Annotated in this window: 49 protein-coding genes and 2 pseudogenes (1 of these 51 cut by a window edge); 28 read left to right on the top strand and 23 right to left on the bottom strand. The window is 72.1% G+C overall.

Features of this window, described 5'->3' with window-relative positions; translation table 11 throughout:
• The 3 genes from AC07EJ_RS29040 to AC07EJ_RS29030 form a co-directional block, all read left to right on the top strand.
• Window positions 1-799 carry the 3' portion of an ABC transporter permease subunit gene (locus AC07EJ_RS29040; protein WP_478885358.1) on the top strand. The gene continues 1,931 nt to the left of window position 1, outside the view, so only the last 799 of its 2,730 coding nucleotides appear in the window; its start codon lies off the left edge, out of view; it ends in the stop codon at window positions 797-799.
• Window positions 796-1,581 (top strand): ABC transporter ATP-binding protein, encoded by a 786-nt coding sequence (locus AC07EJ_RS29035; RefSeq protein ID WP_389483007.1) that lies wholly within the window; start codon window positions 796-798, stop codon window positions 1,579-1,581. The genes AC07EJ_RS29040 and AC07EJ_RS29035 overlap by 4 nt, the downstream gene beginning before the upstream one ends.
• 160 nt (window positions 1,582-1,741) lie before the next feature.
• Window positions 1,742-2,533: an aldo/keto reductase gene (locus tag AC07EJ_RS29030; RefSeq protein ID WP_478885398.1), complete on the top strand. Its 792-nt coding sequence runs from the start codon at window positions 1,742-1,744 to the stop codon at window positions 2,531-2,533.
• Between the two features lie 72 nt (window positions 2,534-2,605).
• Here the strand turns inward: AC07EJ_RS29030 and AC07EJ_RS29025 are convergent, their stop codons facing one another.
• A complete protein-coding gene (locus AC07EJ_RS29025; RefSeq protein WP_389483012.1) occupies window positions 2,606-3,568 on the bottom strand; it encodes a helix-turn-helix transcriptional regulator in 963 nt (320 codons plus the stop codon).
• Between the two features lie 39 nt (window positions 3,569-3,607).
• On the opposite strand from AC07EJ_RS29025, the gene AC07EJ_RS29020 reads away from it, so the two are divergent.
• Both AC07EJ_RS29020 and AC07EJ_RS29015 read left to right on the top strand, forming a co-directional pair.
• Complete coding sequence (locus AC07EJ_RS29020; RefSeq protein WP_389483014.1) at window positions 3,608-3,733, top strand: hypothetical protein; 126 nt, start codon at window positions 3,608-3,610, stop codon at window positions 3,731-3,733.
• Window positions 3,733-4,197, top strand: a complete 465-nt coding sequence (locus AC07EJ_RS29015; protein WP_389483016.1) for a hypothetical protein — start codon at window positions 3,733-3,735, stop codon at window positions 4,195-4,197. The genes AC07EJ_RS29020 and AC07EJ_RS29015 overlap by 1 nt, the downstream gene beginning before the upstream one ends.
• A 43-nt stretch (window positions 4,198-4,240) precedes the next feature.
• Here the strand turns inward: AC07EJ_RS29015 and AC07EJ_RS29010 are convergent, their stop codons facing one another.
• Together AC07EJ_RS29010 and AC07EJ_RS29005 are read right to left on the bottom strand one after the other, a co-directional pair.
• The gene (locus AC07EJ_RS29010) at window positions 4,241-4,426 is read right to left on the bottom strand and encodes a hypothetical protein (protein WP_389483019.1); all 186 of its coding nucleotides are present in this window, start codon (window positions 4,424-4,426) and stop codon (window positions 4,241-4,243) included.
• Window positions 4,427-4,432: 6 nt separating this feature from the next.
• Window positions 4,433-4,738, bottom strand: a complete 306-nt coding sequence (locus AC07EJ_RS29005; RefSeq protein ID WP_389483022.1) for a 4a-hydroxytetrahydrobiopterin dehydratase — start codon at window positions 4,736-4,738, stop codon at window positions 4,433-4,435.
• 84 nt (window positions 4,739-4,822) lie between these two features.
• Here AC07EJ_RS29005 and AC07EJ_RS29000 point away from each other — a divergent pair, with 84 nt between their 5' ends.
• A complete protein-coding gene (locus tag AC07EJ_RS29000) occupies window positions 4,823-5,647 on the top strand; it encodes a helix-turn-helix domain-containing protein (RefSeq protein WP_389483025.1) in 825 nt (274 codons plus the stop codon).
• Between the two features lie 170 nt (window positions 5,648-5,817).
• Window positions 5,818-6,678: a helix-turn-helix domain-containing protein gene (locus AC07EJ_RS28995; RefSeq protein WP_389483027.1), complete on the top strand. Its 861-nt coding sequence runs from the start codon at window positions 5,818-5,820 to the stop codon at window positions 6,676-6,678.
• A 127-nt stretch (window positions 6,679-6,805) separates the two neighbouring features.
• Here AC07EJ_RS28995 and AC07EJ_RS28990 read toward each other — a convergent pair whose 3' ends face one another.
• The 4 genes from AC07EJ_RS28990 to AC07EJ_RS28975 all read right to left on the bottom strand — a co-directional run bounded on the left by AC07EJ_RS28990 (window position 6,806) and on the right by AC07EJ_RS28975 (window position 11,470).
• Window positions 6,806-7,231: an OsmC family peroxiredoxin gene (locus tag AC07EJ_RS28990; RefSeq protein ID WP_389483029.1), complete on the bottom strand. Its 426-nt coding sequence runs from the start codon at window positions 7,229-7,231 to the stop codon at window positions 6,806-6,808.
• Between the two features lie 93 nt (window positions 7,232-7,324).
• Complete coding sequence (locus AC07EJ_RS28985) at window positions 7,325-8,710, bottom strand: amino acid permease (protein WP_389483031.1); 1,386 nt, start codon at window positions 8,708-8,710, stop codon at window positions 7,325-7,327.
• Between the two features lie 86 nt (window positions 8,711-8,796).
• Complete coding sequence (locus tag AC07EJ_RS28980) at window positions 8,797-10,878, bottom strand: phage holin family protein (protein WP_478885397.1); 2,082 nt, start codon at window positions 10,876-10,878, stop codon at window positions 8,797-8,799.
• Window positions 10,879-11,038: 160 nt separating this feature from the next.
• A complete protein-coding gene (locus tag AC07EJ_RS28975; protein WP_389483033.1) occupies window positions 11,039-11,470 on the bottom strand; it encodes a hypothetical protein in 432 nt (143 codons plus the stop codon).
• An 84-nt stretch (window positions 11,471-11,554) separates the two neighbouring features.
• Between AC07EJ_RS28975 and AC07EJ_RS28970 the strand changes: the two genes are divergently transcribed.
• Window positions 11,555-12,328, top strand: a complete 774-nt coding sequence (locus AC07EJ_RS28970; RefSeq protein ID WP_478885357.1) for an MBL fold metallo-hydrolase — start codon at window positions 11,555-11,557, stop codon at window positions 12,326-12,328.
• Window positions 12,325-12,996, top strand: a complete 672-nt coding sequence (locus AC07EJ_RS28965; protein ID WP_478885356.1) for a DedA family protein — start codon at window positions 12,325-12,327, stop codon at window positions 12,994-12,996. The genes AC07EJ_RS28970 and AC07EJ_RS28965 overlap by 4 nt, the downstream gene beginning before the upstream one ends.
• Here AC07EJ_RS28965 and AC07EJ_RS28960 read toward each other — a convergent pair.
• The 3 genes from AC07EJ_RS28960 to AC07EJ_RS28950 all read right to left on the bottom strand — a co-directional run bounded on the left by AC07EJ_RS28960 (window position 12,976) and on the right by AC07EJ_RS28950 (window position 17,106).
• The gene (locus AC07EJ_RS28960; protein ID WP_393583416.1) at window positions 12,976-14,001 is read right to left on the bottom strand and encodes an MBL fold metallo-hydrolase; all 1,026 of its coding nucleotides are present in this window, start codon (window positions 13,999-14,001) and stop codon (window positions 12,976-12,978) included. The genes AC07EJ_RS28965 and AC07EJ_RS28960 overlap by 21 nt on opposite strands.
• Window positions 13,998-15,257, bottom strand: a complete 1,260-nt coding sequence (locus AC07EJ_RS28955) for an aminotransferase class I/II-fold pyridoxal phosphate-dependent enzyme (protein ID WP_389483042.1) — start codon at window positions 15,255-15,257, stop codon at window positions 13,998-14,000. The genes AC07EJ_RS28960 and AC07EJ_RS28955 overlap by 4 nt, the downstream gene beginning before the upstream one ends.
• A gap of 217 nt (window positions 15,258-15,474) precedes the next feature.
• Window positions 15,475-17,106 (bottom strand): ATP-binding cassette domain-containing protein, encoded by a 1,632-nt coding sequence (locus AC07EJ_RS28950; protein ID WP_389483044.1) that lies wholly within the window; start codon window positions 17,104-17,106, stop codon window positions 15,475-15,477.
• A 92-nt stretch (window positions 17,107-17,198) separates the two neighbouring features.
• On the opposite strand from AC07EJ_RS28950, the gene AC07EJ_RS28945 reads away from it, so the two are divergent.
• The 6 genes and pseudogenes from AC07EJ_RS28945 to AC07EJ_RS28920 all read left to right on the top strand — a co-directional run.
• Window positions 17,199-18,704, top strand: a complete 1,506-nt coding sequence (locus AC07EJ_RS28945) for a bifunctional phosphatase PAP2/diacylglycerol kinase family protein (protein ID WP_389483045.1) — start codon at window positions 17,199-17,201, stop codon at window positions 18,702-18,704.
• A gap of 117 nt (window positions 18,705-18,821) precedes the next feature.
• The gene (locus AC07EJ_RS28940) at window positions 18,822-19,661 is read left to right on the top strand and encodes a class I SAM-dependent methyltransferase (RefSeq protein WP_389483047.1); all 840 of its coding nucleotides are present in this window, start codon (window positions 18,822-18,824) and stop codon (window positions 19,659-19,661) included.
• Window positions 19,662-19,787: 126 nt separating this feature from the next.
• Complete coding sequence (locus tag AC07EJ_RS28935; protein WP_389483049.1) at window positions 19,788-20,147, top strand: VOC family protein; 360 nt, start codon at window positions 19,788-19,790, stop codon at window positions 20,145-20,147.
• Window positions 20,148-20,210: 63 nt separating this feature from the next.
• Window positions 20,211-20,984 (top strand): GntR family transcriptional regulator, encoded by a 774-nt coding sequence (locus AC07EJ_RS28930; protein WP_478885355.1) that lies wholly within the window; start codon window positions 20,211-20,213, stop codon window positions 20,982-20,984.
• Between the two features lie 177 nt (window positions 20,985-21,161).
• Complete coding sequence (locus tag AC07EJ_RS28925; RefSeq protein ID WP_478885354.1) at window positions 21,162-22,457, top strand: amidohydrolase family protein; 1,296 nt, start codon at window positions 21,162-21,164, stop codon at window positions 22,455-22,457.
• Window positions 22,445-23,638: pseudogene (locus tag AC07EJ_RS28920) on the top strand (amidohydrolase); the annotation flags it as partial. The gene AC07EJ_RS28925 and the pseudogene AC07EJ_RS28920, both read left to right, overlap by 13 nt.
• 24 nt (window positions 23,639-23,662) lie before the next feature.
• Here AC07EJ_RS28920 and AC07EJ_RS28915 read toward each other — a convergent pair.
• Window positions 23,663-25,657 carry a DUF5107 domain-containing protein gene (locus AC07EJ_RS28915; protein WP_389483056.1) on the bottom strand — a complete coding sequence of 665 codons (1,995 nt, stop codon included), beginning with the start codon at window positions 25,655-25,657 and terminating at the stop codon, window positions 23,663-23,665.
• A 146-nt stretch (window positions 25,658-25,803) separates the two neighbouring features.
• Here AC07EJ_RS28915 and AC07EJ_RS28910 point away from each other — a divergent pair, with 146 nt between their 5' ends.
• A complete protein-coding gene (locus tag AC07EJ_RS28910) occupies window positions 25,804-26,157 on the top strand; it encodes a DUF6204 family protein (protein WP_362901600.1) in 354 nt (117 codons plus the stop codon).
• Here AC07EJ_RS28910 and AC07EJ_RS28905 read toward each other — a convergent pair.
• From AC07EJ_RS28905 to tatA, 7 genes are all read right to left on the bottom strand, one after another.
• Window positions 26,126-26,689 carry a GNAT family N-acetyltransferase gene (locus AC07EJ_RS28905; RefSeq protein WP_389483059.1) on the bottom strand — a complete coding sequence of 188 codons (564 nt, stop codon included), beginning with the start codon at window positions 26,687-26,689 and terminating at the stop codon, window positions 26,126-26,128. The two genes, AC07EJ_RS28910 and AC07EJ_RS28905, sit on opposite strands and share 32 nt — an antisense overlap.
• A 231-nt stretch (window positions 26,690-26,920) precedes the next feature.
• Window positions 26,921-28,663, bottom strand: coding sequence for a CocE/NonD family hydrolase (locus tag AC07EJ_RS28900; protein WP_478885353.1), 1,743 nt, complete (start codon window positions 28,661-28,663; stop codon window positions 26,921-26,923).
• A 201-nt stretch (window positions 28,664-28,864) separates the two neighbouring features.
• A complete protein-coding gene (locus AC07EJ_RS28895; protein WP_478885352.1) occupies window positions 28,865-29,803 on the bottom strand; it encodes a S66 peptidase family protein in 939 nt (312 codons plus the stop codon).
• A complete protein-coding gene (locus tag AC07EJ_RS28890) occupies window positions 29,800-31,806 on the bottom strand; it encodes a S9 family peptidase (protein WP_478885396.1) in 2,007 nt (668 codons plus the stop codon). The genes AC07EJ_RS28895 and AC07EJ_RS28890 overlap by 4 nt, the downstream gene beginning before the upstream one ends.
• 87 nt (window positions 31,807-31,893) lie before the next feature.
• Entirely contained in the window at window positions 31,894-33,228 is a 1,335-nt protein-coding gene (locus AC07EJ_RS28885; RefSeq protein ID WP_389483067.1) for a M20/M25/M40 family metallo-hydrolase, read from the bottom strand.
• Window positions 33,221-34,054: a M55 family metallopeptidase gene (locus tag AC07EJ_RS28880; RefSeq protein ID WP_393583433.1), complete on the bottom strand. Its 834-nt coding sequence runs from the start codon at window positions 34,052-34,054 to the stop codon at window positions 33,221-33,223. Before AC07EJ_RS28880 ends, AC07EJ_RS28885 begins: the two co-directional genes overlap by 8 nt.
• Before the next feature lie 112 nt (window positions 34,055-34,166).
• The gene (gene tatA / locus AC07EJ_RS28875) at window positions 34,167-34,355 is read right to left on the bottom strand and encodes a Sec-independent protein translocase subunit TatA (RefSeq protein WP_478885351.1); all 189 of its coding nucleotides are present in this window, start codon (window positions 34,353-34,355) and stop codon (window positions 34,167-34,169) included.
• Window positions 34,356-34,469: 114 nt separating this feature from the next.
• Between tatA and AC07EJ_RS28870 the strand changes: the two genes are divergently transcribed.
• The 3 genes from AC07EJ_RS28870 to AC07EJ_RS28860 all read left to right on the top strand — a co-directional run bounded on the left by AC07EJ_RS28870 (window position 34,470) and on the right by AC07EJ_RS28860 (window position 36,926).
• A complete protein-coding gene (locus tag AC07EJ_RS28870) occupies window positions 34,470-35,999 on the top strand; it encodes an LCP family protein (RefSeq protein ID WP_478885350.1) in 1,530 nt (509 codons plus the stop codon).
• A 183-nt stretch (window positions 36,000-36,182) separates the two neighbouring features.
• Complete coding sequence (locus AC07EJ_RS28865; RefSeq protein ID WP_266675336.1) at window positions 36,183-36,449, top strand: GlsB/YeaQ/YmgE family stress response membrane protein; 267 nt, start codon at window positions 36,183-36,185, stop codon at window positions 36,447-36,449.
• A gap of 54 nt (window positions 36,450-36,503) precedes the next feature.
• A complete protein-coding gene (locus AC07EJ_RS28860; protein ID WP_389483076.1) occupies window positions 36,504-36,926 on the top strand; it encodes a GNAT family N-acetyltransferase in 423 nt (140 codons plus the stop codon).
• Here AC07EJ_RS28860 and AC07EJ_RS28855 read toward each other — a convergent pair.
• The 4 genes from AC07EJ_RS28855 to AC07EJ_RS28840 all read right to left on the bottom strand — a co-directional run bounded on the left by AC07EJ_RS28855 (window position 36,894) and on the right by AC07EJ_RS28840 (window position 43,416).
• Complete coding sequence (locus tag AC07EJ_RS28855; RefSeq protein ID WP_478885349.1) at window positions 36,894-37,616, bottom strand: class I SAM-dependent methyltransferase; 723 nt, start codon at window positions 37,614-37,616, stop codon at window positions 36,894-36,896. The genes AC07EJ_RS28860 and AC07EJ_RS28855 overlap by 33 nt on opposite strands.
• A 128-nt stretch (window positions 37,617-37,744) precedes the next feature.
• Window positions 37,745-40,171, bottom strand: a complete 2,427-nt coding sequence (locus AC07EJ_RS28850) for an ATP-binding SpoIIE family protein phosphatase (protein WP_478885348.1) — start codon at window positions 40,169-40,171, stop codon at window positions 37,745-37,747.
• A gap of 158 nt (window positions 40,172-40,329) precedes the next feature.
• On the bottom strand, window positions 40,330-42,741 hold the full coding sequence (locus tag AC07EJ_RS28845) for an MFS transporter (protein WP_478885347.1): 2,412 nt from the start codon (window positions 42,739-42,741) through the stop codon (window positions 40,330-40,332).
• A gap of 231 nt (window positions 42,742-42,972) precedes the next feature.
• Complete coding sequence (locus tag AC07EJ_RS28840) at window positions 42,973-43,416, bottom strand: SRPBCC family protein (protein ID WP_389483085.1); 444 nt, start codon at window positions 43,414-43,416, stop codon at window positions 42,973-42,975.
• Window positions 43,417-43,559: 143 nt separating this feature from the next.
• Between AC07EJ_RS28840 and AC07EJ_RS28835 the strand changes: the two genes are divergently transcribed.
• From AC07EJ_RS28835 to AC07EJ_RS28825, 3 genes are all read left to right on the top strand, one after another.
• The gene (locus AC07EJ_RS28835) at window positions 43,560-44,606 is read left to right on the top strand and encodes an Rv2578c family radical SAM protein (RefSeq protein WP_478885346.1); all 1,047 of its coding nucleotides are present in this window, start codon (window positions 43,560-43,562) and stop codon (window positions 44,604-44,606) included.
• 132 nt (window positions 44,607-44,738) lie between these two features.
• Window positions 44,739-46,310 (top strand): alpha/beta hydrolase, encoded by a 1,572-nt coding sequence (locus AC07EJ_RS28830; RefSeq protein WP_389483090.1) that lies wholly within the window; start codon window positions 44,739-44,741, stop codon window positions 46,308-46,310.
• A gap of 59 nt (window positions 46,311-46,369) precedes the next feature.
• Entirely contained in the window at window positions 46,370-46,939 is a 570-nt protein-coding gene (locus AC07EJ_RS28825) for a GNAT family N-acetyltransferase (RefSeq protein ID WP_389483093.1), read from the top strand.
• Between the two features lie 24 nt (window positions 46,940-46,963).
• Here AC07EJ_RS28825 and AC07EJ_RS28820 read toward each other — a convergent pair whose 3' ends face one another.
• The gene (locus AC07EJ_RS28820; RefSeq protein ID WP_389483096.1) at window positions 46,964-47,545 is read right to left on the bottom strand and encodes an adenylosuccinate lyase; all 582 of its coding nucleotides are present in this window, start codon (window positions 47,543-47,545) and stop codon (window positions 46,964-46,966) included.
• Window positions 47,546-47,902: 357 nt separating this feature from the next.
• On the opposite strand from AC07EJ_RS28820, the gene AC07EJ_RS28815 reads away from it, so the two are divergent.
• The 6 genes and pseudogenes from AC07EJ_RS28815 to AC07EJ_RS28790 all read left to right on the top strand — a co-directional run.
• The gene (locus tag AC07EJ_RS28815) at window positions 47,903-49,708 is read left to right on the top strand and encodes a 3-hydroxyacyl-CoA dehydrogenase family protein (RefSeq protein WP_389483098.1); all 1,806 of its coding nucleotides are present in this window, start codon (window positions 47,903-47,905) and stop codon (window positions 49,706-49,708) included.
• A gap of 127 nt (window positions 49,709-49,835) precedes the next feature.
• Window positions 49,836-50,666: a TetR family transcriptional regulator gene (locus AC07EJ_RS28810; protein ID WP_389483101.1), complete on the top strand. Its 831-nt coding sequence runs from the start codon at window positions 49,836-49,838 to the stop codon at window positions 50,664-50,666.
• 869 nt (window positions 50,667-51,535) lie between these two features.
• The gene (ccrA, locus tag AC07EJ_RS28805; protein ID WP_389483103.1) at window positions 51,536-52,873 is read left to right on the top strand and encodes a crotonyl-CoA carboxylase/reductase; all 1,338 of its coding nucleotides are present in this window, start codon (window positions 51,536-51,538) and stop codon (window positions 52,871-52,873) included.
• A 21-nt stretch (window positions 52,874-52,894) separates the two neighbouring features.
• Window positions 52,895-54,967 (top strand): protein meaA, encoded by a 2,073-nt coding sequence (locus tag AC07EJ_RS28800; protein WP_389483106.1) that lies wholly within the window; start codon window positions 52,895-52,897, stop codon window positions 54,965-54,967.
• Entirely contained in the window at window positions 54,964-55,929 is a 966-nt protein-coding gene (locus AC07EJ_RS28795; RefSeq protein WP_389483109.1) for an HpcH/HpaI aldolase/citrate lyase family protein, read from the top strand. Before AC07EJ_RS28800 ends, AC07EJ_RS28795 begins: the two co-directional genes overlap by 4 nt.
• 5 nt (window positions 55,930-55,934) lie before the next feature.
• A pseudogene (locus tag AC07EJ_RS28790) lies at window positions 55,935-56,053 on the top strand (MaoC family dehydratase); the annotation flags it as partial.

Below are 56,053 nucleotides of genomic sequence, written 5' to 3'. Positions count from 1 at the left end.
CGTCGAAGCAACGAGCCGGGCACCGGCCCCTGTGCCCGACAGCGGCGCCCCGCCGGTCCTCGAACTGCGCGGCCTGCACGCCGGATACGACGGCGCGCCCGTCCTGCACGGGGTCGGCATCGCCGTCCACCCCGGCGAGATCGTCGCCCTGCTCGGCCCCAACGGCGCCGGGAAATCCACGACTTGCCGCACCGCGGCCGGACTCCTCACACCCCTACGGGGGCAGGTGTACGTCAGCGGGCGGGACGTCACGCGCGAGGGCCCCGTCCACCGGGCGCGGGCCGGCGTGCTCCTCGCCCCCGAAGGGCGCGGCATCTTCCCCGCCCTCACCATCGAGGAGAACCTCACCCTGCACCTCCCCGACAAGCACGCGCGCGACGCCGTGTACGAGCGCTTCGCCGGACTCGCCGCCCGCCGAGGTGTCACCGCGGGCGCGCTCTCCGGTGGCGAACAGCAACTGCTCGCCCTCGCCCCGCTCCTCCAGGAGCCGCCCCGCGTCCTCATCGCCGACGAGCCGTCCCTCGGTCTCGCGCCGCGCATCGTCGACGACGTGTTCCGCCTACTCACCGAACTCCGCGACGCGGGCACGGGGTTGCTCCTCGTCGAGGAAAAAGCCACCGAGATCCTCGGCATCGCGGACACCGTCGCCTATCTCGACCGGGGCCGCGTCTCGTGGTGCGGCCCGCGCGCCGAGGTGCGCGCCGACCGGCTCACCGAGGCCTACCTGGGCCTCGCCGCCGGTGGATCAGGTACGGCCCAGGACACGGAAGCGGAAGAGGAAGGGGCGGTGCGGCCATGAGCGGGACCACCGAGGGACCCGCACTCGAAGCCACCGGGGTCGGCGTCCGGTTCGGCGGCATCCGCGCGCTCGACGGGGTCGGCCTGACGCTGCGCCCCGGCGAGGTGTGCGGCCTCATCGGCCCGAACGGCGCGGGCAAGACCACGTTCTTCGACGTCGTCTCCGGGATCCGGCGCCCCGACGAGGGCCGCGTCCTCCTCGACGGACAGGACATCACCCGCCGCTCCCCCGTGTGGCGGGCCCGCCACGGGATGCGTCGCACGTTCCAGCGCCAGCAGCTCTTCGGCCAGCTCACCGTCGCGGACAACCTGCTGGTGGCGCAGGAATGGCGGGGCGGCGGGGGCGGACTCGCCGCCGACCTGCTGGCGGCGCCGACCAGACGGACGTACGAACGACACCGCCGCGAGCAGGCGGCGTCGATGCTGCGCGCGTGCGGCCTCGACGCGCTGGCCGGGGAGTACGCGGGGGCGCTCCCCGTGGGCCGGGCGCGCATGGTGGAACTGGCCAGAGCCGGGGTGGAGGGGGCGCGGGTCGTGCTGCTCGACGAGCCCGCGTCAGGAATGACAGATGATGAAATCCGTCAGCTGAAATCTGTCATCCGCCATCTGGCCGACCAACGGGGCTGCGCCGTGCTCCTCGTCGAGCACAACGTCGCCTTCGTCATGGACCTCTGCTCCCGCATAGTCGTCCTCGACCTCGGCACCGTACTGGCCGAGGGGACCCCGGCGGCCGTTCGCGCCGACCCGGCGGTGCGGGACGCCTATCTCGGTTCGGCCGGGTGAGCAGCGGGCGGGCGGGGTCCGGGGTGCCCTTGTGAACACGCAGTGAACGGGAATGCGTCTTGGGCCGTGATCGTTGACGATGGGAGTACCAACCGACAACGCGAAGGATCGAGAGCTCGTGAGCAAGGTCCCCCCGATCATCCTGAACAACGGCGTCGAGATGCCCCAGCTCGGTTTCGGCGTCTGGCAGGTGCCGGACGCCGAGGCCGAGACGGCCGTCGCGACGGCCCTGGAGGCCGGGTACCGCAGCATCGACACCGCCGCGATCTACGGCAACGAGGAGGGCACCGGCAAGGCCATCGCCTCCTCCGGCATCGCCCGCGACAAGCTCTTCGTCACGACGAAGCTGTGGAACGCCGACCAGGGCTACGACGCGACGCTGCGCGCCTTCGACGCCTCCCTCGACAAGCTGGGCCTCGACTACCTCGACCTGTATCTGATCCACTGGCCGCTGCCCTCGAAGGACAGCTACGTCGACACGTACAAGGCCTTCGAGAAGATCTACGCGGACGGCCGGGCCAAGGCCATCGGTGTCTCCAACTTCCTTCCGGAGCACCTGGAGCGCCTCCTCGGCGAGACGTCGATCATCCCGGCGGTCAACCAGATCGAGCTGCACCCGCACCTCCAGCAGCGCGCCGCGCGTGAGTTCCACGCGGAGCAGGGAATCGCCACCGAGGCCTGGTCGCCGCTGGGGCAGGGCAAGGGCCTTCTGGAGGTCCCGGCGATCGTCGCGATCGCCCAGAAGCACGGGCGTACGCCGGCCCAGATCGTGCTGCGCTGGCACGTCCAGCTCGGCAATGTCGTGATCCCCAAGTCCGTGACGCCGTCGCGGATCGTGGAGAACATCGACGTGTTCGACTTCGAGCTCGACGTCGAGGACATCGCCGCGATCAGCGCGCTGAACGAGGACCGTCGTCTGGGTCCCGACCCGGCGACGTTCGACATGGCCTGATCGCCCCACGTGTACTGCCGCGTGTGCCCCGCCTCCGTCCGGAGGCGGGGCACACGTGTGTGAGGCCGGGGTTCACCGATAGAGGCCGGCGAGGGCTTCGACCGTGGCCCGGACGCTGCGGCGCAGCTCGGCGGGTTCCAGGACCTCGATGTCGGCGCCCAGGCGCAGGAACTCGTCGTGGGCGTGGTCGACCGACTCGATGGGGACGACCGCTCTGGTCCAGCCGTCGGGTTCCTGGCGGGCGGTGGCGCGGGCCGCAGCGCGCTGGGCGGGGCCCGCCAGCCGCTCGGCGGCCCCCGGGGCCAGGCGTACGACGGCGTCGGTGCTGTGCAGCCTGCTGTGGAAGTCATCCTGGTAGGCGCGCCAGTACGCGGCGAGGTCGAAGTCCGCGGGCCGCTCGAACTCCTCGTCACCCGCGTGGAGTTGGAGGATCTGGTCGACGCGGTAGGTGCGGGGGTCTCCCGAACCGGCGGCGGCGATGACGTACCAGCGGCCCGCCTTGAGTACGAGTCCGTACGGTTCGAGGCGGCGTTCGACGTCGGTGGGTGCGCGCCAGCGCCGGTAGCGGACGTGCAGGACGCGGCTGTTCCAGACGGCGGCGGCGACGGCCGGGAGGTGGGTGACATCGTCCTCGTCGGCGTACCAGCCGGGGGCGTCGAGGTGGAAGCGCGCGCTGATGCGTTCGGTGTGGGCGCGCAGTTCGGCGGGGAGTGCGGCGCGCACCTTGAGCTGGGCGGCGGCGAGCACGGGGCCGAGGCCGAGTTCGGCGGCGGGTCCTGGTGCTCCGGCGAGGAAGAGGACTTCGGCCTCGTCGGTGGTGAGGCCGGTGAGGCGGGTGCGGTAGCCATCGATGAGCTGGTAACCGCCGGCGTGCCCGGCGTCGCCGTAGAGCGGTACGCCGGCCGCGTGCAGCGCTTCGATGTCGCGGTACACGGTGCGTATGGAGACTTCGAGGGCGGCGGCGAGCTGGGCGGCGGTCATCCGGCCGCGGGTCTGGAGCAGCAGCAGGATGGACACAAGGCGGCTGGACTTCACTGCCACAGGATGTCAGTGAAGTGGCCGTAGCTTCCAGCCATGGCTTTCGAGGAGAACTGTTGTGGGTGCTGCCATCCGACGCGGTTCGTGATCCTCGATCTGCCGTGGATCGGCTGTGTGTGGGTGGCCGATTCACTCACCGACGGCACCACGGGAGACCGCTGATGAGCACCGCGCACGACTTCGACTTCTTCTTCGGCGACTGGGACGTCGCCCACCGCAGGCGCACGGACTTCCTCGACGCGGACAGCGGCTGGGAGGAGTTCTCCGCGACGAACCGCTGCTGGAGCCTGTTCGACGGGGCGGCGAACATCGACGAGATGGACTGCCCCACGCGAGGGTTCAAGGGGCTGACGCTGCGGCTCTTCGACCACGCGGCGGGTACGTGGTCGCTGAACTGGTCGTCCAGCCGTACGGGCGTCCTGTTCCCGCCGGTCATCGGCCGGTTCGACGGTGACGGGCGAGGCGTGTTCGAGGGGGACGACACGCACGACGGCAAGGACGTCCGCGTGCGGTTCGTGTGGTCGGGGATCTCGGCGACGACGGCGCACTGGGAGCAGTTCTTCTCGGTGGACGGCGGCGACACGTGGCTGTCGAACTGGACGATGGCGTTCACCCGTCGCGCCTGACCCGGTCCTGAACCCTGCCCCGACGCGCCGCACTGACCTCGCGTCAGATGTGCCGCGCGAAGGCGTGCACGGTGAACTCCGGGTCGGCGCGCGGGACTTCGGGGTCGGGGAGCGCGGCGAGACGGTCGGCGGCACGAGGTGGAGTACGGCCCCAGGCGGCGGACCGGGCGCGGGGTATGCCGCCGCGGGTCTCGTCGTGGACCGCGGCTTCCTTGTCGTAGTCCAGCACCGGCGGTCAGCTCGCGCCGTGCGTGGGAGCGATCTCCTGGACGCGCTGGGCGAGGCCGAAGTCGAGGTGGGTGATCGCGCCGCCCACGCTGTGGGTGTTCACGGACACGTCGACCGTGTTGTAGCCGAGGGTCAGGTCGGAGTGGTGGTCGAGCTCGTCCTGGATCTGCGCGATGTGGACGACGAGGGCCGTGGCCGCGAAGTGGTTGGCCAGGCGGTAGGTCCGGGTGAGTCTGTCGTCGGCCACGCTCCATCCCGGCAGCTCGGCGAGACGGTCCTCGATCTCCTTCTGGGACAGCGGCTCCAAGGGCATGACCAGGTCCTTTCCCTGTGATGTGCGAGGAGTTCCAGCGTCCCACAGGGGTGGTGCCGCGCGCCCCTCGGCTACGGTCGTGACATGACGACTGCCGTGCGTGCTCACCGGTCCGGAATCGGTCCTCTGCTGCGGGAGTGGCGGGAACGGCGGCGGGTGAGCCAGCTGGAGCTCGCCCTGCGCGCCGATTCGTCCGCCCGGCACCTCAGCTTCGTGGAAACGGGCAGGTCGCGGCCGAGCGAGGAGCTCGTCCTGCGGCTCGCGGAGCATCTGGAGGTGCCGGTGCGGGAGCGCAACGCGCTGCTGCTGGCGGCGGGTTACGCGCCGCGGTTCGCGGAGACACCGCTCGACGACCCGTCGATGGGCGCGCTGCGGGAGGGCCTGGACCGGCTGCTGCACGGCTACGAGCCGTATCCGGCGCTGGTCGTCGACGCGACGTACACGGTGGTCACCGCCAATCGGGGCATCGCGATGCTGATGGAGGGGATTCCCGAGTCGCTGCTGGCGCCGCCGCTCAACGCGATGCGGCTCACCCTGCACCCGGAGGGCCTCGCGCCCCGGATCCGGAACCTGCGCGAGTGGCGCGGGCACCTCCTCGCGCAGATGGAGCGGCAGATCGCGCTGGACCGGTCGGAGGCGCTGCGGTCGGTGTACGACGAGGTCAAGGCGTATCCGGTGGCGGACAGGGATGTCGAGGACCACGAAAAGGACGGCGGGGAGGACGCCGGGGCGGTGCCGTACTTCGCGCTGCCGATGGTGATCGAGCACGACGGGCAGGTCCTGTCGTTCGTGTCGTCGATCTCGACGTTCAACACCCCGATGGACGTGACGGTGGCCGAGCTGGCGATCGAGACGTTCCTGCCGGCCGACCCGGCGACGGCGAAGTATCTGCGGTCGCTGGCACCGTAGTCGGGGAGTGGTCGGGGGATCGTGGCCGGATCCCCGCGGTAGTGGGCAGGCCACTCATCACACTGGTACCGTTCACGCGGCTCGCGCACGTGTTCAGTGCGCGAAGTGCCGCGGCCGGGAGCGCACGGCTCCCGAATCCGCTCGCCGCCCGGCACGTGGGGAGACGTGACGTGAGTGAACGGCGGCCCGCGCCGACCGTGGGTCAGGTGGTCCTTGGCAGACGCCTGCGGGAACTGCGGGAGTCGGCCGGACTCAACCGCGACGAGGCCGCCCGCGCGCTGCGCGTCACCGGCGCGACGATACGCCGTATGGAGACCGCGGAGGTCGCCCTCAAGATTCCGTACGTACAGATGCTCCTGGAGCTGTACGGGGTGCCGGAGCAGGAGGCGGAGGCGTTCGTCGCGCTCGCCGAGGAAGCGAATCTGCCGGGCTGGTGGCAGCGGTTCCACGACATCCTGCCCGACTGGTTCAGCCTGTACGTGAGCCTGGAGAGCGCGGCCGGGATCATCAGGTCGTACGAGCCGCACTTCGTCCCGGGGCTGCTGCAGACGGAGGAGTACGCGCGGGCCGTCCTGGACGCGGGCACCGTCGGCCGCACGCAGCCCGGCGACCTCGAACGCCATGTGACGCTCCGGATGGCCCGGCAGGCGCTGCTGACCCGGGAGGACGCTCCGCACCTGTGGGTCGTGATGGACGAGACGGTGCTGCGCCGGCCGCCGGGCGGCCCCAAGGTGCTGCGCAACCAGCTCGACCGGCTCATAGAGGCGGCCGAAATGCCTCAAGTCACGCTCCAGATAGCCGAGTTCGCGGCGGGCCCGCACCCGGGAACGTTCGGCCCGTTCACGCTGTTCCGGTTCCCGGTGCGGGAGCTGCCGGACATGGTCTTCAGCGAGTACGTCACGGGCGCGCTCTATCTGGACGGCCGGGAAGAGGTGGGCACCCATCTGGAGGTGCTCGACCACATCGCGGCGCAGGCGGCGTCCGCGGAGCGCACGGTGGAGCTGCTGCGGAAGCTGCGCGCCGCGCTCTGACCAGCGGCGCGCCTGACACGCGGCGCGTGGTGACCGGCGACGCGTGGTGACCGGCGACACGTGGTGACAGCAGTGCCGCGGGCCCGTCGCTGCGGGACCGCGGCACGTGAAGGCTGGGCCTGCGCCGTCAGACGAGCTTCGCCGTCAGCGTGATCTTGGTGCCGGTGAGCGCCTGGCTCACCGGGCAGTTCTTCTTGGCGTCCTCGGCCGCCGCGGCGAACCCGGCCTCGTCGAGTCCGGGCACCGTGCCCTCCACCGTGAGGTGGATGCCGGTGATGCCCTCACCCGGCTGGAACGTGACGTCGGCCGACGTGACGAGCTTGGAGGGCGGGTTGCCGCCGGTCGCCAGGCCGTTGGACAGGGCCATGGAGAAGCAGCTGGAGTGCGCGGCGGCGATCAGCTCCTCCGGGCTGGTCTTGCCGTTGGCCTGCTCGGCGCGGGAGGCCCAGGACACGGCCTGCTGGCCGATGCCGGAGGAGTCGAAGGTGACGACGCCGCTCCCCTTGAGCAGATCGCCTTCCCACACGGTGTGCGCGGAGCGCGTGGTAGCCACGGTGATTCCCTTCAGTCGGGTGCCCGTCGGGGCGTTGGGCACCATCCGACCACACCCGGACCACATATGGCCGGAATGCGCACGGGGCAGGGATCAGTCGGTGGCGTCCGCGGCGGTGCGCTTCTTACGGGCCGCGATCCAGGCGTAGACGAGGACTCCGACGAAGAGGAACAGGACCCCCTGGAAGACGGCCGCGTATCCGGCGCCGCCGACCAGCCACAGGGAGAAGCCGAACGCGGCGAGGGCGAGCACCAGGTCGCGGGCCAGTCGCAGGCCGCTGACGCGGTGACCCTGCCCGGACAGCAGGAAGTAGATCTGGGCGGCGGTCGCGAGGAGGTAGGGGACGGTCGCGGTGAACGTGGTGACGAGGACGAGCGTCTCGAAGACCCCGGCCGAGCCCGCCGTGTAGTTGTAGACGGTGAGGAGCGAGGCGAGAGTGACGGCGACGAGGACGCCGGCGGTCGGGGTGCCGCGCTTCTTCTTGGCGAACACCGCGGGGAACAGGCCGTCCTTGGCGGCGGCGTACGGCGTCTGGGCGCTCAGGAGCGTCCAGCCGTTCAGGGCACCGAGCATGGAGACCAGGGCGGCGACGGCCACGGCGGTGCCGCCCCAGGTGCCGCCGAACATGGCGTTGACGGCGTCGGAGAAGGGCGCGTCGGAGTCGACGAGCCGGTCGTGGGAGACCGTCCCGAAGACGGCGAGCGTGCACAGCAGGTAGAGGAGGGCGGCGAGGCCGGTGCCGAGGACGGTGGCGCGGCCCACGTTGCGCTCGGGGTCGCGGACCTCGCCGGCGCTGACCGAGGCGGACTCGACGCCGAGGTAGCTGAAGAGCAGGATCGCGGCGGACGCGGAGACGGCGCCGAGCGAGGAGTCTCCGCTCGCCCGGAACGGTCCGAGGTTGTCGGCGTGGAAGAAGAACAGTCCGCCGATGGCGACGAGGAGCAGTGGCGCGAACTTCAGGACTGTCGACACGAGCTGCACCGCGCCGACGTAGCGGGTGCCCGCGAGGTTGGCGAGGGCGGGCAGCCACTGGACGGTGAGCGCGGCGACGATGGTCCAGAACGTGGAGCCGTGGATCGGCAGGAGCACGTCGAGGTAGCCGACGGCGGCCACGGCGAGCGCCGCGTTCGACACCCAGGTGGTGATCCAGTACGACCAGGAGGCCAGGAACCCGGCGAAGTCGCCGAACGCCTCGCGGGCGTAGACGTACGGTCCGCCGGTCTGCGGATGGCGGCGGGCGAGGCGGCCGAAGACGAGTGCGAGGGTGATGGCTCCGACGGTCAGGACCCCGAACGCGACGAGGCTGATGGTGCCGAAGGGGGCGACGGAGGCCGGGAGCAGGAAGATGCCGCCGCCGATGATGTTGCCCATCACGAGGGCGGTGGCGACGGGGAGGCCGAAGCGGCGGGCGTGCTTGTTGGGGAGCTCTTCGTGCTGCGGGGCCGGAGCCGGCTTCGTCACGGTTCCGGTGTGGGGCATGGGGTGGTGCGCCTCTCTCGTGCGGGCGCCGACCGGGATCGCCGGGCGACGTCCCATGGTCGGCCCCCGGCACACACCGTTCAAAATCAGGCGGATTCGTCCTGCGGAGTGACCGTCGCGGCCGTAAATGATGCGTCTGGGGCGGGTTCGTGCCGGAATTCGTCCAGTGGGACCTGGGGGCCGCAGCCCTCGCGCAGCCAGCGGCGGAGCACGTGGTGGACCTGCTGGGCGCCCACCAGCTCGGCACCCTCGGCGACCGGCGGCGAGAAGGCCGCCGGGGCGAGCAGGAACGGGTGTCCCTGGGCGCCGCCGAGGCCTCCGTGGGAGCCGATCTGCTCCTCGAAGGCGAGCACTTCACCCTCGGCCGGGTCGTACCAGGAGTTCACCATGATGTCGGCGGTGTGCGGGAAGGAGTCGGTGCGGCGGACCGCGTCGGCCGCGTGCGCGCCGAAGTCGGCCAGGGGTCCCGGGCGCTCGTCGAGGTCGGCCAGGGGGATCTCGGCGCCGCGCGCGCCGAGGACGACGGCGCCGTGCTCCTCGCTGCGCACCAGCAGGAAGCCGATGCCGGGATGGTTGGCGAGGGTGGTCAGGAGCGCCGGGTGGCGGGCGTCGATCTCCTCCTTGCTCATGCGGTGCGGCACGTCGGGGAAGGAGACCAGGCCGAGGTTGCCGGAGGCGAGCACGATCGGCTCGGAGCGGCGCGACGCCGGGCGGTGCTTCTCGCCGCCCTCCTCGACGGGCCTGCGCAGCGCGGCCCTGACCGCCGAGCGGGCCTCGGCCCCACTGTGGGTGCGCCGGGCCCGGCGCGGCACGGGCAGGCCGCAGCCCGCCCGGACGAAGTCCTGGAGGCCGAGCCCGTAGCGGGCGCGGAACGTCTCGCCGGGGCTCTGCCCGTGATCGGACAGGACGACGATCCGGTACCGGCGCGGGGCGTGCTCGGCGACCTTCGCGATCAGCGCGAGGGAGCGGTCGAGGCGCGCCAGGACCTTCTGTGCGTCGCGGCTCACGGGTCCGGAGTGGTGGGCGACCTCGTCGTACGCGACCAGGTCCGCGTAGACCGCGCTGCGGCCCGCGAGCATGTCGCCCATGACGGCGGCGACGACGACGTCGCGCTCCACGACGGTCGCGAAGGCGCGGATGAGCGGGTAGAGGCCGCCGCGGCCGATGCGGGGGCGCTGCCGGGTCAGGCGGGCCCGGGTGGACTGGCCGACCTCGCGGGCGACCTCGGCGACGAAGGACAGGGCGGTGCGGACGGCGTTCGCCGGGTCGCTGAAGTACGCGAAGTAGCCGGCCCGCGAGCGGTTCTCCTTGCCGCGGCGGGCCGCGACGGACAGCACGAGGGCGACCTGTTCGGCGCCTCCGCTGAAGAGGTTGCCGCGGCTGGCGCCGTCCAGGGTGAGCAGGCCGCCGTCGCCGGTGTGCTCGATGGCGCGGCGCTGGAGCTCGGCGGCGCTGGTGGGCCGGTTGGAGACCTGGATCTCGCGGGTGTCCTTCTCGTACCAGCGGAACGCGGGCACGTCGTAGTTGCTGCCGTGCAGGATGCCGAGCTGGCTGGCGCCCGTCTGGCTGGACCAGTCGGTGCGCCAGGGGGTGAGGCGGTGGGTGCCGGCGCCGAGCCAGGCGCCGACGGTGGGCATCAGGTCCTGGTTCACGGCGTCGCGCAGGACGTCGTGGCCGACGCCGTCGAGCTGGAGGAAGACCGTGCCGGGGGTGGGCGGTCCGGCTCCGGGGGCCCCTCTGCGGCGGCGCCGGTCGGCGAGGCGGTACAGGCGGCGGCGGTAGGCGTCGTCGTCGCGTACGGCGAGGGCTCCCCCGGTGGCCGACGCGACCGCGGACATCACCGCGGCGACGACGACGGCGGTCTCCGGGTTGGCCTCACCTCGACCGTCGGGGACGAGGGCCAGGGCGAAGAGCAGCAGGCCGCCGTTGAGGAAGAACACGACGAGGCCGAGGACGAGCGCGGGCACCAGGAGCAGGGCGCGCACGAGAAGCGGCCACACCAGCACGGACAGGACGGCGAAGGCCCCCGCGCCGAGCGCGGCGGTGACGCCGATGCGGGTGGCGCTGTCGCCGTTGTCCGACTGGAGCTTGAAGTCAGGCAGGATCCCGGCGAGCACGAGCATCGTGACGGTGCTGACCGCCCACACGGCGATCGGCCGCCACCACATGCCGGCGAACCTCCGCCAACGCCCCTCGCCCACGCCTCGCTCACCCTCTCGTCGTCTCGTCGTCGAGCTCGCGCCAAGCGTGTCATATGAGCGTGATACGTCCGGGTTTTCCCCTGACTGCGCAGACGAGTGCCCGCCGCGGGACGACCGGGGTGCCGGCTCAGCAGCCGTCGTAGCCGGCCGTCGGCATCGACATCCGGCGGTGGACGCGCTTCTTCATCTCCGCGTTGTACGAGGGCTCCGCGAGGCCCGCGGTCTCCAGGCGGACGCCGCGGCGCTCGCACTCGGCCGTGAACTCGTCGACCGAGCGCAGCGCGGCCCGCAGGACCCGCTCGCTCGGGGCGACGAAGAGGTCGACCAGGCCCGCGTCGACATCCGTCCACAGCACGTCGTGGTCGGAGCGCAGCGAGTGGACGAGGAGCTCTCTGGTCACCACGTAGCCCCGGTCGGCGGCCCAGCGGGCGCACATCGCGTGCTGGCTGCGCGAGTCCACGAGGAAGGGGTCGGCGTCCAGCTCCTCCAGCGGAGTCAGACTGGCGATCGCCGTCACGCGTACCGCGCCGGCCGCGCTCTCTCCCGCCGGTTCACCCATGGTGTCCCCCTCACCTCCGGTTTCCCCGACGACCCTACTCCTGCCCGTAGGCTCGGGGGGAGTCGCACGGAGGAGGTCCTGGAGGTGCCGGTGGAGATCACCTGGTGGGGTCACGCCACCTGCACGGTCGAGGACTCGGGAATCCGCGTGCTGACCGACCCGCTCTTCACGCGCCGCCTCGCCCATCTGCGCCGGCGCCGCGGGGCGCCCCCGCCGCCCGAGGCCGCCGTCGCCGACCTCGTCCTCGTCTCGCATCTGCACGCCGACCACCTGCACGTCCCGTCCCTGGCCCGGCTCTCCCCCGGCACCCGGGTCCTGCTCCCGCGAGGGGCCCGGCGCGCGGTGCCCGGCCTGCGCCGTCTCACGCATCTGCGGCTCACCGAGGTCGAGCCGGGCACCGGCATAAAGGTGGGCGGCCTCGTCGTGCGCGCCGTGCCCGCGTCGCACGACGGGCGGCGCATCCCGGTGGGGCCGCACCGCTCTCCCGCGCTCGGGTTCGTGGTGAGCGGCGAGGCCCGTACCTACTTCGCGGGCGACACCGGGCTCTTCGACTCCATGGCCGAGGCGGTGGGCGAGGTGGATGTGGCGCTGCTGCCGGTCGGGGGGTGGGGGCCCTATCTGGGGCCGCACCATCTGGACGCGGGCCGGGCCGCCGAGGCGCTCGCGCGGATCGCGCCGCGCAGCGCCGTGCCCGTGCACTACGGGACGTACTGGCCGATCGGCATGGACGCGGTGCGACCGCACGAATTCCACGCGCCGGGCGAGGAGTTCGTGCGGCGCTCCGCCCAGCTGGCGCCCGAGGTGACGGTGCACCTGCTCGGTCACGGTGAGAGTGTGCTGCCGGAGGTCGCCAGGTGAATCCGGTCAGTGGCGCGGGCCACGAGCTGCTTGCCGCCGCGGTGACGCACACGCCGCCGGAGTCCACCCAGCAGGCCGTCGGATACCCGTCGCTGTTCCTGCTGATCGTGATCGGCGCGCTCGTGCCGGTCGTCCCCACGGGGGCGCTCGTCAGCTCGGCGGCCGTGGTCGCCTTCCATCAGACGGCGCCGTTCTCGCTGCTCCTGGTGTTCGGCGTCGCCGCGTTCGCGGCGTTCCTCGGCGATGTGGCGCTGTACTGGCTGGGGCAGCGCGGGATGGGGTCCAAGAACGGGTCGAAGTGGCTGGCCGCCATTCGCGAGCGGGCGCCCGAGGAGCGGCTCGCGCAGGCGCAGGACAAGCTCGCCGATCACGGGGTGATGGTGCTCGTCCTGTCCCGGCTGGTGCCCGCCGGGCGCATCCCCGTGATGCTGGCGTGCCTGATGGCGAGGATGCCGCTGCGTCAGTTCGCGCGCGGCGACGTGCCGGCGTGCCTGGCCTGGGCCGCGACGTATCAGCTCATCGGCATTCTCGGCGGCTCCCTGTTCAGCGAGCCCTGGGAGGGCGTCGTGGCGGCGGTCGGCCTGACGCTGTTGATCAGCGCGGCGCCCGCCGCCTGGCGGCGGCTGCGCGGGGACAGGGCGGACGGCTCAGACGGTCAGCACGCGTGAGGCACCCACCGGCAGGTCCCACAGGTCCTTGCGCGCAAGGCCCGCCTTCTGCCAGGCGGCCCGTACACGCGTGAGGGGTTCGAGGACGGGCTCGGCCGAGAGCAGGAACGTGGCCCAGTGCATGGGCGCCATGCGGCGCGCGCCCACGTCCTGCGCGGCCCGCACCGCATCCTCCGGGTCGCAGTGGACGTCCTTCAGCCACCAGCGCGGCTCGTAGGCGCCGATGGGCAGGAGCGCCAGATCGATGCCGGGGTAGCGGCGGCCGATCTCCGAGAACCAGTGGCCGTATCCGGTGTCCCCCGCGAAGTAGACCCGCTGCCCTTCCAGGTCGGTGAGGACCCAACCGCCCCACAGGGTGCGGCAGGTGTCGACGAGGCTGCGCTTGGACCAGTGGTGCGCCGGGACGAAGTCGAAGCGCACGCCGTCCAGTTCGGCCGCCTCCCACCAGTCGAGCTCCGTGACGCGGGTGAAGCGGCGGCGGGTGAACCAGCGGCCGAGTCCGGCGGGGACGAAGACGGGCGTGTCCCTCGGGAGCCGCTTGAGGGTGGGGGCGTCCAGGTGGTCGTAGTGGTTGTGGCTGATGACGACGGCGTCGACGCGCGGCAGGGCGCTCCAGGCGATGCCCGGGGGTGTGACGCGGGGCGGGGTGCCGAGGATCTTGCGGGACCAGACCGGGTCGGTGAGCACGATGAGGCCGCCTATGCGCAGCACCCAACTGGCGTGCCCTGCCCAGCTGACGGCGACGGTACGGGCGTCCACGGACGGCAGCGGGCCCGGCTCGAACGGCAGGGCGGCGATCTCGGTCAGGGCCTCGGGCGGCGGACGCAGCGCGCCCTCCCTGGCGAACCGGGCGAAGGCGCGCAGTCCGGGCAGCGGCGCCGTCAGGCGGTCGGCGAACGACTTGGGCCAGGTGCGTCCCCCGCCGAGCGGCCTCGGCTCGACGAGGGGCACGAAGGACGCGGGGGCATCAGCTCGCTGTGCCGTCGACTCGGACTGCTGCGTCATCGAGGACTCTCCCATCCCTTGACGTCGGCCCTGAGATCGTCGAGTGCCGACTCCAACATGCTCAACGCCCGCTGCACGTGCGGCAATTCCAGAGGTTCCGGTGTGGTGAGAGACGTCATGCGCTCCTGCGGGGTTGAGCCGAGGAAAGGGCCGGTGGACAGGCGTACCCGCAGCGCGGCGAGGTTGTCGCCGAAGCGGTGGCCGCCGGGGGTGGGCATGCCGAGCCGCTCGGAGAGGTGGTCCTCCAGGTCCTGGGCGTCGCCGACACCGCGGGCCGCGAGCGCGGGGCGCAGCCGGTCCAGGTCCGCGTACAGCTGGCGGCCGGCTTCGGGCGGCCGGGCGAGTCCGCCGGACAGGAGCACCGCGCGGTGCACGGCGGCGGCCACGCGCGCGTGGAGCGCGGTCGTGGCGTGCAGGCGGGCGGTGATCCCGGCGGGCTCGCCGAGCGCGTACGTGGCGGCCGCTGCGGCGGGGGCCGAAAGGACGGCGCCGAGCGCCGTGAGGATGTCCAGGACGCGGGCGCGCAGCGCGGCTCCGCGCGCGGTGGCGGGGAGGCGGGCGACGGCCGCGGGCAGGCCCGGTGGCAGGTAGGCGCCGGTGAGGTCGGTGACGACGGTGACGTGCTCGGGCAGCATCTCGGCGGGGCCGATGAGGACGGTGGCGCGGGCCGGGTCGCGGTGCAGGGTGTCGCGCCAGGTCTCGTCGCTGACGATGTGCAGGCCCTCCTCCGCGGCGGCCTCGACCGCCTCGTGCAGGATCTCGGGCGGCGGCACGGTCCCGGTCGGGTCGTCGGCGACGGACAGGACGAGGAGCCGCGGGTCGCCGCCCTCGGCGCGGACCCGGCGCACGGTTTCGAGCAGGGCGTACGGATCGGGGACGCCGCCGCACTCGGCGGGCGTCGCCACGTGGAAGACGGACCGGCCGAGCAGCCGCGCCTGGGGCTCCCACCAGGCCGGGCAGGGTCTCGGCAGCAGCACGTCGCCGCCGATCGCGGCGGTCAGGGCGAGGAGCAGGGGGACGCCGCCCGGCGCGGCGGCGGTGTTGGCCGGCTCGGTGGGAAGACCGCGGCGCAGCCAGTAACCGCAGGCGGCGTCGAGGAGGGAGGGGGAGCCGCCGGGTGGTTGCGGGGCCGCCGGATCCGCGGCGGCGGCCGCGGCGGCCAGCTCGGGCAGCACGGGAAGGCCGTCGTCCGGCAGCGGCGGCCCGTACCGGACGGGCCCGCGCCCCTCCAGGATCCCGTGGTCGTTCCGCCGCATGTGCCACCTCCACGCGCTGCCGGTCCGCACTACCGGGACCTCACGGGCACCTCATACCCTCCACAGCCTCTCCCGAGCCGCACACTCCCGCGCGGCCTGCGCGGGAGGGACGACGCCCGTTGCCCGGGAGCGTGAGCACGTGGGAATGCGGTGGAGGGAGGGTGCCGCTGGGCTGGGCCGAGTGGGTGACGGGGCGGCAGCGGCGGCCCGGCGCCGGTTACCCCCGCGCCCGCTCCACCCTGCGCTCGTCCCAGACGGGTTCGTCGGACTCGCGCAGCCGGCCGTCGCTGCCGAAGACGAGGTAGCGGTCGAAGGAGCGGGCGAACCAGCGGTCGTGCGTGACGGCGAGGACCGTGCCGTCGAACGCCTCCAGGCCTTCCTGGAGCGCCTCGGCGGACTCCAGGTCGAGGTTGTCCGTCGGCTCGTCGAGGAGGAGCGCCGTCACTCCGGCCAGTTCGAGCAGCAGGATCTGGAAGCGGGCCTGCTGGCCGCCCGACAGACGCTCGAACTTCTGCTCGGCCTGGGCCGTCAGCTCGTAACGCCGCAGTCGCCCCATCGCCGCGCCGCGGTCCTTGGCGTGGTCGAGCCAGAGGATGTCGAGCAGGGTGCGGCCCTGGAGCTCGGGGTGGGCGTGGGTCTGGGCGAAGTGGCCGGGCACGACGCGCGCGCCGAGCTTCCACTCCCCCGTGTGCGCGACCGTGTCGTCGGGGTTCCCGGCCAGCAGGCGCAGGAAGTGCGACTTGCCGGAGCCGTTCGAACCGAGGACCGCGACCCGCTCGCCGTAGAAGACCTCCAGGTCGAAGGGCTGCATCAGGCCGGTCAGCTCAAGGCCCTTGCAGGTGATGGCCCGCACCCCGGTGCGGCCGCCGTGCAGGCGCATGGTGATGTCCTGCTCGCGCGGCGGCTCGGGCGGGGGTCCGGCCTCCTCGAACTTGCGCAGGCGGGTCTGCGCCGCCGCGTAGCGGGACGCCATCTCGTGGCTGACCGCGGCCGCCTGCCGCAGGTTGAGGACGAGCTTCTTCAGCTGGGCGTGCTTCTCGTCCCAGCGCCTGCGCAGCTCCTCGAAGCGCGCGAACCGCTCGCGCCTGGCCTCGTGGTACGTCGCGAAGCCGGCGCCGTGCACCCACGCGTCGGCGCCGGCGGGGCCCGGCTCGACGCTGACGATCTTCTCGGCGGAGCGGGCGAGCAGCTCCCGGTCGTGGGAGACGAACAGGACCGTCTTACGGGTCTCGCGCAGCTTCTCCTCCAGCCAGCGCTTGCCGGGCACGTCGAGATAGTTGTCCGGCTCGTCGAGGAGGAGGACCTCGTCGGTGCCGCGCAGCAGCGCTTCGAGGACGAGTCGTTTCTGCTCGCCGCCGGACAGCGTGCGGACCTCGCGGAACTGGGCCGTGTCGTACGGGATGCCGAGGGCGGCCGTGGTGCACATGTCCCAGACCGTCTCGGCCTCGTAACCGCGCGCCTCGGCCCAGTCGGACAGCGCCTGCGCGTAGGCGAGCTGCGCCGCCTCGTCGTCGACGGTCATGATCAGGTGCTCGGCCTTGTCGACGGCCTTCGCCACCTCCCTGATCCGCGGAGTCGAGACGGATACGAGCAGGTCGCGCACGGTCGTCTCGTCGCGCACGGAGCCGACGAACTGCGACATCACGCCGAGTCCGCCGCCGACGGTGACGGTGCCGCCGTGCGGCTTCAGCTCGCCGGAGATCAGCTTGAGGAGGGTCGTCTTTCCCGCGCCGTTCGGCCCGACGAGGGCGACCACGGAGCCCTCCCCGACCCGGAAGGAGACATCACCGAGCAGCGCCCGCCCGTCCGGCAAGTAGTACTCGAGGTGCGCGGCTTCCAGATGTCCCATGGTCCGCATTGTGGGCGCCCGGCCGGGTGAGGAGCAAAACGATTACGGCACGCCCTGCGGGTACGGGGTCCCGGGGCGGGTACACGTGCGCAATGTGCGCTGACCTGAACCATCGGACGACCTGGCGGACCGCGTCCCCTCCCAAACCCGGCCTGCGCGGCCCGCTCGCCGCCCTTGACCTGCGTGTTTTCGAGTACGCGGCGCGCCGGCACTGGCCGGGCGGCGACCGTGTCCTGCCCCGGCTGAGCCGCAGCGCGAACCATGGGGTGCTGTGGTTCGCGGTGGCGGGGGCGCTGGCGGTGGGCGGTTCGCCGAAGGCCCGCCGCGCCGCCGTGCGCGGGGTCGCCTCGCTCGCCGTGGCGTCCGCGACGATCAACACGCTCGGCAAACGTTCGGTACGCAGGCCCCGGCCCGCGCTCGACCCGGTGCCGCTGGTGCGGCGCCTGAAGCGGCAGCCGGTCACGACGTCGTTCCCGTCCGGGCACGCGGCGTCGGCGGCCGCGTTCGCCGCCGGAGTCGCGCTGGAGTCCCGCCCGCTGGGCGCGCTGGTGGCGCCCCTCGCGTTCTCCGTCGCCGCGTCCCGCGTCTATACCGGCGCCCACTTCCCCGGCGACGTCCTCGCGGGCGCCGCGCTCGGGGCGGGCGCGGCCTTCGCGGTACGGGGCCTCGTACCGACCCGCGACCAGATGCCGTCGCCGGGCCGCCCCCTGGTGGACGACGTGCCGGCGCTGCCCGGCGGGGAGGGCCTGGTGATGGTGGTCAACACCGGCGCGGGCAGTCCGGACCAGGCGCGGACGCTGCGCGGTCTGCTGCCGCACGCCGAGATCGTCGAGGCCGAGGGGTCCGATCTGCCGGCCGCGCTGGAGAAGGCGGCGACCCGGGCGCGGGCGCTCGGGGTGTGCGGCGGGGACGGCACGGTGAACACCGCGGCGGGCGTCGCCCTGCGCCACGGTCTGCCACTGGCCGTTCTTCCCGGCGGCACCCTCAACCACTTCGCGTACGACCTGGGGATCGAGGAGCCGGGCGATCTGTCGCGGGCCGTCGAGGCGGGCGAAGCCGTGGCCGTCGACGTCGGCCGCTTCCGGTCGTCCGCCACCTCCGGGATCTTCCTCAACACCTTCAGCCTGGGCGTGTACCCGGAGCTGGTGAAGGAACGCGAGCGCTGGTCACGGCGGATCGGCGGACGGCTCGCCGATGTGGTGGCCGCCACGCACGTGCTGCGCCGCGATCACCCCTTGCAGGCCGAACTGGACGGCAGGCGACGGCCGTTGTGGATGGTGTTCGCCGGGAACTGCACGTACCGCCGGATGGGTTTCGCGGCGGGCCGGCGGGCGGATCTCGCGGACGGGCTGCTCGACGTGCGCGTGGTGCACGGTGGCCGGCTGCCGGGCGTACGCCTCTTGGCGGCGGCGTTCGCGGGGCCGCTGTCCCGCTCCCCGTTCCACGCCGCGGTCCGGCGCACGCGGCTGCGCATGGACCGCATCAGCCCCGGCACCCCACTGACCTTCGACGGTGAAGTGGGTCCTTGCGGGCGGGAGTTGACCATCGACAAGCGGCACGAGGCGCTACGGGTGTACCGGCCGCTGACCATGATGTGACACCACGAGTCAGTCCGCATCATGAGATGGCCATCTCAATATTCGGCATCGCGGCGTACGGTGATCTCGCTGGGTTCGACCGTTCACCGCTCACCGTTTCTCGCGAAGGGGTCCACCATGCCGAAGGAGACGGCTGTCTACACGCACGGCCATCACGAGTCCGTGCTGCGCTCCCACACCTGGCGCACCGCCGCCAACTCGGCGGCGTATCTGCTCGGTTCGCTGAAGCCGCACATGAAGATCCTGGACATCGGGTGCGGTCCGGGCACCATCACCGCCGACCTGGCGGCGCTGGTCCCCGAGGGACATGTCACCGGCGTGGACCAGGCCGCGGGGATCCTCGACCAGGCGCGGGCGACGGCGGCCGAACGCGGCCTGACCAACGTCGACTTCGCGACGGCGGACGTCCACGCGCTGGACTACCCGGACGACACGTTCTGTGTCGTGCACGCCCACCAGGTGCTCCAGCACGTCGGCGACCCGGTACAGGCCCTGCGCGAGATGCGCCGCGTCACCAAGCCCACCGGGTTCATCGCCGTCCGCGATGCGGACTACGCGGCCATGACCTGGTACCCGAACACTCCGGCCATGGACGACTGGCTGGACCTGTACCGGCGGGTCGCCCGCGCCAACGGCGGCGAGCCGGACGCGGGCCGGCGCCTCAAGTCCTGGGCGCTGGAGGCCGGCTTCGACGCGGCCGACATCAACTCGTCGTCCTCCACCTGGTGTTACTCCACACCTGAGGAGATCGACTGGTGGAGCGGCCTGTGGGCGGACCGCACCGTCGCCTCCGCGTACGCCGAGCGCGCGGCGCAGAGCGGCCACGCGAAGCCCGGACAGCTGGCAGCGGTCTCCGAGGCGTGGCGGGCCTGGGGGAAGCAGCCCGACGCCTGGTTCTCGGCGCTGCACGGCGAAATCCTGTGCCGCAAGACGGATCGCGGGGGCGCCGCCGGCTGACCCGCGCCGAGCCGGGCGCTGCGGGGCCCGTGCCACCGGGAGGCCGGTGACACGGGCCCCCGCCTGTTCATGGCCGATCCCCGGAAACGATCACACGTCCGCACGTGGCCAACTACGCTCACCGCTATGGAGATCCTGGGAACCACGCTGCGTATCTGCGTCGAGGACCTGGAGTCCTCGGTCGCGTTCTACGAACGGCTCGCGGGCAGCCGGGCCCTGCGCTTCGAGCGCGGCGGCGTCTCCGTCGCGGCGGTCGGCTGCTTCCTCCTCATGAGCGGGCCGAAGGAGGAGATCGACGTCCTGCGCAAGGTCTCGGCGACGATCGCCGTTCCGGACGTCGACGAGGCCCACGCCGTGCTCAGCGCGTCCGGCGCACGCGTCCTCGCGGGGCCGGTCCCGACGCCCGCGGGCCGCAATCTGATCGCGATGCACCCTGACGGATCGGTCTTCGAGTACGCCGACCGGCAGGGGCAGGCCCAGTCCTAGAGCAGGGGCACCGGCCCGCCCACGTATTCTCGCCCGGGGCACATGGGAGCGAGGACGGTGAACATGGCGGGCAGCGACGGCGGCGCCGGGGAGACCCGGGAGCCCGGGGAATCCGCGAAGCGCGGCGGGACCCGGCCGCCGCTCGGCTCGCGCGCGCGGGACGCGATCCGCGAGCGCATCGTCGACCGGCGCTACCCGCAGGGCTCCCGGCTCGTGGAACGCGAGATCGCCGCAGAGCTCCAGATGTCTCGCGTCCCCGTACGGGAGGCGCTGCGCTCACTCGTCACCGAGGGCCTGCTCGAACTCCTGCCGCACAGCGGGGTGCGCGTGCGGCGGCTGGCGCGGGCCGACGTGGAGCATCTCTACGAGGTGTGGGAACCGCTGGCCGTACAGGCGTCGCGGCTCGCGGCCCGGCGCGTTGCGCGGGCCGCGCCACAGGAGCCGGAGGGGCTCGGCGCGCTGCGCGGGACGCTGGACGTGGCGGAGCGGGCGGCCGCGGCGGACGAGGGAGCGAGTGAAGTGGCCGCGCACACCGCGTTCCACGAGGGCATCGTGGCCCTGTCCGGGAACCCGCTCCTCGCGCGCACCATGGAGCAGCTCGGCTGGCAGCTCCAGCTGCTGTTCGGTATGCGCGAGGAGCCGGCCCACATGCGGGCGCAGCACGCGGTGATCTTCCGGCACATCGTCGCGGGCGACGAGGAGACCGCCGCGGCGAGCACGCTGCTGCATGTGCGCGACAGCCGGTCGGTGGCGCTGCGCTCGCTCTTCGGCGACGAGAACGATCACGGTGGCGGTGGCGGTGGCAGTGCCGCCGCCTTGTATACCAACCTCGCGTAGAACCCACTCACCCACACACATGGTCGACCGGACGCCCGGCGGATCCCGCCATAAATACCCAGCTCACACCCAGGTCGCACCCCAGCGGAATCATCCCCTCCTTGCCCGCTCTCCCATCTTGGTATACAAAACGTTGGACCAACCGATCCCTCCCGCCGTCCGCCGAGGAGCCCCCGCATGTGCGTCGAGAACTGCCCCCCGCCGTCGAACCGGCTGACCCGCCGAGGCGTGCTCGCGGGTGCCGCCGCGCTGGCGGGCACCACGGCCGCCCTCGCCGCCGCGCCCGGCGCGTCCGCCGCCCCGTCCACCGGCATGTCCGCCGCCCGCTCCGCCGGCGCCCCCCGCGGCGGTGACCTCGTCATCGACGGCGGCACGCTCCTCGACCCCGCGACGGGCGAGGTCACCGAGGACGCGGTCGTCGTCATCCGCGACGGCGTCGTCCGCGCGGCCGGGACCCGGGCACGCGTCGACGTCCCCAAGGGCGCCACCGTCCTCGACGCGCGCGGCCGGTGGGTCCTGCCCGGACTCATCGACTCGCACATCCACCTCAACACCGCCGCCGAGGCGAAGACGGCCGTCCGGCTCGGCGCCACCAGCGCGCGCAGCGGCTCGACGAACTTCTACCAGGACATCGCCGTACGGGAGTTGGCCCGCCAGGCACCGAAGCTCGCCCCGAGACTGCGGGCGGCCGGCATCTTCGTCACACCCGACCTCGGCGACACGGTGCTCGGCGACCCGGACCTCACCCCGCTCGCCCGGCTCAGTGAGGGCGTGCGCTCGCCCGAGGCGCTGCGCCGGGTCGTCCAGGTCAACCTGGCCCGCGGCGCCGACGTCATCAAGACGCGCGTGAACGAGCGCGCCGGTCTGCCCGAGCAGGACCCGCTCGCCCAAGTCTACAGCCACGAGCAGCTGTCCGAGGTCGTCGCGGCCGCCAGGCGCGGCGGCAAGGGCGTGCTGTGCCACAGCTACAGCGAGAAGGGCTGCCACGACGCGGTGACAGCCGGCATCACGTCGCTGGAGCACGGCGCGTTCGTCGGCGAGCGCACCCTGCACGAAATGCGGCGCAGGGGCACGTACTTCACGCCGACGATGATCGCCATCGCGGGGATGATCGGCTCCAGCAACCCGGTGCTCGACGAGCGCGGGCGGACCTACCTGCCCAAGCTCAAGGCCGCCGCGCTCGCGGCGCACGAGCTGGGCGTGCCCCTCGTGTCCGGCACGGACTCGTCGGGCGGCGAGGTCGAGCCGATCGGCAGTGAGATCGAACTGATGCACTCGGCGGGCCTGTCCGCGCTCGACGCGATCCGCACGGCGACCGTCAACGCGGCCCGCCTCCTCGGCCTGGACGGCACGGTGGGGCGTCTCGCGCGCGGCTTCGCGGGCGACGCGATCCTCGTGTCCGGCGACCCGCTGGCCGACATCTCCGTGCTGAAGAAGCCGGTGCGCGTGGTGCGCGCGGGGGTCGCCGTATGAGCGCCGTCGTCTTCAGGAGCGTACGCCCGCTCGGTGCGACGGAAACCGTGGACCTCACGGTCGTCGACGGGGTGATCGCCGACGGTCCGGCGCCCGAGGGTGCCGAGGTCGTCGACTGCGGCGGCCGGATCGCGCTGCCCACTCTCGTGGACGCGCACATCCACCCGGACAAGACCGCGTGGGGCGAGCCCTGGGTGTCGCGCAAGCCCGCGTCGGGGATCGCCGAATTCGCCGCTGCGGACGCCGAGTTGTACCGCTCGCAGACCACGCCCCTCAAGGACCGCGCGCAGCGTCTGATGGCGCACGCGGTCACCCGGGGCACTCGGGCGATGCGGGCCCATGTCGATGTCGCGCCCGCTTTCGGCCTTGCCGGTGTCGAGGGTGTCGGCGCCGCGCGGGAGACTCTGCGGGACGCGCTCGACGTGCAGATCGTCGCGTTCCCGCAGCACGGCGTCCTGCGGGCGCCCGGTACCGCGGAGCTCCTCGAGGAGGCGGCCCGCACCGGTGGCATCGACATCGTGGGCGGTATCGACCCGATCGGCTTCGACGAGGCGCTCGACGCCCAGCTCGACCTGGTCTTCGGCATCGCCGACCGGCACGGCGTGGGTGTCGACATCCACCTCCACGACCAGGACGGCCCCGGCCTGACGGCGGTCCACGCGATCATCGACCGGACCAGGGCGCTGTCCCTCCAGGGCAAGGTCAGCATCAGTCACGCGTTCTGCGTGCCCGGCCTCGAAGGGGTCGAACTCGACCGGATGGGCGCCGAGTTGGCGGACGCGGGGATCTCCCTGACGACCGTCGCGCCGTCGCGGCCGCTGGTCCTGCCCACGCGCCGGCTCCGCGAGCTCGGGGTACGGGTCGGGCTCGGCTCGGACGGGGTGCGCGACTCGTGGAGCCCGTTCGGCAACGCCGACATGCTACACCGGGCGCACCTGCTCGCGCGGGCCCAAGGGGCGCGCCTGGACGAGGAGTTGGCCGACGCCTTCCGTGTCGCCGCCGACGACGGCGCCCGTGTCGTCGGCCTCCCCCACCTGGATCTGTCCCCCGGCTCACCGGCCGACTTCTTCCTGGTGCGCGGCGAGTGCCTGCCCCAGGTCGTGGTGGACCTGCCCGCGCGTGACCTGGTGGTCAGGGCGGGCCGGGTCGTGGCCAGGGACGGCGAGCTGCTGCTGCCCTGACCACCCGCTCCGTTCGCGCCCCGGTCAGGACTCGCTGGGACGCATGCTGAAGTCGTACTGGGCGGGCAGCCGTTCGCCCGGTGCGGCGAGGCGCGCCCACAGTTCGGCGATGACCTCCGAGCCCTCGCGCAGGTCGGCGACCTCGAAGCCCTCGTCGAACACGGCCCGTGCCGCCTCCTTGTCGCCCTCGGCGAGCAGGAGCCGGACCTCGACGAGCCGGAAGCGGCCGCGGGCGCGGGTCGTGGCGTGCAGCCGGTCCCAGACGGCGCGGGCCGGTCCGGGGCGGCGGGCCGCGAGCAGCGCGTCGATGGCCTCGCGGCCCAGCGCCGCGGTGGCCGCCGTCCATGCCTCGCCGTCGTCGCGCCGCTCCTGGCACAGGTCGTCGAAGGCTTCGGCGTAGCGGTCGGCGGCGCGTTCGCGATGGCCCGCCTCCTGGTCGGCGACGGCGAGGCAGCGCAGCAACGGCCAGAGGGACGGGGCGAGTTCGAGGCCCCGCTCCCAGCTGCGCACCGCCTGGGCCAGGTCGCCCGCGTGCCATTGGGCGACGCCGAGGTGGTACTCGGTGAGCGGCTGTGCGGGCGCCGTCTCCAGCATGTCCCGCCAGTGCGGCGCGACGAGGGTGGGGCCGGGCGGTCCGACGCGGCGCGGCTCGGGGATGGAGCCGGTGCGCAGGAGGTCGAGCCAGGGTGCCTGCGCCGGGCCGAGGGTCGACTCGGCGAAGGGGGTGCCGGGCAGCTTGAAGTCGCCGCGCAGCACTTCGAGGGCGCCCCAGCCGGAGCCGGACGCGAGCAGCTCCCCCGGTTCGGTGTCGGCGTGCGGGCGCCAGGCTGCGTAGGCGGCGTCGACATCCGCCCTCGGCAGCGCCGCTTCGAGGCACTCCTCGACCTCGCCGCGCGCGGCCGCCCAGTCCTCGGCTGAGTGCACGGCGTCGGGCGCCGCGGACAGCGGTCCGTACGACTCCAGCCACGCGAACTCGCCCTCGGCGTCGAGGCGTACGTGCTCCAGCTGGGTGCGGGCGAGGCCCGCCTGGATCTCGGCGTAGCCGCCCGTGTCCGGCTCGGTCAGCCACTCCTGCCAGCGCCGGCCGCCCGCGCCGTGGCCCCAGAGGAACAGCTTGCGGCCGCGCAGCAGGTCGGTCGAGGTCTGTACGAGCCCGTGACCGTCGTCGTCGAGCGCGGCGATCCAGCGGCGCTGCCCGTCGGGGACCTCGTAGAAGTAGTCGGCCGGGTATTCGCCGCTGAGGGGGTAGGTGCGGTCCACGCCGTCGTACTCCGGGACGGGGACGCGGCGCAGGCTGCGCTCGTAGCCGAAGTGCCAGGCCTCGTCGGCGGGGGCGAGGACACGGTGTTCCTCGGGGACGGCGATGTTCGACCACCAGTAGACGGGCGCGGGCCGTTCGTGGGGGTTGCGTATCCGCACCCCCACGTGGAGGAAGTCGGATCCGGCGGGCAGCCACAGGTCCACCTGGAACGGCAGGTCGCGCAGGCGCTCCCACTCCCACAGGCGCAGCATGTCGCCGCCGTCGGGGGCGGTGACGCGGGCGGCGTGCAGGGGTGCGCAGGACAGGGTGGTGTGCCCGGTCGCGCCGATGTTCCACTCGATGCCGCCGGAGAACCAGGCGCCGTTGAGCGCGAAGTCGGCGGGCTGGAACACCGGGTTGCGGTAGAGGAGTTCGCGCCCGGTGGGCTTGTGGAACATCGAGTGGATGCGGCCGCCGAGACCCGGCAGGACCGTGACGCGCAGCCGGTCGTTCTCGATCACGAGCGTGTCGAGGGTGACGGGGGCGCGCTCGCGGCCGTAGCCGTTGTTGAGCCGCTCCGGCAGGACGCTGCGCAGCTTCTCGTAGCCGATCTGGCGGGCCATGTCGCGGGGCATGCCCTGCTTGGAGCGGTCGTCGAGTTCGTGCAGTTCGTCGAGGGGCCGCAGTGGTGGCAGCGGATCGGGGGCGCCCACCGCCACGCCGGGCAGGGTCAGTGCGTCGCGTCGAAGGGTCGTCCGCTCGGCCTGCGAGTCCGTCAAGTCCGCCTCCTGGTTCGCGGGGCCCGCCGTCCGCACGCGGTGTGCCCCGACGACCATGGAACAGGCTCGCCCATCAGCTGACCAGGGGCTCTCCAGGTCAGAATTAAGCAAAGGCGCAATTCGGCCCGCCGGGTTACTCTCCGCGGATGGGAACGCAGCACACCTATCGGGTCATCGTCCGCGGCACGTGGGACGGTCTGGCGGACGGAGCGCGCGAGCGGCTGCTCGCCGAGGTCGACGAGCACGGGCTCGCGTCGATGAAGTTCACGCCGGAGGGATCTCTCACGTACGACCGGGTCCTCAAGCACTTCTCGTACCGGTTCGTCGTGGAGTCGGACGCCGAGGACGGCGAGGAGATGGCTGAGGCGCTCGCCGAGGAGCGGGCCGAGGCGTCACTCAGGGCTCTGGGTGAGGGTTACGGCTTCGGTGCGCTGAAGTCGTCCGCGACGGACATGGACACGATGAAGGTCAATCGGAAGCACCGGGCATCTCGGCCGTGAGCGCCCAGCGCTCGTGGTCGCGCCAGGCGCCGTCCACGAAGATGAAGTCGGGCGAGTAGCCCTCCAGGCGGAAACCGGCGCGGCGGGCGAGCGCGATGGACGCCTCGTTGCCCGGCTGCGCGTTGATCTCCAGGCGGTGCAGCCCGAGGGGCCCGAAGGCGTACCGGACGACGAGGCCGAGGCCCTCGCTCATGAGGCCGCGGCCCGCCGCGTGCGCGAACGCGCCGTAGCCGAGGGCGCCGCTGCGGAAGCCGCCGCGGACGATGTTGTTGATGTTGATGAAGCCGGCGATGCCGCCACCGCCCTCGTCGCCCGCCCGCTCGCACACCAGGAATCCGCAACGGGTCGGATCGTCGATGAGGGCGCCCGCGTAGGCGGCATAGGTGTCGGCTGCGGTGGGCGGGAAGAGCCAGGGGTGGTGCAGGTGCGCGCTCTCCCGCGCCCTGGCCGTGAACTCTTCGCCGTCCGCCAGCGTGAAGGGGCGTATGCCCACGCGGGGGCCTTCGTCGAGGTGGCGGCCGGTGGCAGACATCCGGCCAGCCTACGCGGCGGCCGTGGTGCGGCAGCGGGTCCGTGTCACTTGCGCCTGCCGGTCACGTGCGCCTGCTGTCGTCGGGGCTCATCGGTGGACCCTTCCGTCGGAGCGACGCGTGCCTTCCCCGCCCAGCATGTGCAGCCGGGCGGGGTTCGCGCACGGCGGCGTGTCCCTCCGGGGTGGGGCCTGCGGGCCGTACGGGTGACGGCCCGCAGGCTCCGGGCGGCCCTACTGTCCGACGACCGGCAGCTCCAGGACGCCGGTGTCCTCGGGCGAGCTGGTGACGGTGACGGGCTTGATTCCCTTGTTGCCGCCGTACGCGTCGTCGCTGGCCGCGATGACGAACTGGAGGCGGTGCCCCGTCTCGTAGCGGTGGACGATGCCGGGCAGTGACACCGTGAAGGAGCGGGTCACGTCCGGCACACGGACCGGTGCGACCAGTCGGTGGACGAGTGTCTTGCTGCCGTCCGGGGCGATGTCGTACAGCTTCGCGAAGAGGACGAGTTTGTCGGCGGCGTCGTCCGAGTTCTGGACGCGCTCGGTCTTCGGTGAGACGACCTTGAGGGTGGCCTTCGGGGAGCCCACGACGTCGGTCGTGCGGGTCAGCGGCTCGCTGGTCCAGCCGAGGTAGGTACCCGCGGTGTCGCGCGGGGCGGGGTCGGGCAGGCCGATCAGGCCGGCGAGGGAGGACTCGGAGTGGCTGGTGGGGATCAGCCAGTTCCGGTACTCGCGGCTGCCGCGCGCGACCTTCGCGCGGTTGTCGACGAGCTTGCCGTCGCCGGAAAGATACAGCTTCCGGCTCAGCGCCGGGACGCTCTGCGCGGTGGCGTAGGTCTGGTTCGGGTCCGTGATCCAGTCGCGGTAGTAGGCGAACGCGGGCCCGGTGTCGACGTCCTTCTTGTGCTGGAGGTAGCGGTCGAACCAGGCGAGGATCCGCTTGCCGACGTACGAGGTCTCCAGGTTGCCCTGCGCGAGGTTGAGTTCGCCGCTCGCCGGATCGGTGAGGCCGCCGCTGTGGCCCCAGGACTGCCAGATCATCTTGGTGGTCGTGCCCTGCGCCTTGAGGGTTCCGTACGTGGCCTGCGCCTCGTTCAGGTTGAAGAGGCTGTCGGACTGGCCCTGCACGAGCAGCGTCGGCGCCTTGACCTGCTTCAGATACGAGACCGGCGAGACGCTGCGCGCGTAGTCGAGCATCGGTCCCGCCTTGGCGGACGGGTAGCGGCCGGAGTTCAGAGTGCTGATCGTCTCGCAGGCGTCGGTGACGAAGTGCAGGCAGGTCAGCTTGTTGATCCGGGACGGGTCGAGGGACTGTTCGAGGAGGGGCTGGCCCTCACCGATCAGGTAGAAGCCGTTGGTCCACTGCCACTTGAAGGCGCCGGGGACGGAACGGTCGGCGGCGTTGTTCGGGTCGAGGGAGTACGCCAGGTCGTTCCAGGTGATCATCGGGACGAGCGCGTCGACGCGGTGGTCCACGGCCGCGGTGGCCAGCTGGATCGCGCCGCCGTACGAGCCGCCGATCATGCCGACGCGGGGGTCGCCCTTGCCGTCCTTGGTGACGTAGTCGGCCTTCGTGCCGTCGTCGGCCGCGCGGGTCCCGGCGAGGAAGTCGACGAGTCCGGAGGCCGCCGCGCCGTCGATGCGGGGGTCGTCGAGGGAGACGAGGCACCCCGACTTGCCGAAGCCGAGCCCGGAGTAGACGAGCCCGACGTAGCCGCGCGCGGCGAAGGCCTTGCCGATGGCGTCGGTCGAGCCGTCCGACTTGCTGCCGCCGAAGCCGTTGGTGGCGAGGACGGCGGGCGCGGTGTGGGCCGCGTCGACGCCGGCGGGCCGGTAGAGGTCGGCGTCCACGACACAGCTGCGGCCGCCGGCCTGGACCGTGAACTTGAGTGCGGTGACGGTGTATTCGCCCGTCTGCTGCGTCTGCGGCGCGGCGTACGCGGGCGCCGCGAGGGCGAGGGGCGCGGCGGTCATGGCGCCGAGAGCGAGGGCCAGCGGCAGTGGTGATCGTGGTCGGGATCGGGGCACGGCACGGGACACGGCTACCTCCACGCTGAGGAAGACCCACCGGCTACCGACCGGTAAGTCTGGGCGTGGTCATGTTGTGACACGTGTCATACGCGGGTCAATCACCGGGACGCGTGTTTCTTGACGAAGATTCAGTAAGCGAACGATTCAGGCCAGCGCGGGCACATCCAGGGTCAACGTCCCCGCATCCGCGTCGAGTTCACCGGGAATGCCGAACGGGATCGTCAGCGCCCCCTCGCAGTGCCCGAACCCGAACTCCTCGACGATCGGTACGCCGAGACCGCCGAGCCGGTCGGCGAGCAGCACCCGCAACCCGTCGTACGCGTCGCACTCCGCCCAGGACCCGAGCAGGATCCCGGAGACCCCGTCCAGCCAGCCCGCGCGCAGGAGTTGGGTGAGGTAGCGATCGATGCGGTACGTCTCCTCGCCGGTGTCCTCCAGGCACAGCAGCCCGCCCGCGGCCGACGGTCGGGCGTGCGGGTTGCCCAGGTCGGCGGCGAGCAGACAGAGGCAGCCGCCGAGCGTGACGCCGCGCGCGGTGCCGCCCACGAGCGCCCGCCCGCCCTCCACAGCCTTGATCGTCCGTACGGTCTCGGGTGCGAAGAGCGTGGCCCTCAAGTGGTCTTGTGCGCGGGCGCTCTTGAGGAAGTCGGCCGCCGCGACCATCGGCCCGTGCAGGGTCGCGAAACCGAGCCGGGCGGCGAACGCCTCGTGCAGCGCGGTGATGTCGCTGTACCCGACGAACACCTTGGGCCCGGCGGCCCGCATCGCGTCCCAGTCGAGCAGGTCGGCCATGCGCTGAGCGCCGTATCCGCCCCGGGCGCACAGGACGGCGTCGACGGACGGGTCGCACCAGGCCCGCTGGAGGCCGGCGGCACGCTCGGCGTCACCGCCGGCGAGGTAGTCGAACCGCCCGTCCACAGAGTGGACTTGGGGCTCCACGACGGGCTCGAGGCCCCAGCCGCGCAGGATGTCGAGACCTGCCTCGAGCCGGTCCTCGGGGACGGGTCCGCTGGGCGCGACGACGGCGACGCGGGCTCCGGGGGCGAGGCGCGCGGGACGGGCCAGAGGTGCGGGTGACGTCACTTGGACAGCTCCAGTATGGGGATCCCGGTCGGATGCAGGCCGAACACCTGGGCGTACAGGGAGAGTTCCGACTCCAGGACACGGATCATGGTGTCCGCGCGCCGGAAGCCGTGGCCCTCGCCCTCGAAGGCGATGTAGGCGTGCGGGACGCGCCGGCCCTCCAGGCGGGCGAGGAACCGCTCGCACTGCGCGGGCGGGCAGATCACGTCGTCGAGGCCCTGGAGCAGCAGGAACGGCGCGGTGAGCCGATCCGCGTGCTCGGCGGGCGAGCGCTCCACGTACCGCGCGGGCACCTCGGCGAGCGGCCCGACGAGCGACTCCAGGTACTGGGACTCGAAGTCGTGGGTCTCGCCGGAGCCCCAGGCCGTGAGGTCGAGGATGGGGTAGAGGATCGTGCCGCAGGCGTAGACGTCGGTGCCGGTCAGGGACGCGGCCGTGGTCCAGCCGCCGGCGCTGCCGCCGCGGATCGCGAGCCGGTCGCGGTCGGCGGTGCCCTCGGCGGCGAGCGCGAGCGCCACGGCGGCGCAGTCCTCGACGTCGACGACGCCCCACTGTTCGCGCAGACGGTTGCGGTAGGCGCGGCCGTAGCCGGTCGAGCCGCCGTAGTTGACCTCGGCGACGCCGATGCCGCGCGAGGTGAAGTAGGCGATCTCCAGGTCGAGTACGAGAGGCGAGTGTCCCGTCGGGCCGCCGTGGGCCCACACGACGTAGGGCGGCAGTTCGTCGCCGGGCGCGGCGTGGGTGGGGCTGTGCGGCGGATAGATGTGGGCGTGGACGTCCCTGCCGTCAGGGCCCGCGAAGGTGCGGATCTGCGGCTCCGGGTAGTACGCGGGGTCGACGGCGTCGGTGTGCGCGGCACCGACGACGCGCGCCCGGCCCGTCCGGGTGTCGAGCTCCACGACCTCGTGGCCGGTGCGCGGGCTGGCCGCGATGCCGACGACGCGGGTGCCGTGCGCGGCGAGGGCGGGGCTCCACTCGGTCCAGGGTCCCGCCGTGTCCACGACCTCGCCGGTCGCCGGGTCGAGCACGCCGAGCGCGGTGGCGCCGACGCCGTGGACGACGGCGATCAGGCCGCTCTCCAGCGGGGCGAACCAACCGTGGCCGATCTTCCAGAGCGGTCCGCCGAACTCCTCCTCGCGCGGGCACAGGGGCCGCGGTACGCCGCCCGGAGCGACGCGGTAGAGGTTCCACCAGCCGCTGCGGTCGCTGGAGTAGACGAGGGCTCCGTCCGGCGCCCACTCCACCTGCGCGACGGACTCGTCGGGCCCGCCGAACGCCGTCCTCGCCCCGCTGAACGTGCCATCCTGCGTCACGTCGGCGACGACCAGCTCCGTGCCGTCCCACGGCATGCGCGGGTGGTCCCAGGCGAGCCAGGCGGCGCGCCGGCCGTCGGGCGACAGGCGCGGTCCTGTGACGAACCGGTGGCGCCCGTCGGAGAGTTCACGCACGGCGGTGCGGTCCCCGGCCGCGCTTGTGTCGAGGGGAACCGCGGCGACGACGCGGCGCACGTCGGCCGGCCCGTCCCCGGTGAACTCCTCCAGGACGCACCACACTTCGCCGCGGTCGAGGTGGATCTGCGGATCGGCCCAGCGCAGCCCGCCACCGACCGGCGACACGGGCGTCAGGGGGCGGGGTACGGCGCCGGGGGCGTCGGGCTCGTAGGCGTAGAGGCGCTGGTCGGCGAAGTCGACAAAGACGACCAGGGGGCCGTGCGGGTCCTCGGGGCGCCCGGTGCCCGCCCACGGCCGGCCGCCGTACTCGATGACGCGGCTGCGCACGTTCCACGGCGCGGGCAGCACGGTGTGCTCCGTGCCGTCGGCGCGCCGCCTGACCAGGGCCCGCCGGCCGGCCTCGGCGGGGCGGGGCTCGGTCCACCACGTCTCGTCGCCGACGAATCCGACGTACTCCGGCTTCCCGTCGTGCGCGGCGGCGAGCGCGGCCGTGATCGGCGACGGCCACGAGCCGTACTCCTGGATCAGCACCAACTTGTCCACGTCCCCCATGACTTCAGAGGCCCCCATGTTCTCCACCTGCGTCGCCATTTCCTAGACCGTCTCCCGAACCGCTTGCCGAAACCTGCCCGGCGGTGTCTACGCGGACCGCAGGAAGCGGTCGAGCACGCGGACGCCGAAGTGCAGCGCCTCGACCGGGACCCGCTCGTCCACGCCGTGGAACAGCGCCTGGTAGTCGAAGCCCTCGGGGAGCTTCAGCGGCGCGAAGCCGTAGCCCGTGATGCCGAGCCGCGAGAACTGTTTGGCGTCGGTGCCGCCCGACATGCAGTACGGCACGACGTGCCCCTCGGGCGCGAACTCCTCGACGGCCGCGCGCATCCCCGCGAACGTCGGCGAGTCGACCGGCGCCTGGAGCGCGACCTCGCGGTGCTCGAACTCCCAGTCCACATCGGGTCCGGTGAGCCGGTCGAGGGTCTCGCGGAACTCGTCCTCGCCTCCCGGCAGATACCGGCCGTCGATGTGCGCGGTCGCCTCGCCGGGGATCACGTTGATCTTGTATCCGGCGGACAGCATCGTCGGGTTGGCGCTGTTGCGGACGGTCGGCGCGACGAGAGCCGCGGCCGGGCCGAGCTTGGCGAGGAGTTCGTCGGCCGAGAAGCCCGGGGACTCCACGCCGGCGTCGATCCCGTACAGGGCGGCGAGTTCGGTGAGCGCGGCGGCCACGGTCGGGGTGAGCCGCACCGGCCACTCGTGCGCGCCGATCCGTGCGACGGCGGCGGCGAGTTCGGTGACGGCGTTCTCGGGGTTCACCTTCGAGCCGTGGCCCGCCTTGCCGTGCGCGGTGAGCCGGAGCCAGCCCGTGCCGCGCTCGCCCGCCGCGATCGGGTAGATCTGCTTGCCGTAGCCGTCGTGGAAGGTGAAGGCGCCCGATTCGCTGATGCCTTCGGTACAGCCCTCGAAGAGGCCGGCGTGCTGGTCCGCGAGGAAGCCGGAGCCGTCCTCGGCGCTCGCCTCCTCGTCGGCGGTGAAGGCGACGACGATGTCCCTGCGCGGGCGCACACCGGCGCGGGCCCACTGCCGCACGACCGCGAGGATCATCGCGTCCATGTTCTTCATGTCGACCGCGCCCCGGCCCCACACGACCCCGTCGCGGACCTCGCCGGAGAACGGGTGCACGCTCCAGTCGGCGGCCTCCGCGGGGACGACGTCGAGGTGGCCGTGGACGAGCATCGCGTCGGCGGACGGGTCCGTGCCGGCGATACGCGCGACGACGTTCGTGCGCCCCTTGGTGCGTTCGAGGAGGATCGGCTCCAGGCCGGCCTCGGCGAGCTTTCCGGCCGCGTACTCGGCGGCCGGGCGCTCCTGGCAGTCGCCGCCGCCCCGGTTGGTGGTGTCGATGCGGATGAGCTCGGACGTGAAGGTCACGACCTCGTCGAGAGCCTGCTCGTCCACCTGAAATGCCTGCTCAGCCATACTGTTCCTCCACCGCGGCCGAGACGATCGTGGTGACCGCCTTGAAGGTGCGGATGCCGTCGTACATGTTCTCGTTCGTGTAGGAGACCCTGCGCTCGCCGGTGCGCCGGACGCCGGGCACGACCGTCGCGGCCATCGACAGATGCTCGGCGTCGAACTCGAGCTCGATGGTGAACGGGCCGCCCTGGACGGGCTCGTGGCGCACGGCGAGTGCCGCCGCCTCCTGCGCCGCGGCCCTGATGTCGGCGGCGGTCCTCTTCGGCGTACGGCAGACCGCCGCATACCGGGACACATGATCCTTGACCGCGACCTTGCGGGCCTCGGGTGCGTAGCCGAGCGCGTCGTCGCAGGTGAGGTCGTCGCCGGTGACGAGGACGACGGGTACGCCGTACTCGGCGACGACGTGCGCGTTCAGCAGGCCCTCGCTCGCCCGTACGCCGTTGATCCAGACGCCGGTGATGGAGTTGGCCAGATACGTGTGAGCGAGGACGCCCTCCGTGCCGGCGCCCGTGTGGTAGCCGATGAACGCGATGCCGTCGACGTCGCCGTGCTGGACGCCCTCGACCATGGAGAGCGACTTGTGGCGGCCCGTGAGCATCTCGGCGCGCTCGTCGAGCTGCTCCAGGAGGAGATTGCGCATCGACCAGTGCGCCTCGTTGATGAGCACCTCGTCGGCGCCCCCGTCGAAGAAGCCCAGCACGGCGGCGTTGACGTCCGAGGTGAACATGGACCGGCAGCGTTCCCACTGCGGGGTGCCGGGCAGCACGTCGCCCGGCCAGGTCACGCCGGTGGCGCCCTCCATGTCGGCGCTGATGAGGATCTTCATGGCGCATCACCGTACGCGTCGGGGAACGCGCAGGCCAGAGCCGCTCGGAGAGCCAGAGGTCCAGTCCACCGAAAGGCGGCGGTCGCCCCTTCGGTCAGGGGGGTTTCTCCCGTCAGGACGCGGCCGGGTCCCGGCCCTCTTCGACCTCGTCCGTCTTCATGGCCCGCGTCTCGCTCTTGAGGATCCGGAGCGACTTTCCGAGCGCGCGCGCCGTGTCCGGCAGCTTCTTCGAGCCGAACAGGACGATGACGACGATCGCCACGATGAGCAGGTGCCAGGGTTCCAGACCGTTGCGGAACATTTTCGCCCCACCCTTCGTCTCTTCGGATGAGGTGGACGCCACGAAAGGCACCCACCAGGAAGCTTGCTACATTGCGCAACTGTACAACCCCGGACCCGAGTGAGGGCGCACCCCATGGCAGGCACCCGTGAGCAGTCGGCACCCGCGCGCCGAGGCGGCGGCGCGAAGTCCGCGTCCGCCGCACGCGCGGCGCGACCGAGGCGCAGCCGCCTGCGGTTCACCCTCGCGATAGCCCTGTCCCTGCTCGTCCTCCTGACGGGTGGCGTGGGCTGGGTGTATCTGAAACTCGGCGGCGACATCAACACGTTCAGCGCGGACGGCATCTCCGGCGACCGCCCGGACGGCGACTCGAAGGGCGAGAACGTCCTCGTCATCGGCTCCGACGCGCGCACCGGCGGCAACGAGGCGCTCGGCGGCGGCGACAAGAGCGACATCGGCCGCTCGGACACCGCGTTCCTGCTCCACGTCTACGCCGACCATCGCAACGCCGTCGCGGTGTCCGTCCCGCGCGACACCCTGGTCACGATCCCGCCCTGCAAACTGCCCGACGGCACCTGGACCAGGACGCGGCCCGACACGATGTTCAACGCCGCGTACTCGACCGGCGAGACCGCCCGCGGCAACCCCGCCTGCACACAGAACACCGTGGAGAAGCTGACGGGCCTGCGCGTCGACCACACCGTCGTCGTGGACTTCAAGGGCTTCGCCGCCCTGACCGACGTCGTCGGCGGGGTGAAGGTGTGCCTCCCGCAGGCCATTTACCAGCGCGACCTCAACCCCCATCGCACGACCCCCGGCAAGCTCCTGTTCCCGCGCGGCGAGCAGAGCGTCTCCGGGCAGAAGGCCCTCGACTACGTCCGCCTGCGGCACGGCATCGGCGACGGCTCCGACATCGGCCGCATCAAGCGCCAGCAGGCCTTCGTCGGCAGCCTGATCAAGGAGGTCAGGAGCAATGGCCTGACGCCCACGAGGCTCCTGCCGCTCGCGAACGCGGCCACGCGGTCGATGACCGTCGACCCCGGCCTCGGCTCCGCCGACAAGCTCCTCTCCTTCGCGATGTCCCTCAAGAACGTCGACCTCCACAACACCAAGTTCGTCACCATCCCCTGGCGCTACGAGGGAAGCCGCGTGGCGGTCGTCGAACCGGACGCCGACGCCCTGTGGGCGTCACTGAGGGAGGACCGGACCCTCGACGGGAAGGACGCCAGCGGCAGGAAGGGCGCCGCGCCGGCCCCCTCCCACGCGCGCTCCGCCGCGCCGAATCCGGGGGACGGCATCCGCGTCACCGTCTACAACGGAACGACCGTCATGGGGCTGGCCGCCCAGGCCGCGCGCGCCCTTGAGGACGACGGGTTCACCGTCACGGGCACGGCGACGGCGAGCACCCAGGGCCAGGCCACCACCCTGATCCAGTACGGCCCCGGCGAGAAGACGCGAGCGGGCACGCTCGCCCAGCGGTTCCCGGGCGCACGCCTCGAAGAGACCTCGACGGCGGGCATCAGGGCGATTCTCGGACAGGACTACGCGGACCATCCGTCGACCGCCGCCACGGCGTCGCCGGAGCCCACCGCCGTACCGTCCGACGTCTCCGACGAGGCCCGTTCCGCCGACGACAGCCTGTGCTCGAACCTCTCCTACGGATGACGCGCCACGGCCGAACCCGTGCAACCGACCGGTCCCCTACGACGTCTTCACCTCTGTCTGTACAGTTGCGCAAATTCGCAACGCACAGCTGAAGCACAGCCGGAGCACAGCAAGAGCACTAGTGCTAGCGCTACCAAGTACAAGAACAAGGCACCACTCATCACCGAGGGGAACGACGCACACGTGGGCATCATCAGCTGGATCATCCTCGGCCTCGTCGCCGGAGTCATCGCCAAGGTCCTGCTCCCCGGCCGCGACCCGGGCGGCCTGATAGGCACCACCCTCATCGGGGTCGCCGGCGCGTTCGTCGGCGGCTGGATCTCGTCACGCTTCCTCGACCGCCCGATCGAGAACCAGTTCTTCGACGGGACCACCTGGATCGCGGCCATCGGCGGCTCGCTCGTGCTGCTCATCGGCTACCGCCTGCTCTTCGGCAACTCGCGCGACTGACGGGCCGGTCGATCCCCCATGGGCCCCGGCCCGCCGGCGTCACCGTCCGGGCCGGTGTGCGTCACGAGCATCGCTCCCCGTACGGCGCGCGGCGCCGGTGAGGTGCTGCTCCACGACGAGGGCGGCACGCTAGTCGGCCAGGTCCGCTTCCGCCTGTGCGCACCGTGCCGCACGGGCCGGCTCCTCGGCATCTGGATCCTGGAGTCACGCCGGCAGGAAGGGCTCGGGCGGCGCGCGGTGCGGGTCGCGCTGGCCCAGGGCCACGGCTACCGCTGGAACACCACCCTCCAGACCCGCCCCGGGCGCGGCTTCTTCCTCGCGGTGACCGCGCACGACGGCGTCCCGCTCCCGCGCGGCCGGCCGCTCTGCCCGCATCTCCTGGGCCCGCTCGGCAACGCCCTGCACCGCCTGGGCCTGCGGCGGCTCAGGTCCGAACGGGAGGCCCTAGTGTGCCCGCCCCACGACGAGCCATCGTGACGGGAGCTCGATGCGGGTGCCGTCGGGCGCGTACTCGGTGGTGGTGAGCGGGAGTTCGCCGCTCGCGAGCACGTCGAGGCCCGCCGAGCGTACGTAGTCGGGGACCGCCGCGTCGGACACCTCGCCGGGTGCGATGCCGTGCGCGAAGACCGGTGCCAGCTTCGCAGGCGGGCCCGTGGGGCTCTGCGCGAGAGACATCAGGACAGGCCGGGCGGCCTCGGCGAGCTCCACGACGAAGGCACGCCCGCGCTCGCCGACCAGGGCCGCGATGCCGTCGATCACCGGCTGCCGGTCGTCGGGCTCGCACTGGTGCAGCACGCCCCGCATGTACACGTTCGCGTCGCCGAGTTCGGCGTGCAGCTGGTGGGCCTCGGTCTGCTCGGTGGCGTCGAGCTGGCGGAAGTCGGCCTGGCCCGCAAGGTCGGCGCGCCGGGCGTGGTCAAGGGCGGCGGCGGAGAGGTCGGCGCCGACCACGTGCGGGTAGCGGCCGGCGAGGAAGCGGGTCTGGGTGCCGTTCCCGCAGCCGAGGTCCACGACGGGCAGCCCGGCCGCCAAGTGCGGCTCGAACAGGGCGAGATGGACACCCGCGGCGAGGGCGGGCTCGGCGTCCCAGAAGACTCCGCCGGGTTCGCCGGGAGCCTCGCGCCAGAAGCTCTCCCAGGCGTCCTTGTACCGACTCGTCACGCTCATCTGCAGCTCCCGGGGTGCGGTGGCACGGCAAGATCGGTCTACCGCGCGCGGGTCCCGCCCACAAGCACCCGGCGCATACCTTCACGCCGCATTCGATACGTGTACGCCCGCCGCGCCCGCACGCCCAACTACGCCCTCGGCAAAGCCAGTTCGAACCACACGGTCTTCCCGGAGCCGGTGCCGCTGGTGCCCCACTCCCTGGCGAGGGCGCTCACGACATGCAGGCCGCGCCCGAACTCGTCGCCCGGACCCGCGTTGAGCAGCGTCGGCAGCCGCCGGTCGTCGTCCTCGACCTCGCACACCAGGGTCCCCGAGCGCACCAGCCGTACATCGACCCTGCGGGTACGGGCGTGCCGCACGGCGTTGGCGACGAGCTCCCCTGCCATCAGCTCCGCGACGGTCGTGAGCGCGCCGAGGCCCCAGGCCGTCAGCTGGTCGCGGACGAGGGCGCGCGTACGGGGCACTTCGGCGGGATCGGGCGTGACGCTCCAGTGGGCGACGTCCTCGGGCGCGATGCCGTTGAGCCGCGCCATCAGGAGGGCGACGTCGTCCTTGCGGCCGCCGCGCGTGTTGAGGGATCTGATGATGGTGTCGCAGGCGGCGTCCATGGAGGCCGCGGGGTGGGCGGCGGACTCGCACAGCGTGGCGAGGCCGACGCCGATGTCCTCACCGCGCACCTCGACGAGGCCGTCGGTGCACATGACGAGCCGGTCGCCGGGCGCCATCGGGACGCGGACCGATTCGAAGGGGACTCCGCCCACGCCGATGGGGGCGCCGGTGGGCAGTTCGAGGAGTTCGCTGCGGCCGTCCGCGGCGCGGACGAGGACCGGCGGGATGTGCCCGGCGTTGGCGAGCTCCAGCTCGTTCGCGATCGGGTCGTAGACCGCGTAGAGGCAGGTCGCGAGGTAGTGCTCGCCGAGGCGCTGGGCGAGGTCGTCGAGGTTGCGCAGGAGCTGGGCCGGCGGCAGGTCGAGGGCGGCCATGGTCTGGACGGCGGTGCGCAACTGGCCCATCATCGCCGCCGAGTTGAGCCCGTGGCCCATGACGTCGCCGACGACGAGAGCGGTCCGCGAGCCCGGGAGCTTGATCGAGTCGAACCAGTCACCGCCGACGCGGCCGAGGAGGGTGCCGGGCAGATAGCGGGTGGCGATGTCGCAGCCGGGCATGCGGGGCTCGATGCGCGGCAGCATGCTGTCCTGGAGGGTCTCGGCGACGCTCTCCTGGTACGTGTACATGCGGGCGTTGTCGAGGACGAGGCCCGCGCGAGCGGCGAGTTCGGCGCCGGTGACCCGGTCCATGTCGTTGAAGACCGGGCGTTCCCGGTGGCGCAGCAGGATCATGAACCCGAGGACGACGTTGCGCGCCTTCAGGGGCACCACCAGCATCGAGCGGTTGGTGATGAGGGGCCTGATGTCGCGCTTCTCGAACTGCGACGCGATCGCGTTGCCCATTTCCTCGGTGATGCGCGGGACGAGGACGGGCTGCCCGGAGGTCATGCACTGGAAGAACGGCGTGTGCGCGGGGAACGGCATCGACTCGCCGACGGGTACGACGTCGTCCCAGCGGCCGGGCTCGTCCGTGTGCTCCAGGGCAACGCGGTGCCACATCGTGGTCGCGTCGGGCGGGCCCTCGGGGAAACCCTCGCCCGCGACGACCTGTTCGCGCAGATAGGTGCCCGCGACATCCGTGAAGCGCGGTACGACGGCCCGGCTGACCTCGATGATCGTGCGGGACAGGTCGAGGGACGAACCGATGCGCCCGCTCACCTCGTTGAGGAACTCCAGGTGTTCGCGGACGGCCGCGTACTCCAGCTCGTCCGCGTCGTCCGCCTCGTCGTCGGGGGCTCGGCGCGGCGCGGGCAGTCCGGCGGCGGCCGCGCGGGCCGCCTCCTCTCTGCGGGCCTTGCGCTCGGCGCGCCGGGGAACTCCCCAGTCGGCGGTGACGGGGACCCGGTCGTGGAGGCTGAACTCCAGGACGGGATAGCCCAGTTCGAGTACCTGGGAGACGATGCGGGCGCTCTCGCCGACGCTCATGCTGGGCAGGATGGCGGGGAGTCCGCGGGCCAGCTGGTCGGCTCCGGGGAAGTCGGTGTGCAGGGCGAAACCGGGCGCGATGCGCTCCATCGGGTGCCCGTCGGGCACGTCCTCGGCGTGCAGCCGGCCGGCGTCGGCGGCGAGCACGAGCAGCTTCTCCGGGCCGGGGCCGACGAGCGGGTAGGCCCACCACAGGACGTCGATGCGCTCGCGACGCGGGGCCTCGAGGCGGGCGCGGCCCGCGGCGGGGTAGGAGGCCCGCCCGTCGAGCGAGGACTCCAGGTCGGGGCCGAGCCCGTCGTACGCGCCTTCGGGGTCCGGCCGCCCGTCGGACAACGCGCCGGAGACGGGCAGCAGGTCGGTGGCGGGGCGGCCGACGGCTTCCTCGCGCGCGGGGCCGAAGAGGCGGCGCGCGCCGGTGCTCCAGTGCGAGACGAGTCCGTCGCCGTCGACCACGACGACGGCCAGGGGTACGCGGCCCGGCACGGGGCGCTGCGAGGCCGACCCGGTGCCACTGTGCATGGCCTGCGCTCCCTTCCCTGCGCGGCGACCGAGCGTCATTCGGTTCGGCCCTATCCCGTTCCACCGTACGCGGTACAGGGGTACAGGGGGCTGCATCGGCCGAATTCACCGGGCGCCCGGTGCGCCCGGGGTCCGGGCGCCCTGCCCGGCCCCAACGCTCAGTCCTCGTGCCCCAGTTGCAGGTCGCGCTCCGTGCGGCCGCCGCCCGCCATGTGCAGCACGGTGGCGACCGGCGGGTAGCCGGCGGCGATCACGGTGTACTCGCCCGACGACAGGTCGACGAAGCGGAACGTGCCGTCGGCACCGGTCGTGAGGGTGTCGACGACGTTGCCCGCCGCGTCGAGGAGGGTCACGCGCGCGTCCTCGACGGGGCGTCCGCCGCCGGCCCTGACCGTGCCGCGCAGCACGGCGCCGCCCGCGAGTTCGACGTCCTGGCGGGTCTCGCGTGCGGCCATCACGGTGACGGGGAGCGCGGCGGGACGGAACGCGGGCGCGCTCCCGGCGAGCGTGTACTCGCCGGCCACCAACTCCGTGATGACGTAGCTGCCTTCGCGCCCGCTGCGGGTCGTCGCGACGACCTCGCCGTGCACGTTGGTCAGGGTGACGGTGGCGTCGCGCACGGGCGTACCGTCGGCGGTCAGCACGCTTCCGGCGAGCCGGCCGGCGCCGCCGAGGACGACGTCGAGGTCGACGGGCCGCTCCCCGACGGTGACGGTCACGGCCTGGGGCTGGTGTCCGCCCGCCGCCGCGATCAGGACGTAACTGCCGGAGCCGGGCGTCGACAGCGCGTACCGGCCGTCGTCGCCGCTCGCGCCGCGGCCGATCTGCTGGCCGCCGACGTCGATGAGGGTGAGCGCGGCGCGCGGCACCGCGGTTCCGTCGGCGTGCTGGACCATGCCGCAGACCGGCACTCCGGCGCCGTACGCGGCGCGGGACTGGGTCGGGACGGAGGCGGCCTCGCCGCTCGGGGCGCTGTGGGGGGCGGCACTGGACAACAGGGGTGTCTCCTTGAGGAAGAAGGCGATCACGAGGCCGAGGACGAGCACCGGGACGAGGTAGAGGAAGATCCGGGGCATCGCGTCGGCGTACGCCTGGATGTAGCCGTCGCGCAGTGCGGGCGGCAGGGCGTGGACGAGCTGCGGGGTGATGGACTCCGGGTCGGGCAGGCCCGCCCCTTTGGGCAGCCGGTCCGCGAGGGCGTCGGCGAGCCGGTCGGCGAAGAGCGTGCCGAAGATCGCGGCGCCGACGCTGCCGCCGATCTGCCGGAAGTAGTTGTTGGCGCTGGTCGCGGTGCCGAGGTCGGCGGGGCGTACGGCGTTCTGCACGGCGAGGATCAGGACCGGCATGATCAGGCCGATGCCCGCGCCGAGTACGGCCATGAAGAGGCTGTAGTGCAGCCGCGGGGTGTCCACCTCGAGGCGGGACAGGAGCCACATGCCCGCCGTCGAGAGGGCCCCGCCGACGATCGGGTAGACCTTGTAGTGCCCGGTGCGGCTGATGAGTTGGCCGGAGACGATCGAGGCGATGACGATGCCGCCCATCATCGGGAGCATGAGCAGCCCGGACTCGGTGGCGCTCGCGCCGTCGACCATCTGGAGGAAGGTCGGCAGGTAACTGGCCGCCCCGAAAAGGGCGATGCCGATGACCATGCCGACGAGGCTGGTGATGTTGAAGACGGGGTCGCGGAACAGTCGCAGCGGGATGATGGGTTCGGCGGCGAAGTGCTCGGCGACGAGGAAGAGCACGGCCGTCACGGCCGCTCCGGCGGCGAGCCCCAGGATGACGCGGGAACCCCACGCGTATTCCGTGCCGCCCCAACTGGTCAGCAGGACGAGGCAGGTGGAGGCGGCCGCGAGCAGCAGGGCGCCGAGGACGTCGAGCCTGGCCTTGACCTTCGGGCGGGGCAGTTTGAGGACGACGGTGACGACGGCGAGCGTGACCAGGCCGAAGGGCACGTTGATGTAGAAGCACCAGCGCCAGGTGAGGTGGTCGGTGAAGTAGCCGCCGAGCAGCGGGCCCGCGACGGACGCGAGGCCGAACGCGGCGCCGATGAGGCCCATATAGCGGCCGCGTTCGCGGGGCGGCACGATGTCCGCGATGATCGCCTGCACGCCGATCATGAGTCCGCCGGCGCCGATGCCCTGGACGGCGCGGAACGCGATGAGTTCGTCCATGTTGCGCGACCAGCCGGCCAGTGCGGAGCCGACGACGAAGACGGCGATGGCGAACTGGAAGACGCCCTTGCGGCCGAAGAGGTCGCCGAGCTTTCCGTAGATCGGCAGGCCGATGGTGGCGGTCAGGAGATAGGCGGTGATCGCCCAGGACATCTTGTCGAGGCCGTGCAGCTCGCCGACGACCTTCGGGAGCGCGGTGGCGACGATCATCTGGTCGAGCGCGGCGAGCAGCAGCGCCAGCATGAGCCCGACGAAGACCATCCGGACCCGGCGGGGGCTCAGGCCGTGGTCGGGGAACTGCTGCTGCTCCGCGGCCGGTTGGGGCTCGGGGAGCGGGTTCGGTTCCGTCGCCGGCACCGCCCCCGGCTCATTCGTCACCAGCGTCGTCGTGCCCACCTGTCGCTCCCCTCGTCGCGCCTGCGCCGCATATTTCTCGCATTACGCGACAACTGCGGGCAAGCGCGACGAGCGGCGGCTCCGGCGGGTTCCAGGCGCGAATGCGCCGGTGGGAGCCCTACGGCGTACAACCGCGCGCGAACGGAAAACCACTCGAAACGGTGAGCACTACCTCGGGGTACTGCGTCGGGGTACTACACCGAGGCACTGCACCCAGGTACTACACAGGGGTCACTTCTCCACCTCGGCGGCGAGCTTCGCGAGGACGGCGTCGTAGATGCGGCCGAGACCCTTGGGGGCGAAGGTCTTCTCGAAGAAGCCGCCGATGCCGCCCGCGCCGTTCCACACAGTGCTGACGACGACCCGGGAGGAGCCCTCGCCCGCGGGGGTCACGCGCCAGGTGGTGACCATCGAGGAGTTGCGGTCCTTCTCGACGAGCTCGCCGTCGGTGGGCTCGCTGACCTCGAGGAGGCAGTCGCGGATCCGCTTGCTCGTGGCCTGGAGCTTCCAGTGGACGAGCGTGCCCTCGCCGTCGCCGCCTTCGCGGACCTCGTACTCGCTGAAGTGCTCGGACAGCAGCTTCGCGCGCGTGCCGCTGTAGTCGGCGAGCGCGTCGAATACGTCGTCCGGCTTGGCGGCGATGACCCGCTCCGTGATGGCCTCGACCTGCGCCATGGCACTTCCTCCAGCAGTCGGTGTTCTCGGTGTTCGAGAGAGGGCCCAAGCCAACCACCCTCCGCATCGGCCGCCAAAATCGGGGTCGCACGATCAAGGGAACATGTGTTCTATTCTGTGCCCAGTGCTAGCTAGGAGGCGTCATGCGCTGGGAGAACCTCACGGAGAATCCCGCCGAAATCCCGACAGGGAGGGTCACGGACGCCGCGCTGTTCGGCGCGGACACCGTGACCACCCGCACCTTCGACACGCCTGAATTCGCCGGCGTGACCTTCCACGAGATCCGGGCCAGGTCGATCGTGAACCGCGTGCCCGGCGCCTCCCGCATGCCGTTCGAGTGGACGGTCAACCCGTACCGGGGATGCACGCACGCGTGCGTCTACTGCTTCGCCCGCAAGACACACAGCTATCTGGACCTCGACACGGGCCTCGGCTTCGACAGCCAGATCGTCGTGAAGGTGAACGCGCCGGATCTGCTCCGCCGCCATCTGGCCTCGCGCCGCTGGCACGGCGAGCACATCGCGATGGGCACGAACGTGGACTGCTACCAGCGTGCGGAAGGGCGCTACCGGCTGATGCCGGGGATCATCGAGGCGCTCAGGGACTACGCGAACCCGTTCTCGATCCTCACGAAGGGCACGCTGATCCTGCGCGACCTCGACCTGCTGCGGCAGGCCGCCGAGGTCACCGAGGTCGGCGTCTCCGTGTCCGTCGGCTTCGTCGACCGCGAGCTGTGGCGCACGGTCGAGCCGGGTACGCCCGCGCCGGAGCGGCGCCTCGACGTCGTCCGCGCCCTCGGCGAGGCCGGCATCGGCTGCGGGGTCCTGATGGCCCCCGTGATCCCGTTCCTGGGCGACCACCCCGGGCAGCTGCGGGAGACCGTGCGGGCCGTCGCGGCGGCCGGAGCGACCTCCGTGACCCCGCTCGTGCTGCATCTGCGGCCCGGGGCGCGCGAGTGGTTCATGTCCTGGCTCGGGCACCACCATCCGCACCTCGTGCGGCGCTACGAGCGGCTGTACGCGGAAGGCGCGTACGCCCCGAAGTGGTACCAGCGCCGGATCACCCGTCAGGTGCACGAACTGGCCGAGGAGTTCGGCATCGGCCCCTCGCGGGCGGACGCCCCGCGGCGGCTGCGTGCCCGCCAGGAGCCGGAGCCCGCCCCCGCCGCCACCCAGCTGACGCTCCTCTGATCCCGCTCCCCCGGCCACACACGCCAATCGGGTCAACTCTCCACAGAACAGGACGTTCTCGGCATGGATTCGGGGACCATGCCGCGGGGGCCGCGCGCTCGCGGCCCCGAACCCTCCGTCCTGGGAGGCCCGATGAAGAAACGCACAGTCGCCATGTGCGGTGCCGCCACCGCGGTGGCCGGCCTGCTCGCCTCGGCCCCGGCCGCCGCGGCCCCGACCTTTTCCGTCCACCGCGCAGCCCTCACCTGGAAGGACTGCGCCACCGAGAAATACCCGAAGCTCCAGTGCTCCACGGTGCGGGTGCCCCTCGATCACGACCACCCCGACGGCAAACACATCACGCTCGCTCTGTCCCGCGTCCGGCACACCGCGAAGACCTCGCAGGGCCCGCTCCTGGTGAACCCCGGCGGACCCGGCGGCAGCGGCCTGACGCTGGCGGGCTTCGTGGCCCGCGAGCTGCCGAAGAGCGTCGCCTCCCAGTACGACGTGGTGGGCTTCGACCCGCGCGGCGTCGGCAAGAGCAGACCGGCCCTGAACTGCCGGCCCAAGCACTTCGCCACCGTGCGCCCGCCCAGCGTGCCGTCCACCCCCGCGATCGAGCGCGCCGACCTCGACCGCGCGCAGGCGTTCGCGAAGGCGTGCACCACGAAGTACGCGGACCTGCTCCCGTACTTCGACACGGTGAGCGCCGTCAGGGACATGGACGCGATCCGCGCGGCGCTCGGCGCACCGAAGCTCAACTACTTCGGCTACTCGTACGGCACCTACCTCGGCGCCGTCTACGCCAAGCTCTACCCGCAGCGCGTGCGGCGCCTGGTACTCGACTCGATCGTCGACCCGGGCGGTGTCTGGTACGACGACAACATGGAGCAGGACCACGCGTTCAACGCCCGCCACCAGGCGTTCCTCGCCTGGGTCGCGCGGCACGACGCGACGTACAAGCTCGGCAAGGATCCGGCGAAGGTCGAGGCCGAGTGGTACGCGATGCGCGCCGCGGTGCAGAAGAAGCCGGCGGGCAAGAAGGTCGGGGCCGCCGAGCTGGAGGACACGTTCCTGCCGGGCGGCTACTACAACGGCTACTGGCCTTATCTGGCCAAGGCGTTCGCGGCGTACGTGAAGGACAAGGACCCGAAACCGCTCGTCGCGGCGTACAAGGAGTTCGGCGCCGTCGACGCCTCGGGCGACAACGGCTACAGCGTCTACACGGCGGTGCAGTGCCGCGACGCCGGGTGGCCGCGCAACTGGAACCAGTGGCGCGACGACAACTGGGGGGCGTTCGAGAAGGCACCCTTCTCCACCTGGAACAACGCCTGGTACAACGCGCCGTGCGCGTTCTGGCCGACGAGCCGGCTGGCCCCGACGGACGTGTCCAACGACCAGCTGCCTGCGACGCTGCTCTTCCAGGCCACCGAAGACGGCGCCACGCCCTACGAGGGCGGGGTGGCCGTCCACCGCGAGCTGCGCGGCTCCAGCCTGGTGGTCGAGCAGGGCGGTGAGAACCACGGCATCAGCCTGAGCGGGAACGCCTGCCTGGACCGTTACCTGGCCGACTATCTGCGGTCCGGGAAGGTACCGCGCGGCAGCGGCGAGGCCGACGCGACGTGCAAGAAGCTGCCGGAGCCGAAGCCGCTCGCGAAGAAGGCCGCCGGTCCGCCCCCGTCACGGGGCGTGCGTCTGCACGGGCTGATGGGCTACCGCGGCTGAGCAGTTCCCGTGCTGCCACACCCTGGCAGGGGCGGTGTCCGCCGGGTCACGATGGGCGCATGAGCACCCTTCGACCCCACGGCACCGTCCCTGCTGCGGTCCCGGCACAGGAGATCCGCGTCCGGGACATGGCCGACGCCGACTGCGAGGCGGTGGCCGGGATCCGGGTCCGCGGCTGGCGGACGGCGTACGCGGGCCTGATGCCGGCGTCCTACCTGGCCGCGCTGAGCATCGAGGAAGACGCGGCGCGCCGCCGAGAGCGTCTCGCGCTGGCCGGTTCGTCCGTGGTGAACGTGGTCGCCGAACGCGCCGGCGACCTCGTCGGCTGGGCCTGCCACGGCCCGTCCCGGGACGACGATCTCCCGCCCGGGGAAGCCGAGTTGTACGCGATCTACGTGCACGACGGCCAGCTGTCCACGGGCGTGGGCCGCGCCCTCCTGCACACCTGCCTGGACCGCTGCGCCGACGCCGGGTACGAGCGGATAAGGCTGTGGGTGCTCAAGGGCAACGCCCGCGCCCGCAGGTTCTACGAGCGCGCCGGGTTCACCCCGGACGGCGCCGAGGAACCGTACGAGGTGGACGGGGAACCCGTACCGGAGGTGCGCTACGTGCGCGCTGTCCGCCGCTGAAGCTCGGGCTTCAGTGCTCGGGCCTCAGCTCTCACGCTGCTCGGGCAGTCGCGCGAGCGCGCGTACCGCGGCCTGAGCGAGGGCCGGGTGGGCGAGGGCCGCGGTCAGGGCCGGCCGGGCGCGGGCGTCGCCGAGGCCGCCGAGCCCCTCCACGCACGCGAGCGCGACCGCGCGGTACGGGTCGCGGGGGCCGAGGCGCCGCTCCAGGGTGGTGATGAGTGCGGGCGCGGACTCGGGAGCGCGCAGCGCTGCCAGGAGCCGCACCGGGTGCAGCGCGTAGGCGACCCGCAGCTCGTTCGTGGCGAGCGCCGCGGCAGCACGCGCGGTGCGCGGGTCGCCGAGCGCGGCCAGGGCGTGCGCGGCGGTGGCACAGCGTGCCGGGTCGCGGTGGTTGAGGAGCAGGACGAGCGCCTCGAAGGCCCGGCGGTCCCCCGCCACTCCGAGGCGGTACGCGGCCAGCTCCCGCGCCCACAGTGGCTGTCCCGACTCGGTCAGCGCGGCCGCGAGCTCGTCGACGTCGCCGGTCGCCGCCAGGCGGTCGAGCAGCGGGGAGGCGCCCGACTCGGCTCGTAAGCGCTCCGTGACCGATCGCAACTCTTCGTCCATGCCGTCCAGCGTAGACAGGCGGCGGGCCCCGGCGACGTAGATCACAGAGACTGATGAACGCCGGGGACTGGCGCGCTCATTACTCGCCGGTTAACCTCAAGTGAGCGGGGCACACTCCCCGCACCCCACTCCTGGCGGCCTGGTGACGCAGCCGCCGAGAGTGTCAGTCGGTTCGGTGCCTCAGGTACCGCAGTACGGCGAGGCTCCGGGACAGAGCCACCGCCGGATCTCCATCTCACCGATTCACCGGACGCCTGTGTGCGTCGCGTCCGGACTCGAACTCCCGCACTGCGTACGCCCGTCGGCGTATCCATGTGCGCCCCTCAGTCGTCACCCCTCCCCTCCTGGAGTCCTCAGATGGACGCTCCTCTGTCCCCCGCTTCCCCGGCCACCCTCCCGACCGTCGCGGTCGTCGGTCTCGGCACGATGGGCACCGGCATCGCCGAGGTGCTCGCCCGCGCCGGCCGTGAAGTCATCGGTATCGACGTCAGTGAGGCCGCCGCCGCCCAGGCCGTCGCCGCGCTCGAGGCCTCGACGGCGCGTGCGGTGCGCCGCGAGCGCCTCACCGAGGATGAGCGCCAAGGCATCCTCGCCCGCTTCCGCACCTTCACGGACCTCCAGGCCGCGGCCGACGCCGACCTCGTCATCGAGGTGGCCCCCGAGTCCTACGACATCAAGCAGCAGATCTTCCGGGACCTCGACGCCGTCGTGCGGCCCGGGACGATCCTCGCGACCGGCACCAACGCTCTGTCCGTGACGCGGCTCGCCGCCGACTCGGCCCGCCCGGAGCGCGTCCTCGGGCTGCACTTCTTCAACCCGGCGCCCGCGATGAAGCTCGTCGAGGTGGTCTCGTCGGTGCTCACCGCGCCCACGGCCGTCGCGGCGGTCACGGATCTCGCCATCGAACTCGGCAAGGAGCCCGTCGCGGTGGGCGACCGGCCCGGCTTCGTCGCCGACGGCCTGCTGTTCGGCTACCTCAACCAGGCGGCCGCGATGTACGAGGCGAAGTACGCGTCGCGCGAGGACATCGACGCCGCGATGAAGCTGGGCTGCGGCCTGCCGATGGGCCCTCTCGCGCTGCTCGACCTCATCGGGGTCGACACCGCGCGCACGGTCCTCGACGCCATGTACGCCGAGTCCCGCGACCGCCTCCACGCGCCGTCGCCCGTCCTCAAGCAGCTCAGCGAGGCGGGGCTGACCGGCCGCAAGTCGGGGCGCGGCTTCTACACGTACGCGGAGCCGGGCAGCTCCGAGGTGGTGCGGGACGCACTCACCCCGCTCGCGGGCGAGGTCGTGGACGGCGCTCGCACGATCCGCTCGGTCGGCGTCGCGGGCTCCGGGACCATGGCGTCCGGCATCGCGGAGGTCTTCGCGAAGGCCGGCTACGACGTGGTGCTCGCCGCCCGCAGCGAGGAGAAGGCCGAGAAGGCCAAGTCCCGTATCGGCAAGTCGCTTTCGCGCTCTGTCGACAAGGGCCGCATGACCGCGGAGGCGGCGGCGCAGACCCTGGACCGGATCAGTCCGGCGGGTTCGTACGACGCCTTCTCGGACGTCGACCTGGCGCTCGAAGCCGTCGCCGAGGACCTGGAGATCAAGCGGGAGCTCTTCGCGACGTTCGACAAGGTGTGCAAGCCCGGCGCCGTCCTGGCCACCACGACCTCGTCGCTGCCCGTCGTGGCCTGCGCCCGCGCGACCTCGCGCCCGCAGGACGTGATCGGCATGCACTTCTTCAACCCGGCCCCCGCCATGAAGCTCGTCGAGGTCGTGCGGACGGTGCTGACCGGCGACGACGTGCACGCCACCGTCCGCGAGGTGTGCGCGAAGATCCGCAAGCACCCGGTGGACTGCGGCGACCGCGCCGGCTTCATCGTGAACGCGCTGCTGTTCCCGTACCTGAACAACGCGATCAAGATGGTGCAGGAGCACTACGCGACGCTCGACGACATCGACGCCGCGATGAGGCTCGGCGGCGGCTACCCGATGGGGCCCTTCGAGCTCCTGGACGTGGTCGGCCTCGATGTCTCGCTGGCCATCGAGAAGGTCCTGCACCGCGAGTTCCGCGACCCGGGGCTGGCCCCCGCGCCGCTGCTCGAGCACCTGGTGGCCGCGGGCTGCCTCGGCCGCAAGACCGGCCGCGGCTTCCGCGAATATGCCCGGCGCTGACCGGCCCACGGGCAGCGGCACCGGACGGCCCACCGACTGGGGCGGCCTGCTCCGGCCGCCCGGTCTCGCTCCCCCCGTCCGTGACCCGGGCGGGGGGAACCCCGCTCGGGCGCACGCCACCGCCCGTATGCAGTACGTTCATGGCATGTCCAAGGCCGCCAAGTCCTCCCGTACGACGCCCACGCCCGACGCTCCGGAGAGCGCCGCGGGCTCCCGCGCCGCCGCCCAGCGGCTCAAGATGCGCCGGGAGCTGGCGGCCGCGGCGATGGAGCTCTTCGCGACGAAGGGCTACGAGGCCACGACGGTCGACGAGATCGCGGCCGCGGCGGGCGTCGCCCGCAGGACCTTCTTCCGTCACTTCCGTTCCAAGGAAGAGGCGATCTTCCCGGACCACGACGACACCCTGATCCGGGTGGAGGCGGTCCTCAACGCGGCGCCCGCGCACGAGCATCCCCTCGACACCGTGTGCCGCGGCATCAAGGAAGTCATGAAGATGTACGCGGCCTCGCCCGCCGTCGCGGTGGAGCGCTACCGCCTCACGCGCGAGGTCCCCACCCTGCGCGAGCGCGAGATCGCCTCGGTGGCCCGCTACGAGCGGCTGTTCACGCGGTATCTCCTGGGCCACTTCGACGAGCACGCCCACCAGCACGGCAATGACGACCCGCTGCTCGCCGAGGTCGCCGCGTCCGCCGTCGTCACCGCCCACAACCACGTGCTGCGGCGCTGGCTGCGGGCCGGCGGCCGGGGCGACGTGGAGAACCAGCTCGACCACGCCTTCGCGATCGTCCGCAAGACGTTCGGTACGGGCATCGGGGCGGGCCGGGACATCGCCACCTCCACCGCGCCGGCGGCCTCGGTGAGCACCGGGGGCGACGTACTGGTCACCGTGGCGCGTACGGACGCGCCGCTGGACGAGATCATGGAAACGATCGAGAAGGCGCTCCGGGACCGCGGCTAGGCCTTGGGCCTTGCCGGGGCGTTCCCGGCAGGAATTCCATGAACTGCGCCGCGCCCAGAGGCTGTTGACACCCCATCGGGAAGCCCGGCACGCGCGGCGCTCCCCGGCGGCCCGGCCGCCCGGCCTCCCGCTCGGCAAGCGCCGCCACCCCCGGCAGGCCGTCCGCCGCGATCGGTGCGCCCTGCGTCCGAGAGGCTGCGGCGCCGCTCCGGCGGAGGCCGAGATCGAAGATCTGCCCGGCCCCTCCAGGCGCACGCCGCCACCCCCAGCAGGCCGTCCGCCGCGATCGGTGCGCCCTGCGTCCGAGAGGCTGCGGCGCCGCTCCGGCGGAGGCCGAGCTCGAAGATCTGCCCGGCCCTTCCAGGCGCACGATCCGCACGATCCGCACGCGGCCCTCGCGCTGCGCCTCCCACGCCCCCGGCCTCCCGCATCCCCGGACCTCCTGGAGGCCTCTGTGAACCCCCCGCTGGGCCCTTACAGGGCTCCTACGGGGCTCCTGGTGCGCGGATCAGAGCCGCCGATGACCTCCGGTGCCACGAGCCACACCACCCCTGACCTGCACTGATCGATCATCGCTCAAAAATTGGTGGCACCCAGTGTCTTGCCGACTGGCACGCGGTGCCATACGTTGAATGTGTCCGGGCGGCCGGCGTGCAGAGAACTTCCGTACGCCGGCTGTCCCCGCAAGCCACCACACGCCGTGGCGAGCGCGCCCGGACGCCTGCGTCACAGGCAAACTTCTCGCGCCGACCAAGCGCTGCCGTAGCAAGACCCCGCCGAACCGACGGCACCTCTTCACCCACACAGCAGCTCTCCACACCGACGTACCCCTCAACGTCCCCCTGGGACGGATCGCCGGAGGCAACACCGTGAAGGAAATCCTGGACGCGATTCAGTCGCCGGAGTCGACCTCTGCCGACTTCGCCGCTCTGCCGCTCCCCGAGTCGTACCGCGCCATCACCGTGCACAAGGAAGACACGGAGATGTTCGCCGGCCTCGAAACCCGGGACAAGGACCCCCGCAAGTCCATCCACCTGGACGACGTGCCGGTCCCCGAACTCGGTCCGGGCGAGGCGCTCGTGGCCGTCATGGCCAGCTCCGTGAACTACAACTCCGTCTGGACCTCGATCTTCGAACCGGTGTCCACCTTCAGCTTCCTGGAGCGCTACGGACGCCTGTCGGAGCTCACCAAGCGCCACGACCTGCCGTACCACATCATCGGCTCCGACCTCGCGGGCGTCGTGCTGCGCACCGGGCCGGGCGTCAACGCCTGGAACCCCGGCGACGAGGTCGTCGCGCACTGCCTCTCCGTCGAGCTGGAATCCTCGGACGGGCACAACGACACGATGCTCGACCCCGAGCAGCGCATCTGGGGCTTCGAGACGAACTTCGGCGGCCTCGCCGAGATCGCGCTCGTCAAGTCCAACCAGCTGATGCCGAAGCCGGACCACCTGAGCTGGGAGGAGGCGGCCGCACCCGGGCTCGTCAACTCCACGGCGTACCGCCAGCTCGTCTCGCGCAACGGCGCCGGCATGAAGCAGGGCGACAACGTCCTGATCTGGGGCGCCAGCGGCGGCCTCGGCTCGTACGCCACGCAGTTCGCGCTCGCCGGCGGCGCCAACCCGATCTGTGTCGTCTCCAGCCCGGAGAAGGCCGCCATCTGCGAGGCCATGGGCGCCGAGGCGGTCATCGACCGCAACGCCGAGGGCTACAAGTTCTGGAAGGACGAGCACACCCAGGACCCGAAGGAGTGGAAGCGCTTCGGCAAGCGCATCCGTGAACTCACCGGCGGCGAGGACGTCGACATCGTCTTCGAGCACCCGGGCCGCGAGACCTTCGGCGCCTCCGTGTACGTCACCCGCAAGGGCGGCACGATCGTCACCTGCGCCTCCACCTCGGGCTACAACCACGAGTACGACAACCGCTACCTGTGGATGTCCCTCAAGAAGATCGTGGGCTCCCACTTCGCCAACTACCGCGAGGCGTGGGAGGCGAACCGCCTGGTCGCCAAGGGCAAGATCCACCCCACGCTCTCGAGGGTGTACTCCCTCGAGGACACCGGCCAGGCCGCCTACGACGTGCACCGCAACCTCCACCAGGGCAAGGTCGGCGTCCTCGCGCTGGCCCCGAAGGAGGGCCTGGGCGTGCGCGACCAGGAACTGCGCGCCAAGCACATCGACGCCATCAACCGCTTCCGCAACATCTGAATCCCTGAGGAGCAGCGGAACATGACTGAGCGTCAGACCGAGTCGCAGGGGCGAAAGGAAAGGGACCGGCCGTGGCTCATGCGCACGTACGCCGGTCACTCCACGGCCGAGGCGTCCAACGAGCTGTACCGGCGCAACCTCGCCAAGGGCCAGACGGGGCTGTCGGTCGCGTTCGACCTGCCGACGCAGACCGGCTACGACCCGGACCACATCCTCGCCCGCGGCGAGGTCGGCCGGGTCGGGGTGCCGGTCTCGCACCTCGGTGACATGCGCCGGCTGTTCCAGGACATCCCCCTGGAGCAGATGAACACCTCGATGACCATCAACGCCACCGCCATGTGGCTCCTGGCGCTCTACCAGGTCGTCGCCGAGGAGCAGGGTGCGGACATCACCCAGCTCCAGGGCACGACGCAGAACGACATCGTCAAGGAGTACCTGTCGCGGGGCACGCACGTGTTCCCGCCGGGTCCCTCCCTGCGGCTGACGACCGACATGATCGCGTACACGGTCCGGCACATGCCGAAGTGGAACCCGATCAACATCTGCAGCTACCACCTCCAGGAGGCCGGGGCCACCCCGGTCCAGGAGATCGCGTACGCGATGTCGACCGCGATCGCCGTCCTGGACGCCGTGCGCGACTCGGGACAGGTGCCGCCGGAGAAGTTCGGTGACGTGGTCGCGCGCATCTCGTTCTTCGTGAACGCGGGCGTCCGCTTCATCGAGGAGATGTGCAAGATGCGGGCGTTCGGCCGCATCTGGGACCAGGTGACGCGCGAGCGGTACGGCATCGAGAACGCCAAGCAGCGCCGCTTCCGCTACGGCGTCCAGGTCAACTCCCTGGGCCTGACCGAGGCGCAGCCGGAGAACAACGTCCAGCGCATCGTCCTGGAGATGCTGGCCGTGACGCTGTCCAAGGACGCCCGCGCCCGCGCCGTCCAACTCCCGGCCTGGAACGAGGCCTTGGGCCTGCCCCGCCCCTGGGACCAGCAGTGGTCGCTGCGCATCCAGCAGGTCCTCGCGCACGAGAGCGACCTGCTGGAGTACGACGACATCTTCGCCGGCTCGCACGTCATCGAGAAGAAGGTCGACGCACTGGTCGCCGAGTCCGTCGCCGAGATCCAGCGGATCCAGGAGATGGGCGGCGCGATGGCCGCCGTCGAGTCCGGCTACCTCAAGTCGCAGCTCGTCTCCTCGCACGCCGAACGGCGCGCCCGGATCGAGGGCGGCGAGGAGAAGATCGTAGGCGTCAACATCTACGAGTCGACCGAACCGAACCCGCTCACCGCCGACCTGGACACCGCGATCATGACGGTGGACCACGCCGTCGAGGAGAAGGTCGTCCGGGCCATCGGCGAGTGGCGCACCACGCGTCAGGAGTCCTCGGACCGGCAGGGCATGGGCGACCCGTTCCACTACCCGACCACCCAGCAGTCCCTGGAGCGCCTCAAGGAGGTCGCGTCCGGCACGGGCAACCTCATGGAGGCCACCCTGGAGTGCGCCCGCGCGGGCGTCACCACCGGCGAGTGGTCGGAGGCGCTGCGCGAGGTGTTCGGCGAGTTCCGCGCCCCCACGGGCGTCTCGTCGGCGCCGGTCGCCGTGACCGCCGAGCAGGGCACGCCGCTCGCCCTCGTCCGCGAGAAGGTCCGGCGCACCGGCGACGAGCTCGGCGGCAAGCTGCGCCTCCTGGTCGGCAAGCCGGGCCTCGACGGGCACTCGAACGGCGCCGAGCAGATCGCCGTCCGGGCCCGTGACGCGGGCTTCGAGGTGGTCTACCAGGGCATCAGGCTCACGCCCGAACAGATCGTGTCCGCCGCGCTCGCCGAGGACGTGCACTGCGTCGGCCTGTCGATCCTCTCCGGGTCGCACGCCGCGCTCGTGCCCGACGTCCTCGACCGGATGCGCGAGGCGGGCGCCGCCGAGATCCCGGTGATCGTCGGCGGCATCATTCCCAACGGCGATGCCGAGGACCTGAAGCGCGCGGGCGTGGCCGCCGTCTTCACCCCCAAGGACTTCGGCATCACGGAGATCATCGGACGTATCGTCGACGAGATCCGGCAAGCGAACCAGCTCGACCCTCTGGAGGTCCCCGCATGACCGCGCCCATCAACCGTCTCCGCCCCCGCCGCTCCTGTCTCGCGGTCCCGGGGTCGAACCCCCGCTTCCTGGAGAAGGCCCAGGGCCTGCCCGCCGACCAGGTGTTCCTGGACCTGGAGGACGCCTGCGCGCCGCTCGCCAAGCCGGAAGCGCGGCACACCATCGTCAAGTTCCTCAACGAGGGTGACTGGACGGGCAAGACTCGTGTGGTGCGCGTGAACGACTGGACGACCGAGTGGACGTACCGCGACGTCGTCACGGTCGTCGAGGGCGCGGGCCAGAACCTCGACTGCATCATGCTGCCGAAGGTCCAGGACGCCCAGCAGATCGTCGCGCTCGACCTGCTGCTCACGCAGATCGAGAAGACGATGGGCTTCGAGACCGGCAAGATCGGCATCGAGGCGCAGATCGAGAACGCGCAGGGCCTCAACAACGTCAACGCGATCGCGCAGGCCTCGCCGCGCGTCGAGACGATCATCTTCGGCCCGGCCGACTTCATGGCCTCCATCAACATGAAGTCCCTGGTCGTCGGCGAGCAGCCGCCCGGCTACGACGCCGACGCCTACCACTACATCCTGATGAAGATCCTGATGGCCGCCCGCGCCAACAACCTCCAGGCGATCGACGGCCCCTACCTGCAGATCCGCAACCAGGAGGGCTACCAGGCGGTCGCGAAGCGCGCCGCGGCCCTCGGTTTCGACGGCAAGTGGGTGCTGCACCCGGACCAGGTCGCCGCGGCGAACGAGATCTTCTCGCCCTCGCAGGAGGACTACGACCACGCCGAGCTGATCCTGGACGCGTACGACTTCTACACGTCCGAGGCCGGCGGCAAGAAGGGCTCGGCGATGCTGGGCGACGAGATGATCGACGAGGCCAGCCGCAAGATGGCCCTCGTCATCTCCGGCAAGGGACGCGCCGCGGGCATGCAGCGCACCTCCAAGTTCGAAGCCCCGGAGGCCTGAGCACCATGCAGTTCGGACGCACCTACGAGGAGTTCGAGGTCGGCGCGGTCTACAAGCACTGGCCCGGAAAGACCGTCACCGAGTACGACGACCACCTCTTCTGTCTCCTGACGATGAACCACCA

Source organism: Streptomyces sp. NPDC045026 (assembly GCF_056432625.1).
The sequence above is the reverse complement of the archived record's forward strand: the minus strand, read 5'-3'. Positions and strand labels throughout refer to the sequence as shown.

What these genes read in the sequence shown, in the direction of transcription:
- AC07EJ_RS28900 (WP_478885353.1), bottom strand. Translation starts at nt 28,663, where the DNA reads ATGACCGCCGCGCCCCTCGCCCTCGCGGCGCCCGCGTACGCCGCGCCG.
- AC07EJ_RS29035 (WP_389483007.1), top strand. Translation starts at nt 796, where the DNA reads ATGAGCGGGACCACCGAGGGACCCGCACTCGAAGCCACCGGGGTCGGC.
- AC07EJ_RS28815 (WP_389483098.1), top strand. Translation starts at nt 47,903, where the DNA reads ATGGACGCTCCTCTGTCCCCCGCTTCCCCGGCCACCCTCCCGACCGTC.
- AC07EJ_RS29000 (WP_389483025.1), top strand. Translation starts at nt 4,823, where the DNA reads ATGACGACTGCCGTGCGTGCTCACCGGTCCGGAATCGGTCCTCTGCTG.
- tatA (WP_478885351.1), bottom strand. Translation starts at nt 34,355, where the DNA reads ATGTTCCGCAACGGTCTGGAACCCTGGCACCTGCTCATCGTGGCGATC.
- AC07EJ_RS28855 (WP_478885349.1), bottom strand. Translation starts at nt 37,616, where the DNA reads ATGAGCGTGACGAGTCGGTACAAGGACGCCTGGGAGAGCTTCTGGCGC.
- AC07EJ_RS28960 (WP_393583416.1), bottom strand. Translation starts at nt 14,001, where the DNA reads ATGACGCAGCAGTCCGAGTCGACGGCACAGCGAGCTGATGCCCCCGCG.
- AC07EJ_RS29020 (WP_389483014.1), top strand. Translation starts at nt 3,608, where the DNA reads ATGGCTTTCGAGGAGAACTGTTGTGGGTGCTGCCATCCGACGCGGTTC.
- AC07EJ_RS28850 (WP_478885348.1), bottom strand. Translation starts at nt 40,171, where the DNA reads ATGCACAGTGGCACCGGGTCGGCCTCGCAGCGCCCCGTGCCGGGCCGC.
- AC07EJ_RS28885 (WP_389483067.1), bottom strand. Translation starts at nt 33,228, where the DNA reads ATGGCTGAGCAGGCATTTCAGGTGGACGAGCAGGCTCTCGACGAGGTC.
- AC07EJ_RS28910 (WP_362901600.1), top strand. Translation starts at nt 25,804, where the DNA reads ATGGGAACGCAGCACACCTATCGGGTCATCGTCCGCGGCACGTGGGAC.
- AC07EJ_RS28985 (WP_389483031.1), bottom strand. Translation starts at nt 8,710, where the DNA reads ATGCCCCACACCGGAACCGTGACGAAGCCGGCTCCGGCCCCGCAGCAC.
- AC07EJ_RS28980 (WP_478885397.1), bottom strand. Translation starts at nt 10,878, where the DNA reads ATGTGGTGGCGGCCGATCGCCGTGTGGGCGGTCAGCACCGTCACGATG.
- AC07EJ_RS28975 (WP_389483033.1), bottom strand. Translation starts at nt 11,470, where the DNA reads ATGGGTGAACCGGCGGGAGAGAGCGCGGCCGGCGCGGTACGCGTGACG.
- AC07EJ_RS28810 (WP_389483101.1), top strand. Translation starts at nt 49,836, where the DNA reads ATGCAGTACGTTCATGGCATGTCCAAGGCCGCCAAGTCCTCCCGTACG.
- AC07EJ_RS28835 (WP_478885346.1), top strand. Translation starts at nt 43,560, where the DNA reads ATGCGCTGGGAGAACCTCACGGAGAATCCCGCCGAAATCCCGACAGGG.
- AC07EJ_RS28825 (WP_389483093.1), top strand. Translation starts at nt 46,370, where the DNA reads ATGAGCACCCTTCGACCCCACGGCACCGTCCCTGCTGCGGTCCCGGCA.
- AC07EJ_RS28870 (WP_478885350.1), top strand. Translation starts at nt 34,470, where the DNA reads ATGGCAGGCACCCGTGAGCAGTCGGCACCCGCGCGCCGAGGCGGCGGC.
- AC07EJ_RS28890 (WP_478885396.1), bottom strand. Translation starts at nt 31,806, where the DNA reads ATGGGGGACGTGGACAAGTTGGTGCTGATCCAGGAGTACGGCTCGTGG.
- AC07EJ_RS28905 (WP_389483059.1), bottom strand. Translation starts at nt 26,689, where the DNA reads ATGTCTGCCACCGGCCGCCACCTCGACGAAGGCCCCCGCGTGGGCATA.
- AC07EJ_RS28955 (WP_389483042.1), bottom strand. Translation starts at nt 15,257, where the DNA reads ATGCGGCGGAACGACCACGGGATCCTGGAGGGGCGCGGGCCCGTCCGG.
- AC07EJ_RS28830 (WP_389483090.1), top strand. Translation starts at nt 44,739, where the DNA reads ATGAAGAAACGCACAGTCGCCATGTGCGGTGCCGCCACCGCGGTGGCC.
- AC07EJ_RS29030 (WP_478885398.1), top strand. Translation starts at nt 1,742, where the DNA reads ATGCCCCAGCTCGGTTTCGGCGTCTGGCAGGTGCCGGACGCCGAGGCC.
- AC07EJ_RS28880 (WP_393583433.1), bottom strand. Translation starts at nt 34,054, where the DNA reads ATGAAGATCCTCATCAGCGCCGACATGGAGGGCGCCACCGGCGTGACC.
- AC07EJ_RS29005 (WP_389483022.1), bottom strand. Translation starts at nt 4,738, where the DNA reads ATGCCCTTGGAGCCGCTGTCCCAGAAGGAGATCGAGGACCGTCTCGCC.
- AC07EJ_RS28925 (WP_478885354.1), top strand. Translation starts at nt 21,162, where the DNA reads ATGTGCGTCGAGAACTGCCCCCCGCCGTCGAACCGGCTGACCCGCCGA.
- AC07EJ_RS28820 (WP_389483096.1), bottom strand. Translation starts at nt 47,545, where the DNA reads ATGGACGAAGAGTTGCGATCGGTCACGGAGCGCTTACGAGCCGAGTCG.
- AC07EJ_RS28950 (WP_389483044.1), bottom strand. Translation starts at nt 17,106, where the DNA reads ATGGGACATCTGGAAGCCGCGCACCTCGAGTACTACTTGCCGGACGGG.
- AC07EJ_RS28840 (WP_389483085.1), bottom strand. Translation starts at nt 43,416, where the DNA reads ATGGCGCAGGTCGAGGCCATCACGGAGCGGGTCATCGCCGCCAAGCCG.
- AC07EJ_RS28945 (WP_389483045.1), top strand. Translation starts at nt 17,199, where the DNA reads ATGTGCGCTGACCTGAACCATCGGACGACCTGGCGGACCGCGTCCCCT.
- AC07EJ_RS28930 (WP_478885355.1), top strand. Translation starts at nt 20,211, where the DNA reads ATGGCGGGCAGCGACGGCGGCGCCGGGGAGACCCGGGAGCCCGGGGAA.
- AC07EJ_RS28800 (WP_389483106.1), top strand. Translation starts at nt 52,895, where the DNA reads ATGACTGAGCGTCAGACCGAGTCGCAGGGGCGAAAGGAAAGGGACCGG.
- AC07EJ_RS28795 (WP_389483109.1), top strand. Translation starts at nt 54,964, where the DNA reads ATGACCGCGCCCATCAACCGTCTCCGCCCCCGCCGCTCCTGTCTCGCG.
- AC07EJ_RS28935 (WP_389483049.1), top strand. Translation starts at nt 19,788, where the DNA reads ATGGAGATCCTGGGAACCACGCTGCGTATCTGCGTCGAGGACCTGGAG.
- AC07EJ_RS29015 (WP_389483016.1), top strand. Translation starts at nt 3,733, where the DNA reads ATGAGCACCGCGCACGACTTCGACTTCTTCTTCGGCGACTGGGACGTC.
- AC07EJ_RS28940 (WP_389483047.1), top strand. Translation starts at nt 18,822, where the DNA reads ATGCCGAAGGAGACGGCTGTCTACACGCACGGCCATCACGAGTCCGTG.